The sequence below is a fragment of the Paenibacillus taichungensis genome (genome assembly GCF_013359905.1).
In the GTDB taxonomy this organism is placed as follows: domain Bacteria; phylum Bacillota; class Bacilli; order Paenibacillales; family Paenibacillaceae; genus Paenibacillus; species Paenibacillus taichungensis.
The window spans coordinates 346,029-403,699 of record NZ_JABMCC010000121.1; the positions used below are offsets into that span (position 1 = coordinate 346,029).

General features: G+C 46.9%; 50 protein-coding genes and 1 pseudogene (1 of these 51 only partly in view). 32 read left to right on the plus strand and 19 right to left on the minus strand.

Translation table 11 applies throughout. The features are described from left to right. Positions 1-23 precede the first annotated feature (23 nt). Entirely contained in the window at positions 24-1,769 is a 1,746-nt protein-coding gene (locus HP548_RS29215) for an ABC transporter ATP-binding protein (RefSeq protein WP_175384007.1), read from the minus strand. A gap of 106 nt (positions 1,770-1,875) precedes the next feature. After that, positions 1,876-3,618, minus strand: a complete 1,743-nt coding sequence (locus HP548_RS29220; protein WP_175383624.1) for an ABC transporter ATP-binding protein — start codon at positions 3,616-3,618, stop codon at positions 1,876-1,878. Between the two features lie 359 nt (positions 3,619-3,977). Here HP548_RS29220 and HP548_RS29225 point away from each other — a divergent pair, with 359 nt between their 5' ends. The 8 genes from HP548_RS29225 to HP548_RS29260 all read left to right on the plus strand — a co-directional run bounded on the left by HP548_RS29225 (position 3,978) and on the right by HP548_RS29260 (position 15,692). Further along, the gene (locus tag HP548_RS29225) at positions 3,978-4,901 is read left to right on the plus strand and encodes an S-layer homology domain-containing protein (RefSeq protein WP_090997860.1); all 924 of its coding nucleotides are present in this window, start codon (positions 3,978-3,980) and stop codon (positions 4,899-4,901) included. Positions 4,902-6,060: 1,159 nt separating this feature from the next. Then, a complete protein-coding gene (locus HP548_RS29230) occupies positions 6,061-7,032 on the plus strand; it encodes an ABC transporter permease (protein ID WP_076290185.1) in 972 nt (323 codons plus the stop codon). A 16-nt stretch (positions 7,033-7,048) separates the two neighbouring features. Beyond that, complete coding sequence (locus tag HP548_RS29235; protein WP_076290184.1) at positions 7,049-7,957, plus strand: carbohydrate ABC transporter permease; 909 nt, start codon at positions 7,049-7,051, stop codon at positions 7,955-7,957. 41 nt (positions 7,958-7,998) lie between these two features. Further along, entirely contained in the window at positions 7,999-9,594 is a 1,596-nt protein-coding gene (locus HP548_RS29240; RefSeq protein WP_064640230.1) for an extracellular solute-binding protein, read from the plus strand. 33 nt (positions 9,595-9,627) lie between these two features. Next, positions 9,628-10,914: an alpha-L-fucosidase gene (locus tag HP548_RS29245; protein ID WP_175383625.1), complete on the plus strand. Its 1,287-nt coding sequence runs from the start codon at positions 9,628-9,630 to the stop codon at positions 10,912-10,914. Between the two features lie 61 nt (positions 10,915-10,975). After that, the gene (locus tag HP548_RS29250) at positions 10,976-11,998 is read left to right on the plus strand and encodes a carbohydrate-binding family 9-like protein (protein WP_175383626.1); all 1,023 of its coding nucleotides are present in this window, start codon (positions 10,976-10,978) and stop codon (positions 11,996-11,998) included. Positions 11,999-12,005: 7 nt separating this feature from the next. Then, the gene (locus tag HP548_RS29255) at positions 12,006-14,639 is read left to right on the plus strand and encodes a transglutaminase domain-containing protein (protein ID WP_175383627.1); all 2,634 of its coding nucleotides are present in this window, start codon (positions 12,006-12,008) and stop codon (positions 14,637-14,639) included. A 6-nt stretch (positions 14,640-14,645) separates the two neighbouring features. Further along, a complete protein-coding gene (locus tag HP548_RS29260) occupies positions 14,646-15,692 on the plus strand; it encodes a glycoside hydrolase family 18 protein (RefSeq protein ID WP_175383628.1) in 1,047 nt (348 codons plus the stop codon). 113 nt (positions 15,693-15,805) lie between these two features. Here HP548_RS29260 and HP548_RS29265 read toward each other — a convergent pair whose 3' ends face one another. Continuing rightward, on the minus strand, positions 15,806-18,106 hold the full coding sequence (locus tag HP548_RS29265) for a helix-turn-helix domain-containing protein (RefSeq protein ID WP_076290178.1): 2,301 nt from the start codon (positions 18,104-18,106) through the stop codon (positions 15,806-15,808). A 390-nt stretch (positions 18,107-18,496) separates the two neighbouring features. Between HP548_RS29265 and HP548_RS29270 the strand changes: the two are divergent. Further along, positions 18,497-18,601, plus strand: a pseudogene (locus tag HP548_RS29270) (helix-turn-helix domain-containing protein); the annotation flags it as partial. A 43-nt stretch (positions 18,602-18,644) separates the two neighbouring features. Next, positions 18,645-19,004 carry a winged helix-turn-helix transcriptional regulator gene (locus HP548_RS29275; protein ID WP_076290174.1) on the plus strand — a complete coding sequence of 120 codons (360 nt, stop codon included), beginning with the start codon at positions 18,645-18,647 and terminating at the stop codon, positions 19,002-19,004. Between the two features lie 85 nt (positions 19,005-19,089). On the opposite strand, the gene HP548_RS29280 is transcribed toward HP548_RS29275, so the two are convergent. Next, positions 19,090-19,617, minus strand: a complete 528-nt coding sequence (locus HP548_RS29280) for an NAD(P)H-dependent oxidoreductase (protein ID WP_175383629.1) — start codon at positions 19,615-19,617, stop codon at positions 19,090-19,092. 306 nt (positions 19,618-19,923) lie between these two features. After that, positions 19,924-20,841 carry an ArsR/SmtB family transcription factor gene (locus tag HP548_RS29285; RefSeq protein ID WP_076290172.1) on the minus strand — a complete coding sequence of 306 codons (918 nt, stop codon included), beginning with the start codon at positions 20,839-20,841 and terminating at the stop codon, positions 19,924-19,926. A gap of 351 nt (positions 20,842-21,192) precedes the next feature. On the opposite strand from HP548_RS29285, the gene HP548_RS29290 reads away from it, so the two are divergent. The 5 genes from HP548_RS29290 to HP548_RS29310 all read left to right on the plus strand — a co-directional run bounded on the left by HP548_RS29290 (position 21,193) and on the right by HP548_RS29310 (position 27,110). Continuing rightward, positions 21,193-22,152, plus strand: coding sequence for a glycoside hydrolase family 43 protein (locus HP548_RS29290; RefSeq protein ID WP_246318292.1), 960 nt, complete (start codon positions 21,193-21,195; stop codon positions 22,150-22,152). A 132-nt stretch (positions 22,153-22,284) separates the two neighbouring features. Next, positions 22,285-23,625 (plus strand): ABC transporter substrate-binding protein, encoded by a 1,341-nt coding sequence (locus tag HP548_RS29295; protein ID WP_076290171.1) that lies wholly within the window; start codon positions 22,285-22,287, stop codon positions 23,623-23,625. 247 nt (positions 23,626-23,872) lie between these two features. Further along, complete coding sequence (locus tag HP548_RS29300) at positions 23,873-24,763, plus strand: carbohydrate ABC transporter permease (protein ID WP_062324023.1); 891 nt, start codon at positions 23,873-23,875, stop codon at positions 24,761-24,763. A 26-nt stretch (positions 24,764-24,789) separates the two neighbouring features. Then, a complete protein-coding gene (locus HP548_RS29305; protein ID WP_076290170.1) occupies positions 24,790-25,632 on the plus strand; it encodes a carbohydrate ABC transporter permease in 843 nt (280 codons plus the stop codon). Between the two features lie 56 nt (positions 25,633-25,688). Then, positions 25,689-27,110, plus strand: coding sequence for an arabinan endo-1,5-alpha-L-arabinosidase (locus HP548_RS29310; RefSeq protein WP_175384009.1), 1,422 nt, complete (start codon positions 25,689-25,691; stop codon positions 27,108-27,110). Positions 27,111-27,554: 444 nt separating this feature from the next. On the opposite strand, the gene HP548_RS29315 is transcribed toward HP548_RS29310, so the two are convergent. Further along, entirely contained in the window at positions 27,555-27,809 is a 255-nt protein-coding gene (locus tag HP548_RS29315) for a hypothetical protein (RefSeq protein ID WP_175383631.1), read from the minus strand. 309 nt (positions 27,810-28,118) lie between these two features. Between HP548_RS29315 and HP548_RS29320 the strand changes: the two genes are divergently transcribed. Further along, on the plus strand, positions 28,119-29,099 hold the full coding sequence (locus HP548_RS29320) for a glycoside hydrolase family 43 protein (protein ID WP_175383632.1): 981 nt from the start codon (positions 28,119-28,121) through the stop codon (positions 29,097-29,099). Positions 29,100-29,300: 201 nt separating this feature from the next. Then, positions 29,301-30,149 (plus strand): EcsC family protein, encoded by an 849-nt coding sequence (locus HP548_RS29325; protein WP_076291435.1) that lies wholly within the window; start codon positions 29,301-29,303, stop codon positions 30,147-30,149. A gap of 230 nt (positions 30,150-30,379) precedes the next feature. Here the strand turns inward: HP548_RS29325 and HP548_RS29330 are convergent, their stop codons facing one another. After that, positions 30,380-31,648, minus strand: coding sequence for an MFS transporter (locus HP548_RS29330; protein WP_062324021.1), 1,269 nt, complete (start codon positions 31,646-31,648; stop codon positions 30,380-30,382). A gap of 217 nt (positions 31,649-31,865) precedes the next feature. Here HP548_RS29330 and HP548_RS29335 point away from each other — a divergent pair, with 217 nt between their 5' ends. Next, the gene (locus tag HP548_RS29335; protein WP_099855745.1) at positions 31,866-32,078 is read left to right on the plus strand and encodes a hypothetical protein; all 213 of its coding nucleotides are present in this window, start codon (positions 31,866-31,868) and stop codon (positions 32,076-32,078) included. A gap of 144 nt (positions 32,079-32,222) precedes the next feature. On the opposite strand, the gene queF is transcribed toward HP548_RS29335, so the two are convergent. The 6 genes from queF to HP548_RS29365 form a co-directional block, all read right to left on the minus strand. After that, entirely contained in the window at positions 32,223-32,714 is a 492-nt protein-coding gene (gene queF / locus HP548_RS29340; protein WP_063564570.1) for a preQ(1) synthase, read from the minus strand. Between the two features lie 126 nt (positions 32,715-32,840). Continuing rightward, entirely contained in the window at positions 32,841-33,593 is a 753-nt protein-coding gene (queE, locus tag HP548_RS29345; RefSeq protein ID WP_175383633.1) for a 7-carboxy-7-deazaguanine synthase QueE, read from the minus strand. After that, positions 33,586-34,077: a 6-carboxytetrahydropterin synthase QueD gene (gene queD, locus HP548_RS29350; protein ID WP_175383634.1), complete on the minus strand. Its 492-nt coding sequence runs from the start codon at positions 34,075-34,077 to the stop codon at positions 33,586-33,588. The genes queE and queD overlap by 8 nt, the downstream gene beginning before the upstream one ends. Continuing rightward, entirely contained in the window at positions 34,074-34,763 is a 690-nt protein-coding gene (gene queC / locus HP548_RS29355) for a 7-cyano-7-deazaguanine synthase QueC (RefSeq protein ID WP_175384010.1), read from the minus strand. Before queC ends, queD begins: the two co-directional genes overlap by 4 nt. 361 nt (positions 34,764-35,124) lie before the next feature. Beyond that, on the minus strand, positions 35,125-35,829 hold the full coding sequence (locus HP548_RS29360) for an AIM24 family protein (RefSeq protein WP_063564567.1): 705 nt from the start codon (positions 35,827-35,829) through the stop codon (positions 35,125-35,127). A gap of 18 nt (positions 35,830-35,847) precedes the next feature. Next, positions 35,848-36,303 carry a hypothetical protein gene (locus HP548_RS29365; protein WP_024632428.1) on the minus strand — a complete coding sequence of 152 codons (456 nt, stop codon included), beginning with the start codon at positions 36,301-36,303 and terminating at the stop codon, positions 35,848-35,850. Positions 36,304-36,643: 340 nt separating this feature from the next. On the opposite strand from HP548_RS29365, the gene HP548_RS29370 reads away from it, so the two are divergent. The 3 genes from HP548_RS29370 to HP548_RS29380 all read left to right on the plus strand — a co-directional run bounded on the left by HP548_RS29370 (position 36,644) and on the right by HP548_RS29380 (position 38,851). After that, complete coding sequence (locus HP548_RS29370) at positions 36,644-36,811, plus strand: hypothetical protein (RefSeq protein WP_175383635.1); 168 nt, start codon at positions 36,644-36,646, stop codon at positions 36,809-36,811. A 207-nt stretch (positions 36,812-37,018) separates the two neighbouring features. Next, positions 37,019-37,723 carry a hypothetical protein gene (locus HP548_RS29375; RefSeq protein WP_125477267.1) on the plus strand — a complete coding sequence of 235 codons (705 nt, stop codon included), beginning with the start codon at positions 37,019-37,021 and terminating at the stop codon, positions 37,721-37,723. 162 nt (positions 37,724-37,885) lie between these two features. Beyond that, on the plus strand, positions 37,886-38,851 hold the full coding sequence (locus tag HP548_RS29380; RefSeq protein WP_175383636.1) for a helix-turn-helix transcriptional regulator: 966 nt from the start codon (positions 37,886-37,888) through the stop codon (positions 38,849-38,851). A gap of 55 nt (positions 38,852-38,906) precedes the next feature. On the opposite strand, the gene HP548_RS29385 is transcribed toward HP548_RS29380, so the two are convergent. Further along, positions 38,907-39,578 carry a 3'-5' exonuclease gene (locus tag HP548_RS29385; RefSeq protein ID WP_076291441.1) on the minus strand — a complete coding sequence of 224 codons (672 nt, stop codon included), beginning with the start codon at positions 39,576-39,578 and terminating at the stop codon, positions 38,907-38,909. 436 nt (positions 39,579-40,014) lie between these two features. Here HP548_RS29385 and HP548_RS29390 point away from each other — a divergent pair, with 436 nt between their 5' ends. Both HP548_RS29390 and HP548_RS29395 read left to right on the plus strand, forming a co-directional pair. Next, a complete protein-coding gene (locus tag HP548_RS29390; RefSeq protein WP_246318264.1) occupies positions 40,015-41,961 on the plus strand; it encodes an FAD-dependent oxidoreductase in 1,947 nt (648 codons plus the stop codon). A 415-nt stretch (positions 41,962-42,376) separates the two neighbouring features. Next, the gene (locus tag HP548_RS29395; RefSeq protein WP_175383637.1) at positions 42,377-44,149 is read left to right on the plus strand and encodes a proline--tRNA ligase; all 1,773 of its coding nucleotides are present in this window, start codon (positions 42,377-42,379) and stop codon (positions 44,147-44,149) included. Between the two features lie 586 nt (positions 44,150-44,735). On the opposite strand, the gene HP548_RS29400 is transcribed toward HP548_RS29395, so the two are convergent. The 3 genes from HP548_RS29400 to HP548_RS29410 form a co-directional block, all read right to left on the minus strand. After that, a complete protein-coding gene (locus tag HP548_RS29400; RefSeq protein WP_175383638.1) occupies positions 44,736-46,535 on the minus strand; it encodes a 5'-nucleotidase C-terminal domain-containing protein in 1,800 nt (599 codons plus the stop codon). A 191-nt stretch (positions 46,536-46,726) separates the two neighbouring features. After that, a complete protein-coding gene (locus HP548_RS29405; RefSeq protein WP_062323893.1) occupies positions 46,727-47,134 on the minus strand; it encodes an ImmA/IrrE family metallo-endopeptidase in 408 nt (135 codons plus the stop codon). A 42-nt stretch (positions 47,135-47,176) separates the two neighbouring features. Further along, positions 47,177-47,623 carry a helix-turn-helix domain-containing protein gene (locus tag HP548_RS29410; RefSeq protein WP_076291444.1) on the minus strand — a complete coding sequence of 149 codons (447 nt, stop codon included), beginning with the start codon at positions 47,621-47,623 and terminating at the stop codon, positions 47,177-47,179. 751 nt (positions 47,624-48,374) lie between these two features. On the opposite strand from HP548_RS29410, the gene HP548_RS29415 reads away from it, so the two are divergent. The 7 genes from HP548_RS29415 to HP548_RS29445 all read left to right on the plus strand — a co-directional run bounded on the left by HP548_RS29415 (position 48,375) and on the right by HP548_RS29445 (position 54,340). Then, a complete protein-coding gene (locus HP548_RS29415) occupies positions 48,375-48,857 on the plus strand; it encodes an ArpU family phage packaging/lysis transcriptional regulator (protein WP_175383639.1) in 483 nt (160 codons plus the stop codon). Positions 48,858-48,952: 95 nt separating this feature from the next. Beyond that, positions 48,953-50,623: a GAF domain-containing sensor histidine kinase gene (locus HP548_RS29420; protein WP_175383640.1), complete on the plus strand. Its 1,671-nt coding sequence runs from the start codon at positions 48,953-48,955 to the stop codon at positions 50,621-50,623. A gap of 18 nt (positions 50,624-50,641) precedes the next feature. Further along, positions 50,642-51,364 (plus strand): response regulator, encoded by a 723-nt coding sequence (locus tag HP548_RS29425; RefSeq protein WP_076291446.1) that lies wholly within the window; start codon positions 50,642-50,644, stop codon positions 51,362-51,364. Between the two features lie 182 nt (positions 51,365-51,546). Next, entirely contained in the window at positions 51,547-52,122 is a 576-nt protein-coding gene (locus HP548_RS29430) for an NADPH-dependent FMN reductase (RefSeq protein WP_175383641.1), read from the plus strand. 18 nt (positions 52,123-52,140) lie between these two features. After that, positions 52,141-52,611, plus strand: a complete 471-nt coding sequence (locus HP548_RS29435; protein ID WP_175383642.1) for a VOC family protein — start codon at positions 52,141-52,143, stop codon at positions 52,609-52,611. After that, entirely contained in the window at positions 52,608-53,243 is a 636-nt protein-coding gene (locus HP548_RS29440) for a VOC family protein (protein ID WP_175383643.1), read from the plus strand. Before HP548_RS29435 ends, HP548_RS29440 begins: the two co-directional genes overlap by 4 nt. A 41-nt stretch (positions 53,244-53,284) precedes the next feature. Next, positions 53,285-54,340, plus strand: a complete 1,056-nt coding sequence (locus tag HP548_RS29445; RefSeq protein WP_246318265.1) for a hypothetical protein — start codon at positions 53,285-53,287, stop codon at positions 54,338-54,340. Between the two features lie 55 nt (positions 54,341-54,395). Here the strand turns inward: HP548_RS29445 and HP548_RS29450 are convergent, their stop codons facing one another. Continuing rightward, positions 54,396-54,878: a hypothetical protein gene (locus HP548_RS29450; protein WP_076291450.1), complete on the minus strand. Its 483-nt coding sequence runs from the start codon at positions 54,876-54,878 to the stop codon at positions 54,396-54,398. Positions 54,879-54,926: 48 nt separating this feature from the next. Continuing rightward, complete coding sequence (locus HP548_RS29455; RefSeq protein WP_175383644.1) at positions 54,927-55,067, minus strand: hypothetical protein; 141 nt, start codon at positions 55,065-55,067, stop codon at positions 54,927-54,929. A 163-nt stretch (positions 55,068-55,230) separates the two neighbouring features. On the opposite strand from HP548_RS29455, the gene HP548_RS29460 reads away from it, so the two are divergent. Together HP548_RS29460 and HP548_RS29465 are read left to right on the plus strand one after the other, a co-directional pair. Continuing rightward, on the plus strand, positions 55,231-57,084 hold the full coding sequence (locus tag HP548_RS29460; protein WP_175383645.1) for a DUF4127 family protein: 1,854 nt from the start codon (positions 55,231-55,233) through the stop codon (positions 57,082-57,084). 377 nt (positions 57,085-57,461) lie between these two features. Continuing rightward, positions 57,462-57,671 carry the beginning of a hypothetical protein gene (locus HP548_RS29465; RefSeq protein WP_175383646.1) on the plus strand. Its footprint extends 696 nt past the window's final position, so only the first 210 of its 906 coding nucleotides appear in the window; its start codon is at positions 57,462-57,464; its stop codon lies beyond the right edge, outside the window.

Consider the following 57,671-nt stretch of genomic DNA (forward strand, 5'->3'; position numbering starts at 1 on the left):
TAAAACCCATTTGGTTGGATGAGCTAGCCAGAAATAGCTGAATCGTTACCGGCTTCACGCGCATGGGTGTAAAGATCAGCATATACCCCTTCAGCATCGATTAACTTCTGATGTGAGCCTTCCTCGACAATCTCACCATTCTCCATAACGAGAATCCGATCTGCATGCATGACTGTAGATAATCGATGTGCAATAACAATCGTTGTTCTTCCCTGAGAGACGGATTCCAGCGCCTGTTGTACCAACTGTTCGGTATGCGAATCCAGATTGGCGGTTGCTTCATCCAGGATAAGCACTCGGGGTTGAAAGACCACGATTCGGGCAAACGATATCAGTTGACGTTCTCCGGCCGACAGACCGCTTCCACGTTCGGAAAGACGAGTATCATACCCTTGCGGTAAACGTGAAATCATGGCATGTGCTCCGACGAAACGGCAGGCCTGAATAGCCTGCTCTCTTGTAATATCCTCGCGGAACATGCGTACATTGTCAATGATGGAGCCTGAGAATAGGAATGGTTCCTGCTGGATCAGACCAACGATCCGATGAAGATTGGCCTGCGGGAAATGGCGAATATCTACGCCATCGATCTCGATGCTGCCCTGATTCACATCGTAAAAGCGATTGAGCAGGGAGATCAACGTACTTTTGCCAGCGCCTGTTGTGCCTACAATACCCACCATTTCACCTGGATAAAGATGCAGATTCATATGCTGAATCAGGGGGCGATCTGCCCGATAGCCGAATGAAACATCATTAAAATCAATCTGTCCCATCACGTTCCGTGGTTCAAGTGTGGAGGCAGTCCCGGGTTTGGGGTCATCGACTTCTGGACGAGTACTCAGAATGTTCCAGATTCGATCCATGGATACGGTTGTCGACTGGAATGTGTTCCACTGCATGGTGATCTGGTTAATCGGCTGGAAGAACTGACGGATGTAACTGATAAACGCATAGAGCACACCCACCTGCAATGATTCACCCAGCACGGCACGTCCTCCAAGCCATACCATCATAACAAGCGCCGCATTGCCAAGGATATCAAACGTCCGGTTGAATATAACATTCGAACGAGCTTGTGTGATATTGGCCTTCAGGTGAAGTTGGTTCTGTTCCGTGAATCTTTTCTTCTGTTCTTCTTCCTGATGGAAGGCCTGGATCAAAAACATGCCGGACAGGTTCTCTGCCGTAAATGCAATCAAACGGGAGAGACGAGTTCGGGCATTCTGATAAGCCCTGCGTAGCTGGCTCCGAAATAATACCGCAACGATGGCGATCACAGGCAACACGATGAGGGAGTACCCTGCGAGTACCGGATCGAGCTGGAACATAAAGACGATAATGAGCACCAGCATCATGCCATCCCGGATGAGACTAAGCAGTACTTGAGTGAAGAAACTGCTGATCGTTTCCGTATCACTGGATACATTCGTCACCAGACTGCCGATATGGAAACGATCGAAGAAAGACATCGACATTTTGGAGATATGCTTGAACAGGTCTTTGCGAATGCGAGAGACGATGTTCTGACCGACATGTTGCAGCAGATTGTTTTGTACATAGGTAAAAATAAAGCTGATTACAGCCAGCCCCAGAAAGATAGCTGCCAACTGGACAAGGAAACCTACACTGGTCTGACCAATTGCCAGGTGATCATCGATCGCGATCTTCACCAGGTAAGGCTGAAGCAAATCGGCGGAGATGCCGAGCAGCGAACAGAGAAAAATACCTGCAAAGGCCCATTTATGGGGTTTGGCGTAGGACATCATCGCTTTGAAGGAAGTGCGCTTACTCTGGTCTGCGCCTGCATCGGAACCGGACCCATGCCCTGACGGTGCTTGTGCTCCGGCATCTGAACGAACTTCAGCGTTACGGTCAGTCATGATGTAATCCCTCCTCCTGCAAACGATAGGTTGCAGCATATAACCCTTTTGCGGCCATCAGACCTGCGTGTGTTCCCTGTTCAGCGATTCGGCCTTCATCCAGAACGATTATTTCGTCGGCATGACGGACCGCACTAATCCGGTGGGAGATAATTAGTGTTGTTTTTCCTTTGCCGATCTCACGAAGGCTGCGCAGAATGCCACTTTCAGTGACGGCATCCACAGCACTCATACTGTCATCTAGAATGAGCACCTGCGCTTTTTTGATCAACCCCCGTGCCAGACTGGTGCGCTGACGCTGCCCACCAGACAACGTGAGTCCGCGCTCACCCAGCAGGGTATCGAACCGATCAGGGAACCGGATAATGTTCTCGTATATCATCGCTTGTCGTGCACTGTGCTCTACGGTGTCTAGCGGAACCTCACGGTCGCTAAAAGCGATGTTGTCCCGAATGGTTGTACTGAACAGGAATCCATCCTGCGGTACATAGGCAATACGGGATCGCAGACTTTCCAGCGACAGCTGCCGGATGTCGGTTCCGTTAATACGGATCGTGCCTTCAGGCGGCTCATATGTACGCAACAATAGCTTCACAAAGGTACTTTTACCAGAACCTGTTTTGCCCACAATGCCCACGGTTCGTCCTGCCTGGATATTCAGACTGATGTTTTTGAGCGCAGGGGATAAACTGCCGGGATAGGAAAAGGACAGATTCTCTATCGTGATATCGTTCACGGCTTTGAGACTGGTCGCATTGGGAAGCTCGCGCACGTCAGGCACTTCCGTCAACAGATCATTTACCCGCTCCAGTGATGCTCCAGAACGCTGCATGGTATTGATCACATTACCGATTTGTTGAAGCGGTCCCATGATGATCCGCAAGTATAGCGTTAATGCAACAAAACTTCCGAGTGTAATGGAGTTCTGCATCGTCAAAATTCCGCCAACAAGCAGGGAGACAACCAATGAAATGGCACCCAGTAGCGGTAGCAAGGCCTGAAATAGAGAGGACAGACGAACAAGCCGCAGCTGTTTGCTTTTGATTGCATCTACTGTGAATCCAAAACGTTCACGGGCGCTGTCTTCAATGGCAAATGTTTTGGTTACACGAATACCACCCAGCTGTTCCTCTGCGGATTCCGTCATGGTTGCAAGAGCATCCTGCACATCACGAGAGCGCTTGCGAATTCGCGGACCGAAAAAAACGACCAGAAACGGAATGGCCAGCAAAGGCACAATACTGATCAGAATAAGTTTCATCGGGATTCCGCTGAGCAGCATCATCACGATGCAAGATAATAATAGAAATGTTGCATTGGTCATCATGGTGACGCCGTTGGAGATGGCTTCACGTACAGAGGTGACATCATTCATGACGTAACTGAGCAGTTTCCCATTTCCCTGTTTGGAAAAATAGTGCTCGCTAAGTTCGGAAAACTTGCCGAAAATGCGCTCACGTGTCATGAATTCGAAGCGGCGTCCAAGCTTCATGATCATGAATTGCCCGGTACCGAATAACAGATTATAAGCGATGGCTATAGCCAAAAGCGAAAGACTGTACCGGATCACCGTATTCATCTGAAGGGTGTTCTGCATGAGTTGATCCGTGAAGCTGCCCAGAATTCGGGGCAAGGACGCCTGACCCACATTGGAGGCAATAATCAGTAGTACAGCGAACAGATATACGGGCCAGTTGGCAATGACATAGCCTCGTAGTAATCCTTTCTTGGACATAAGATTTGTTCTCCTTTGTTCAGGGTAAAAGTTGGTTTGGAATCGGAGTCAAGAAAAGGGCCGACACCTGATAATAGCGCGTCGTGCCCTCTTACTTTATGCGATCCGGTTTGCTGTTTATCCGTCATTCGATAGAATTCTCTATTCTTATTTTTGCGCTAATCGTTAAGGATGTCAACGAAGCAAGCAAGCATAATGGAAAGAAAGCAGATCAGCGCCCGCAGAGTAAGGGATATATGCAGTATTTCCGTCATTTATTCACCAGATGTTGATTTTACTGAAACATTTCAGGAGAGTCTCCCGTCTGTAGGATTGAAGAGGTCAAAAATTGGGTTTACTAAATATGGAGGTGCCAAGAAATGAAACATAAAAAAGGATTGGCTGCAACGCTTGCGCTCTGCGTGTCTTTGACGGCAGGAGGTGCATCGGTACTTGCATTTTCGGATGTAAAAGATGAAGGACAAAAAACGATTGTGGACTCGTTACATGCCAAGGGTGTTGTTAATGGAGTAACGGCGGATCTATTTCGTCCAGATCTCGCATTGTCCGAGCCACAAGGTGTTCAACTGATCGTGAACGCTTTTGGTCTGAAGAATGAATACGCTGCCGCCTCGGCACAAAATAAAATTAGTCCAACGACCTGGTACGCCGATGCCGTTCAGGCTGCAACACAGAATGGTCTGTCCATTCCGGTGGAGTTGAATCCACAGGCCAAAATGACGCGTGAGCAGTTTGCTATTTTGCTCCTTGAAGGGATTAATACAACCGGAGAATATCCGGTGATCATGCTGTATAATGATATTAAGGACGAAAATAAAATCGGTAAGGACGCCAAATCTGCGGTCCAGAACCTGCTGAACATGGACATCATTGAACTGGATAAGGACGGAAACTTCCGTCCAGATCAGTCGCTTACCCGTATGGAGGCTGCAAGCATGATCTTCAATGCACTTGAATTCGTAGATAAGCACGGCAATGGCGGATCGACTGAACCGACTCCAACGAATCCGGGCGAAGGCCAACAAGGGATTGTGCCTACCGTGACATCAACCAAAGTGGATGACAAGACGGTAAAAGTCAAACTGACCGCACAAATGCCTCATCCTGGTTATGGGTTGAAGATTGAAGATGTGAAACTGGAGAAGGATGGACGTGCCATTGTGCTGTATACCATTATCCAACCTGACCCGGACATGATGTATCCAATGGTTATTACTGATGTTACCGCAGAGACAGACATTCCAACAGGATACACTGCAGAAGCACAGCCTTCTGGAAAATAATCGAGCCTTACCAGCGTGCTTCGATCCTTGATCGGAGCGCGCTTTTTTTTTTGATTTCTTTCTGAAACCGACGATCGATATGAAGAATTTGCGTAGGGAGAGGGGCTGTCTTTCAGTCCGAATCTTGAGTAGTCCGACTGAAATGTAATAATTCTATTTATAAATGTTATATTTTGTGACTCATAGATGATTAGTGAAGTAGAATTAAGCTAATTTGTGTAATGTTATATGACATTAAAATTGTCATTTATAAGATGTAAATCAATATCTATATAGGTGATAAAGCTGCTTCGTATTAACGGAGCGGCTTTTTTTCTGGCCTGATCCAAAAATTATCATTCATTCCAGCTCCCCATGTCATGTGCAAAATCAACATATATGACTGGATATACCCAGTGTTTATCTACGTTTTTGTGCATTGTAGTCAAGGATAAAAACGACATATTTACCGAGCGGGGAAGAAACTCATAGAATAAAGCCAAGCCATAAGGGAGCTTGATGCAGGTGGTAAATATATGATAGATAATATTACATTTATGTGATTGAATTAAATCTATCCTTATTACTTTTTCTAAGCATCAGGAGAGAAGGAAGACAAATGCATAAGTAAAGGGGGAGAAACAAAGTAGCAATGAAGAGGAACTGGCTATTACATTCAAGATATCGATGGGCAGAGCATGCTAAGACCTTGCGACCTGTATGACCGATGTGAATCCAGAATGCGACCTACACACATGGAATACCTCTTTCCTAAACATATGTGGGTTTTGACTTTAAGGTCTGTTTCTCAACTTTCATTCAGATCGGACATCTCTCAAGTTCATGCGAAGCTACTCTAAACGACAACTTTAAGAGGAAAATGAGTCAAATTCCACATGTTTTATGCCTCCAAAATGACAATGACAAGTTTAAACCAAAAGCGTAAACCCTTGTTTTAACAGTACTTTCCGTGTTTTTAACAGTGAAGATCGAAATAGCATATTTACGGATTCGGAAATGATCCATAAACTCAGTATGTAAGCGTTACCAAATTGCGAGGGAAACAAGGCCTCGCATGATAGAAATGTGGTCCGGGACTCATTCCTTACATTTGAACAGGAGTGTTTCGCTCTTCTTACAAAACGGACGGATTTTCATTTAGAAAAGGAGGAAACAACTGATGCAGCCAGAAGGGAAGTCCGCCTTGTCGCAAAACCTATCGGTGTACACGATTCCGAACAGCAAGAAAAATAAATTATGGAGAAGGATGATTCGAAACTGGGAGTTGTATCTGTTTATCGCGCCAGCATTTCTATACTTTCTGATTTTTCATTACGGGCCGATGTACGGCATACAAATCGCATTCAAAAACTTTATCCCGACGCTTGGTGTTACGGGAAGCCCGTGGGTTGGGTTCGATCATTTTATCCGCTTCTTTAATTCGTATTATTTCTGGGATTTGTTATGGAATACCCTCAGTATCAGCTTGTATGAGCTGGCTATAGGTTTTCCGCTGCCGATCATTCTGGCGTTAGCCTTCAATGAAGTAAAGGACTCCTTCTTTAAACGTACCGTACAGACGGTCACGTATGCACCACATTTTATTTCGGTCGTTGTTATGTCGGGTATGATCATTACCTTCTTATCGCCTTCGTCAGGCATGATTGTCAATTTGGTGGAGGCTCTTGGATTTCAGGCCCCTCAATTTCTGACGGACCCTGCGTGGTTCAAGACGGTGTACGTACTCTCAGGTGTCTGGCAGAGTGCAGGCTGGGGTACCATTATATACCTCGCAGCTCTCTCGGGTGTGGACCCGCAACTGCATGAAGCAGCTGTGGTGGACGGTGCGAGCCGGTTTAAACGGATTCTGCATATTAACATTCCAGCGATCATCCCTACGATCACCATTTTGTTAATTCTGAATATGGGCAGTATTCTGGGTGTCGGATTCGAGAAAATCTTGCTGCTGCAAAATCCGTTGAACATGGGTTCATCCGATGTCATCTCGACATTTGTCTATCGGTCCGGTCTGGTCGATGCGCAATACAGTTTCTCCACAGCTGTAGGATTGTTTAATTCGGTAGTTAATGCAATTCTGCTGATTACGGTGAACCAAATAGCACGTCGCACCAGTGAAAATAGTTTGTGGTAAAAGGAGGGGAAAACACATGTCAACCGCGGTTAAGGAAAGCAGAAGCGATAAAGTGTTCTTATGGTGCAACTACATCTATCTGACGATAGCGCTCGTCATTGTGCTTTACCCGCTGTTATACATCATTAGCGCCTCAATCAGTGATCCCAAATTTGTAAGCTCCGGTGAGATGTGGTTGCTACCTAAAGGAATTACGTTTGAAGGTTATGCCCGCGTATTTGAGAACACCAACATCTGGATTGGGTACAAAAATACGATCATCTATACTGTCTTAGGTACACTCGTCAACCTGATGGTTACTCTTCCAGCAGCCTACGCGCTCAGCCGCTCTGATTTTGCGGGACGTGGATTCTTCATGGCTATGTTTATGGTAACGATGTTCTTCAGCGGAGGGCTTGTCCCGAGCTACTTGCTGGTTAAAGATCTTGGTATGGTGAACAGCATTTGGGCACTTATTCTGCCGGGAGCTGCATCCATCTGGAATATTATCGTATGCCGTACGTTTTTCCAATCGACCATTCCCAAGGAGCTGCAGGAAGCGGCCCATATCGACGGGTGTACCAACACTCGGTTGTTCATTCGAATTGTGCTTCCGCTTTCCATGCCAATCATTGCCGTGATGGCTCTCTTCTACGGTGTCGGACACTGGAACAGCTATTTCAGTGCCATGATTTATTTAAATGATTCCTCGAAGTATCCACTGCAGCTCTTTCTGCGCCAAATCCTGGTACTTCAGGAGATGGCAGCACAGGGCGGGGGAGCTATCGATACCTCTTCAGCAACAGCGATGAATTCCAAAGCGGAAATTGCTGCGCTGGTCAAATATGCTGTCATTATTGTTTCAACTTTACCTGTGATTGCAATTTATCCATTTCTTCAGCGTTACTTTGTGCAGGGTGTTATGATCGGTTCCGTTAAGGGATGATCTTAAACCATAATCCACACTAAAAAAGGGGAGTTGTCGTCATGAAAAAGCTTCGCAAGGCTTCATCCATTGTACTCTGCCTTACCCTATCAGCAGCATTGCTTGCAGCTTGTGGTTCCAATGAAGATGGAGGTTCTGCGACTTCAAATGTCGAAGGGGTCAAAAAAGAAGGATTCCCGATTGTGGACAAACCACTTACGTTAAAGGTCATGTCCCAGGATGCAGGCGTAGCCGACTGGAACACGATGCCAGTCCTGCAAGAGATGGAGAAATTGTCAGGCATCAAGCTGGAGTACCAGCTTTCGCCGATCGACAGCTTTGAAACAAAGAAGAACCTGGTATTCGCAAGCGGCGACTTACCGGATATGTTCTATGCTGCGGATCTCAAGCCAGCTGAGCAGGTTACTTATGGAACTCAAGGCATTCTGATCCCACTGGAAAAATACATTGATGAGGGCTATGCCCCGAATATTAAGAAGATTCTCGACGAAAACCCGGATGTTCGCAAATCATTTACAACGCCTGACGGACATATGTATGCACTGCCATTTATCGATACGGCTGCCGTGTGGTACAGAGGCCCGATGTGGTATAACGGGGAATTCCTAAAAGCACTTAATGTAGAGGAACCTAAGACGACGGAAGAATTATATACGTACCTGAAGCGTGTTAAGGAAGAAGACCCTAACGGCAACGGACAACAAGATGAAATTCCGCTTACTTCTGTAAAACTGGACGATCTTCGTATGTACTTCTTCGGATTCTGGGGAATGTACAACGAAGGAATCTACGCGGATAAGGACGGAAAAGTTCACTATCCTTATCAAGAAGAAGGTTATAAAGGTTATCTGACGTTCATGAACCGCTTGTGGAAAGAAGATTTGCTGGATCATGAGACCTTCTCTCAAACAGGCGATCAGAAAAAAGCAAAAGGCGAAAGCAACAAGCTTGCGCTGTTCAATGACTACCATCCATACTTCACACTCGGCGGCGAGCCTAGCACGAAGCATCCGCTGATGACACCCGTGAAGAGTGAGATCGCAGACTCACCTGTATACGGTAAACACCCAGGCATATCGGCACGTGGTACCTTTGCTATTACGAGCAGCAACCCGTCCCCTGAGGCAACTATGCGTTGGATCGATTATATGTACAGCTATGATGGGGCGACCCTGTTCAATCAAGGTCCTGAAGGTCTGCTGTGGAAATTCAAAGACAAGGAAAATCTCGTAAAAGAGTGGCTGCCTGTTCCTGGCGGCGGGGATCGTGAGGAATATCGCGGTAAAATCACGCCGAACTATGGCATTTTGACACCGGGTATTAATGATCCGGATATCGCGAAAGGTCTTCGCACCGAATTTGATGAATGGCTTGACCAGCAGAATCAAGAGAAATTGGTGCCTATCGGAAAATCACCATTCCCCAACGTTTATTTAACAAATGAAGAGCAAAGCGAAGCGACCGCTTTATTATCTGATCTGGATACGTACGTCAAGCAGATGGAAGCGAAGTTCGTAACAGGCCAAGAGCCGCTTGAGAACTGGGATAAGTATATTGCACAGATCAAAAAAATGGGCAGCGACCGTATTGTTGAACTGTATCAAGGGGCATACGATCGTTGGAACACAGGCCAATAAGAACAAGGACTCCAGAAAGAGGTGTGAACAAGGATGCAGAAATGGTTTGAAGAGGCCAAGCTGGGAATATTCATCCACTATGGCATCTATGCTGTGGACGGGGTTTCGGAATCCTGGTCCTTCTATAATGGAAGGATCTCCTACGAAGAGTACATGAAGCAGCTGGACGGCTTTACGGCATCGAAGTTTAATGCACAGAAGTGGGCGGACTTAATTGAGAAATCCGGAGCCCGATACGCCGTGCTGACAACGAAGCATCATGACGGTGTTGCTCTGTGGGATACGCAGTATAGTGACCTCAATGTCGTTAAGCAGACACCAGCGAATCGGGATCTCGTGAGGGAATATGCGGAAGCAATTCGGGAGAAGGGCATACATCTGGGGATGTACTTTTCGCTGATTGATTGGTCGCACCCGGATTATCCTAGCGTGTTTGAAGGTGGAAAGGTACCGGAGGATCTCAGCAGTGTCAATCGGCATTCAAGCCCTGTGGATGGTGCTCAGGATCAGGAGAAATGGAAGAAATTCCTTGAGTTCAATAACCACCAGCTGCGGGAGATCATGACGAATTACGGAAAGGTGGATCTGCTGTGGTTCGATGGGGACTGGGAGCGAAGCGCCGAGCAGTGGAACCTGCCGGAGTTCAAGCATTACCTGCAATCTTTGAACCCAGATGTCATCATCAACTCCCGCCTTCAAGGTTATGGGGATTATAAAACGCCAGAGCAAGGCATCCCGATTACAAGACCGGAGGGACCATGGGAGTTCTGCACCACGATCAACACATCATGGGGCTATGTGCCAACAGACCATAAATACAAATCGTTAAATCAGATCATTCGGATGTTCTGTGATTGTATTTCGATGGGTGGCAACATGTTGCTGGATATCGGTCCGCGCGAGGATGGCACCATTGATAAGAGGCAGGAGGATATTCTGCTTGGACTGGGAGCTTGGATCCGAACCCATGAAGAGGCCGTCTTTGGAACGGGCGAAGGTATTATGCCTCGCTATTATCTGGGGGGAAGCACCGTATCCGAGGACAGAAAGACATTATATCTGTTTGTTTATGACGATCCAAAAGAGAATGTATGCATCAAGGGACTATGCAATAAGATCAAGAAGATTACTGTGCTGCACTCGGGCAAAGAACTTAACCATGAGATTCATGGGGGTGTGCCTTGGTTCAATATCCCGGGGACAACGTGGATCAAAATGACCCCGGAGGACACACATGAGCAGGTGACGGTTCTTAAGCTCGAATTCGACGAGGAACTGGAAATGTACGGCGGTTCAGGAGCCGTTGTTACCCATAACTAACATTACGGGAGGGCATGCACTTATAGATGCATGCCCTCCCTCATGAAGCGGAGAGAGCGATATGAACCAAAGTGGAGTACCTGAGCCGAAGATTGAGTATGCTCCCAAACATTATATATGCAAGCGTGCGCAGGAACCGCTGATGCTGGACGGCCGCGTAGATAAGGCATTCTGGGATGCAGCTCATTGGACAGATGATTTCGTTGATATCGAAGGGGATCTTCGTCCGAAACCAGCAAAACAGACTCGGGTAAAAATGCTGTGGGATGACGACCATTTCTACTTTGCTGCCGAACTGATTGAAGATCAGATATGGGCTACGTTGACCGAGCGGGACTCTGTTATTTTCTATGACAATGATTTTGAGATTTTTATCGATCCCGACGGGGATACCCATCAATATTATGAGTTCGAGATCAATGCGCTGAATACGGTGTGGGACCTGTTATTGGTGAAGCCATATCGGGATGGTGGACCTCCGGTCAACGGTTGGGATATCAGCGGTCTTAAGACGGCTGTACATATCGATGGGGAGCTGAACACACCTGGCGCCGATAACCGAAAATGGAGCGTCGAGGTCGCGATTCCGTGGACCAGCCTAAAGGAATGTGCAGAAGGCAACCGTCCTCCTGCACCGGGTGAGTTCTGGCGTGTCAACTTCTCACGGGTGGAATGGCAGACCGAGGTGCAGGATGGTGAGTACCGCAAGGTGGTGAATCCGGATACAGGTAAACCTTATCCGGAGGACAACTGGGTCTGGTCACCCATGGGTATTATCAACATGCATTATCCGGAGCTATGGGGATATGTCGTATTTTCGGATGACGGAATGGAGCAGCCCTTTGAGCTGCCAGAAGACGAACGAATCAAATGGGAACTTCGCAGACTCTACTACCGTGAACGCAATTATTTTGAAGCCCATGGTGAATTTACACAGGATGTGAAGTTACTTATGGGTGAGGAAACATTGATTTGCCAGCCTGTAATTGAAACGACCCGTAGCCTATTCCAGATTAGTACGCCTTCCTCGGACGGCACCACCTTAATCTGTATTCGGGAAGACGGAAAGCTGTGGAAGGAGTGAGCTAGCGATGACCAGCCAAACCTTAGTGTTCTCGATGGATGCACAGTCCTTGGAGTGGATCGAGCAGAAATTCCAGGAGAAGTTAAACTTTGCGGATACCCGCAAAGATAAACTGTTTCATGTGTTTCAGCAGCCATTAACTGAAGAAGAGGCATGGGCTTTAAAATATGTGTATGCCTACATGCCGGTGAACGACCTAGCTGATTATGATGGGGAACTGTTCCTCAGTCATGTGCGTCGGGCACTGGACATTCGCAAGCGTGTGCCTTGGGGGGAACGCGTACCAGATCATCTGTTTCTGCATTTTGTGCTCCCCTATCGAATCAATACAGAGAATATTGAAGATTTCCGTGGCATTATCTTTGACGAGTTGGCCGACCGGACAGCGAAATTATCCATGGCGGATGCCATTCTGGAGACCAATTACTGGTGTCATGAAAAAGCGACTTATATTGGCAGCGATCTGCGAACGATATCGCCGCTGACGATGATTCGGAATGCCCGCGGCCGTTGTGGAGAAGAATCCACGCTGGCGGTAGCCGCTCTTCGTAGCATTGGCATACCTGCCCGTCAGGTCTACACACCACGCTGGGCTCACTGTGACAGCAATCATGCTTGGGTAGAAGCCTGGGCGGACGGCCAGTGGTATTACATTGGGGCATGCGAGCCGGAAGCCGGATTGAATCAAGGGTGGTTCAGTCCACCAGCCCGCAGGGCCATGCTGATTAATACGAGGATATTTGCCGACTATCCGGGACCGGAGGATATAACACTCTCCGAGAAGGGATATACGGAGATCAATTTACTGGAGAACTATGCGCCAGCGCATACCATCTGCGTGAAGGTGGTAAATGAGCAGGGAGCGCCCGTGCCTGAAGCGAGTGTCCGCTTTGAGCTATACAATAGTGCTGAGTTTTATCCCATTGCCGAAATCAAGACTGATGAGCAAGGAGAAGCTTCCTTTAAGACAGGCCATGGCGACCTAGTGATTCGTGCGGTTAGTGGTAGCAAGTGGGGTGAAATTCTATTCAAAGCTCAGGACGGTGCTCATGTTGAGCTTGTGTTGAAATCGTTAGAGCAGCCATCAGGGATCGTGGATTTTGATATGGTTCCTCCTCCGGAAGGGGAGGGAGAAGTAGTGGCTTCGTTACCAGAAGAGAAGATCCGGGATCACAACCGCCGCCTGGAGGAAGGTACGAAGATTCGGAGTGGATATGAGGATACATTCCTGAGTGAGGAAGATGCATTTGCATTGGCTCATACAACTGGACTGCCTCCGGAGCGCGTATGGGATATTCTACAGAAGGCACGGGGTAACAGCCGCGAAATCGCTGCTTTCCTAGAGGAACGTTCCGGTGAATTTGGAGAGTGGCCACTACAGTTGCTGGAGTCGATGAACGAAAAAGACTTGATTGATACTTTTCGGCCGACACTGGACGATCATCTTATAGGTGCACTTTCGCAGCGTGGACGATGGGCAGAAGAGACGTTTGTGAAGTACATCCTGTGCCCGAGGGTCTCTTATGAAATGGTGGTGCCTTATCGATCCGTATTCCAGAATGCTTATTCCGAGGAAGAAGCAGCGGCGTTCAGGGAAGATCCTTCGATGCTTGCATGCAATCTGGAACAGAGCTATTCGTATTATGAGGATCTCCCTAACCTGAAAGGCAAGGGAAACCCTGTAGGTACGTACAGCCTGATGAAGGGAGATCCACAGTCGCTCGATATACTATTTGTCGCTGTGTGCCGCAGTTTGGGCATTCCGGCCCGATTGCATCCGAGCGAGCAGAAACCGCAGTATCTTAGTGACAAAGGCTGGGAGGATGCGGTGTTCAGTCTCACCTCTTCGCGAAATCAGGAGAGCTCAAGCTGGGGAATGCTGCAACTTCTCAAGGATTCAGAGGCTCGGGAGGATGCGCCGTCAGCATCCTATGCGGAGAATTTCTCGTTGGCCCGTCTGGAGGATGGCGTGTACAAAACGCTGATTTATCCATATGGTCACACTGATATCTATAGCGATCCATTTGAGGTTGAACCGGGAGCTTATCGCTTAACGACTGGCATCCGTCTGAAAGATGGAACGGTAAGAGTCCGCTTCATTTACTGCATCGTTCGGGCTAGAGCCACCACGGAGGTAGTACTGACTTATCGCGAGACGGTGGTAGACATCCCTGTGCTTGGTAAACTGGCAACCGGCAATGAACTGACTCGTTTGGATGGTTCAGAGGTGGTGCTGAAGGACCTTCTGGGATCAGAGGGGGCCATTGCCGCGTGGATTGAACCAGAACGGGAACCGACCAAACATCTGATTCGTGAGCTGTGTGAGCTGGCTGAGCCGTTGGATAAGCTGGGCGTGCCAATTGTGCTGGTGATCGGAGATACAGAATGGAACGCCTCCTTTGACTCTGGGGCTTATCCGAAGCTGCCGGTACGTACGATTTTTGTACGGGATTCAAGTTATGCGGCCTTGTCCGGTTTCATTTCGAAACCTGCCGCTCACGAAGCGGGCTATCCGCATCTGTTCGTGTTGGATAATCAGGATCAAATCCGATACTCGGCCTCAGGGTACAAGATTGGTACAGGCAAGGAAGCTCTGCAGATTGCTGCTGCGATATCTCAATCATTGAATGGATCGGAGTGAAAGCGGATGACGAAATATATTGCTACTGGTTATGTCGTCGATTCTGTTCTTCCCGACATGACGGATGAGGATCTGTTGAAATTAACACATCTGAATGTAGCCTTTGGACATGTCAAGAATGATGAAATCTCCACCGAGCATTTAAAAAACGGAGAGGTTATCCGTAATATTAAGCGGGAGCATCCGAATCTAACGGTGCTGCTTTCCGTAGGCGGATGGAGCGCTGGTGGTTTCTCTGAAGCCGCCTCAACCCAGTCTGGAAGGGACAGTATGGCCGCATCAGCGGTTAGGGTGCTGGAGGAATACCCTTTTGACGGAATCGATCTGGACTGGGAGTATCCTTGTTACGGTGAAGCCGGTATCGCATCCAGTCCTGATGATAAACGGAATTTCACCTTACTTCTCAAAACGATCCGGGAAACGCTGGATGCCAAGGGCTCCGAGGATGGCCGTCAATATCTGCTCACCATTGCGGCAGGGGCTGATCAATACTACGTAGACGGTACAGAGATGGCTGAGGTGCAGCAGTACCTGGACTTTGTGCAGTTGATGACCTATGATATGCGCGGCGGTTTTCAGGTTCTGACCGGACATCATACGAATCTGTATACACCAACCGGTGATCTGTTCCGAATTAGTACAGATGCTTCCGTAAATGTGTTCGTCCGTGCCGGCGTTCCGAAGGAGAAGATCGTTATCGGCGCTGCGTTCTACTCCCGGATCTGGACTGAGGTTCCTGACCGAAACCACGGCCTTCACCAAATGGCCGGTAGCACAGGCGGCTATGGTCCGGCATTTGCCGAACTGGAAGCGAAGTACATCAACAAGAATGGTTATATCCGTTATTGGGATGAGGAAGCCTGTGCACCGTTTCTGTTTAATGGGTCGAGCTTAATATCTTATGATGATGAAGAATCGATTCAGTGCAAATGTGATTACGTGAAGGATCAGGGACTGGCCGGCATCATGTTCTGGGAATACGGCTGTGATCCCACTCATCGTCTGCTGGGTGCAATACATCAAGGGCTTCAAGATGTTCCGGTAGAGAAATAGAAGAAGAGAGTCGGTTGCGAAGGATCGGCTTGCCTATATGAGCCGAAAACATACAAAACCTCCCCTAACCAAAAGGTTGGGGGAGGTTTCTATTTATTTTACGAATCCGTCCACTAACCAAGGCATTCCTCGTCATCGTCATCCGGGGAATCGGAGGAGTCGTTGGGACGGTGCATTTTGCGGTACTGCCCTGGGGTATAACCCGTCTCTTTCTTGAATTTACGGATGAAGTTCGGTGTGTCCAGATAACCGACGCGAGTGATGATATCTTTTAACGGGTCGGTCGTATGCAGCAGCAGTCGGATAACCTCATCCATTCGTTTCTGCCAGATATATTGGGTGAAGTTCATACCGATCTTCTCTTTGAATGAACGGCTGAAATACGATGAAGAGATCGTGAATTTCGATGAAATCGTACCCAGGCTGAGGTCATAATCAGAGAAATTGGCATCAATATAAGCAACAATTTCATCCATCAGGGAGCTTTCTTCCGTCTCGCTCTTTGCCTCGACATGAGCACAGATCTCGGCGGCAAGTCCTGTCAGTTTTTTCTCCAAATCCTCCAATGAATCGTAGGAAGTGATTCTTGGAAGTTGATTAACCACGTGATGTATGCCAAGCTCCGAGGCCGTTTTGAGCATCGTATTAAGAATATCGAAGCAGATGCAGCGCAGCAGCGGTACAGATGGCATTTCGGATTTCAGGGTATTTAACGCAGTCGATACCATTTGAACCGCCACATCGTAACTGCCCTGTTTCAAGCTCTGAACTAGTTTCAGCAGCACATCCTTAGGGACCCAGAAGGAAGAATCCTCTTCACTAGAGCCGGAAAGGGCGTTGAAGAAGGTACTGCTGCCTTGTCCGTGCAGCATGGACGCTTCCAGCGCGGTTGATGCCTCGATATAGGATTGGTTCAGCTGTAATGGAGAACTATAGCTGTTGCCAATCCCGATCGCGGGAGCAACTCCGACGTGCTCTGTCACCATTGATTGTAGTGATTCAACAATAGGCTCCATACGAGCATTCAAGCTGGATTCATGCCCGACTTCGGCATTAAATCCAACGATAAGGGCCACTTGGTCTGGCTGTGGAAGCTCCACGCCATAAGCATAAGCAGACAACTCCGGCAGTTCCATATCGTTGATCAGCTGCATGATAGTACGCTGTTCGGGATGATCTACGATGGGAAAAGCATGCATTTCCCATCCCAAGGTCATAACAAAATAATGGGATCGGTTAAAGCGTATACCGAGATTATCCGTAAACTCAGAGGGGAGCTCTCCGGTATGACCATGTTTCAGTAACATAAGCAGAATATGATTACGAGCGTAGGGCTCCTGAAGGTCCACACGCTGGCTGTAATCATGCAGCGTTTTCTTGATCCATTCCAGCTCGTTGCTGGTTGTGGAAGGTTCAGGATTATTCTTTAAACGGATAAACTCCATCAAGTCTGAAATCGGATGGTATTGTCTTCGGGCCAACAAAATGGCGAGGAAGGTGCCCATCACCACCATGAAGGAGAAAACAAGAACAACAAAGGTACGAATATGGACGATTCGGCTGAAAAATTGATTGCTTGGCATAGCGGTTACATAAGTCCAGCCCGCGTCTGATTTGACGGATACCACCGAATGCGGTTCTTGATTCAAGGAGAGGCTGTGTGTTCCCGGCTCAAGTTCAAACAGAGATTTGACTTCCTGTTCGGTAATGGTTTCCCCCTTATAATTAGCGGCCAGCACCTGCCCATAATTATCGAAAATATAAGTCATCCCATGGTAGTCGCTGAGAATGGAATCAATCAATCCGGTCAGATTGGACTCGTGAATCAGGTACATGACGGTGCCGTGGGCGGGTGTATTGTTAGGTGCAATCGGTACAAGGTAGGCCAGCATGGAATTGGGTACTTTGGTTCCTTGAACGACTTGTTCAGCTGGTCGTATCGTGGGAAACTGAACGTTATTCAAATCTCGGATCATATCCGTTTTGTTCCATGTATTAAATTTGTAGCGGCCCGTGAATACATCCAGGTTCTCAGAGCCCTGAGACGAGTAGATGCTATCATCTCCGCGGAAGAACAGAAATAGCTCATCGATAATGGAACTGGTGGCTTTGTATTTGACCAAGGCAGCAATTGATTCCCGGCTATAGTAGGGATGGTGAGTCCAATAGCGGGTCAGCTGCTCATCGTAGGCGATACGAAATGCGATGTCCTGCAATTCCTTCATGCGGTCATCAATGACCGTTTTGGCTTGGGTCAACTGATTAACATTAGTCTGTTCAATCTCTGAACGGAGCGTGTCCACAGCATTGTGATAAATAATAATAGTTAATATAACAAGAGGGATAAGGAAAATGGAGATATAGGATAGTGTGTACTTAAACAGAAGCTTGGACTTGAAGTGATTCCATTTCATATCTGCAACCTCCCGTTTTTCTTTAGAGCTGCAGCGATAGCGCTCTCATAAAGACAGTGAAGTATTACCATGATGCCGAGCTGCTGGGTGTTCCTACTAAAAATATTAGGAGAACTTCTCTAATAAATCAATGAATCTTTTCTGAGTTTCAGAGCAATCAGGAAGAAAGTCACATGAAAGAAGAGGAACTCGGTGAGAATAACAGGTGTAAAGCTATAAAAGGGCTTTTTTTATGAGAGGTTCATTTGCTTCAGTACATGAGGAATTATATCGATCCAAGGATCAGCAAACCTTGATTTTTCGGCCATGGAGTAGCATGATATAGACATTCATTCCAACATGAATCATTGAGGGCGAATTGTTGAGCAACGCCTATTTGAATTAGTTTAAAGCCAAATTTCTTATGAATGCGGCTTTAACGATAGCGATTATTTTACCCGGCAGTTCACAAAGGTGTATGGCGTGTCTCCCAAAACGTACAGGCAATCTCTATAACATGCCGCTGTGGTGTGATTGAACAAAAGAAGGAGGGGTGAGTGTGAGAGAAACCTGTGTTCCAACTGGCGTGGCACTAAAAGATACCGGCTTTGGATATACGCTTTCCCTGGTAAACGGTAAATATAAAATGGTTATTCTATATTGGCTGTCTGAAAACAAAGTAATGCGACATAATGAGCTGAAGCGAAGTATCGGTACTATTTCCTACAAAACATTGAGCGTCATGCTTAAGGAGTTAGAGGAACATGATCTGATTCTACGCAAAGAATATCCCCAAATTCCGCCCAAAGTTGAATATTCATTGTCGGAACGAGGAAAATCAATAATGCCACTGTTAGATATGATGTGTGACTGGGGAGAAGCCAATATGGTGTCTGCCCCGGGGTTAATGCAACGCTAACGGTCAGATTGTGAGATTAAAAAGCAAAAAGCAGTATCTTCCTGAATCGGAGATACTGCTTTTTTTGATTTGCTTGAAGTGAGTGTTACAGGTTATCCATGAAACGTAAGTAGTTTTGTACGTTTTGTTCTAAATCACTTGCCGCAGGCTCGTGTTCTGCCCCGTAGAAGGCAAAAAATGATCGATAATCCGCACCGCAGTAAAGGAAGGTCGTCTCCAAAGGAGATAACATTTGTTCAACGGTATAGCGATATTTGGCCTCTTGCGCGTAATCCTCTTCTTTGATTCCGGCAGATACGCCCAAGGCAACTTTGCGTTGTTGCAATTTATCCCCCTTGGAGCCGTAAGCCCAGCCATACGTAAAAACTTCATCCAGCCATTGTTTAAGAAGAGGTGGGCTGCTGAACCAATAGAACGGAAATTGCAACACAAGATGGTCATGACTTTCAATGAGCTGCTGTTCTTGCTGCACATCAATATGTCCATCGGGGTAAATTTTATATAGTTCATGTACCGTATATTTTTCCGGATATTGTTGGAGTTCTTCTATCCACCGTTTGTTGATGACCGACGTTTCCAGGTTGGGATGTGCTACGATGACAAGTGTTTTCAAAATGAATTCTTCCTCTCTAAGCTATAATGTTTCTTGAGTATAAAGGGAGATTTCCAAAGATGTAAGTATGCACTTTTAGTTCAGGTACTTACCTTAGGGTAAGCACCATCCGTCGTTTTATATGTTCCATAGAGGCCTCCAAACAGTCATGGATATGGGATTTTGCAAAGAATTGCGGAAACATGGGTCCGTCTCGCAGAGCGTCTAGGCAGGTTTAGTAATCGAAATAAAGATAGCCGCCAGGCTTATGCTTGGCGGCAGTTTTTGATGTTTAAGTAATAACACGGTGTGTTCGTAATGGCGTCATTATTCTTCTTGCACATTATAGAGCACACGGGCAAGCAAGTTCTGGCCGTAATTGCCGAAATTTTTGCCAAAGATCGTCAATCCGCGTTTGTTCACTGGTCCGTCTGTTACAGCGATTCGAAAGTGGATATCGCTTTTGTAATCCAGGCCAATCTCGTCCAGAGTTACATCGGAGATACGGCATCCATCAATGTAGCTGCCCTCTTGGGTGATACGGATCAGCTTCAGCATCCCGTATTGATTCAGATGCGGCGGCCACCAATCCGGATTGAACGTACCCCGGGTATTGCCAAAATCTCCTGGGCTTGTCCAACAGCCAATCTCAATGCCGTTAACGTAGAAATAAATATCCGAAGGGTAGTTATCGCAAAAACCTGGTGCTTCCGAACCCAATTCCATGGACAACTGGATTTCGCTGAACGTCTGGTTAGGCTTAAGGTAGTTGGGAATTCGATATTCCAGATAACCTTCGGCCAGCCAAATCATCTCCGCATCAATACGGAGCGGGTCAGCAAAGTAGCGCGGATCATCGAACTCACCGACAATGCTGTCTCGGGTAGCAAGACCACATGTAGGAGCTGCCTGATAATCGCTATAATGACCTACCTGAATTTCAACCTCGTATCGGTTATAAATCTCCTGTGAGCGCAGGTCTACCATTAGTTTTTCCTCATTGAGATAACATATCTTCTGAATTCCATGTTTGCCAACCGCAGTATTGATCTCAATCAGGCCGCTTTCTTCCAATTTCTTAATATGCATTGTAATGGCGCCATTGCTGAGCCCCAGTTTGGTTGCGAGATCATTGAGGTTAAGACTCTGGTTCTTGGCAAGCAGTTCAATAATCTGGATCCGAATTTCTGAACTGAGTGCCTTGAAAATATTAACGCCAGACATCAGATCTTTAATATAAATCATAAGTGGTTTTCCTTTCCACGTTCTGAACAAAGCCCTTCTGATCCAGGCTTCTGCACATTTATATGGTTTGTTTTAGATAATTATAAATGATTCCCCGTTGGAAGGGAAGGGCGGAGTAAAGGAAGCCAAATCCCTTATATACATAGCATAAATGGGCGGGATATTCATAAATTGATGAATATTTACTTTAGAAAATAACTTGAATCATTTCATATATATTTGAAATATACCATTGAAATGTGATGTAACCGCTTTTATAATCCTAGTATACCTAAATTGATTTAATACTTCATGAACCAAATTAACTATTTGCTCAGGAGAGGTGGACTCGATTTGGAAAAGGTCAAAGGAATGACAGGATTCAGGAAGAAACGTTGGGCATTACCTGCACTACTTGTACTTGTTTTGCTATTGGCGGGTCAGTCCCGGGCATTCGCGGCATTTTGGAATCTGAGCGGAGATATTGCCGTGCACGATCCATCCATCATCAAAGAAGGAAACTCATGGTATACCTTCTCAACAGGTCCTGGCATTCAGGTACTGAAATCGGATAACGGCTCCTCATGGTATCGGGTTCCGCAGATTTTTCTGAGCAAGCCATCCTGGTGGGCTTCTGCTGTTCCGGGACAGAGCGGTCTGGATGTATGGGCACCTGACGTTGAGCAGTACAACGGAAAAGTGTGGCTGTATTATTCCATCTCTACTTTTGGCTCCAACAGATCTGCGATCGGGCTTGCGTCTGCAACCAGCATTGGGGCAGGTCAGTGGAAGGATGAGGGATTAGTACTTCAAACCACAACCGCCAACAATTATAACGCTATTGATCCGAATCTGGTCATCGATGCTTCAGGCAATCCATGGCTAGCTTTCGGTTCTTTCTGGAGCGGTCTGAAGATTGTGAAACTCGACAAAAACACAATGAAACCGACCGGAAGCATATCCTCCATTGCGGCGCGTCCGAATAATGGTGGTGCCATTGAAGCTCCAAGTATTTTGTATCGAAATGGCTATTATTACTTGTTTGCCTCCATTGATTCTTGCTGCCAGGGCGTAAATAGCACGTACAAAATGGTCTATGGACGTTCAACGAGTATTACAGGTCCGTTTGTGGACAAAAACGGTGTGAGCATGTTGAATGGCGGAGGAACTATATTGGACTCTGGGAACGTCAAGTGGAAGGGACCCGGTGGTCAGGATGTGTATAACGGTAATGTGATTGCACGCCACGCCTATGATGCTGATGATAATGGCAATCCGAAATTGCTAATTAACGACCTGCTGTGGGATTCCAACGGATGGCCAACCTACTAATTTATTTTAAATAAATATAAAATGTTTTAATAAAGTATTGACTAAAGTGATCTGGATTTGATAAATTTAACAACAGAAATCTTATTTTACTGAATTGAATACGGTTACAAATCCAGATCAGGAGGGGTTCAGATGGTAAAGAAAAAAAGATTGGTCACACTTATGCTTCTAATGCTGGTAAGTGCACTTGTGTTTGCGGGCTGCGGAGGAAGCAGCGGATCAAGCGGGGACAAGGAATTGACATTCATGTTCCGGGGGGGCACGGATGAACAGAAGGCATATCAAGCCGTTGTTAAAAAGTTTGAAGAAGAGCATCCAGGTGTCAAAGTCAAAATTATCGTAACAGCTGCGGATCAATACGCAACCAAATTGAGAGCTGCCATTACAGGCAACAGCTTGCCGGACGTATTTTATTTTAACCCTGGTGATATAAAAGCCTATGTAAACAGCAATGTGCTAATGAACCTGACACCTTACATTGAAAATAATGCAGACGTAGATTTGGATAACATCTGGAAATATGGTGTGGACCTGTACCGCTATGATGGCAAAATGGCAGGTCAGGGTGATCTCTACGGCATGCCGAAAGATCTGGGTCCGTTTGCACTCGGTTATAACAAGACATTATTTGAAAAAGAGGGCATCCCATTCCCTGATAAGGACAAGCCTTACACATGGGATGAATTCATCAAGGTCAACCAACAAGCAACCAAGGATACGAATGGAGACGGTAAACCGGACGTATTTGGTACAGGCTTCAACGTACAATGGGCGCTGCAGTCCTTTGTATGGAGCAATGGTGCAGACTGGTTGGATGATAGCAAAACAAAGGTAACCATTGATGATCCGAAATTCGCGGAAGCACTGCAATTCTTTGCGGATATGCAAAACAAATACAAAATCACGCCTTCCATTGAGGAAGCGCAAACATTGGATACGTACCAACGCTGGATGAAAGGGGAAATGGCTTTCTTCCCAGTAGGTCCGTGGGATATGAGTACATTTGAGAAACTGCCTTTCGAATATGATTTGCTACCTTTCCCAGCCGGCTCTACCGGAAAATCCGCAACGTGGATCGGTTCCCTGGGTATCGGTGTATCGGCCAAAACGAAACATCCGGAAGAAGCAGCAGCGTTGGTTAATTACCTCACAGCTTCCAAAGAAGGCATGCAGCAGTTGGTTGATGCCAAAGTGCAAATTCCGAATCTGCTTGATATGGCAGACGAATGGGCCAAGGATACTTCAACGAAACCGGCCAACAAACAGGAATTCATTGATATCGTAGAAGATTACGGCCGCGCACTTCCAGGTAACTACACGTACAATGCGGAGTGGTATGACATGTTCTTCACAGACATTCAACCTGTTCTGGATGGCAAGATTACAGCCGCAGAATATGTGAAGCAACAGCAGCCAAAAATGCAAAAGCTGTTAGACAAAGCGGTAGAACAAGAGAAGAAATCTCAGAAATAAAACATTTATCAACATGCTGAAATAATGGGACTGAAAAGATTGAAGGGTAGGTTCTAGAGAGAAGCAGCCTACACCAAATGGATAGAGCAGTAGATTCCGTGTTCAAAAAAAGGCGGTGCCAGCAGCCTGCTATCACGCTGCTGGCATCATTTTGGATTCCATACGGGCATGTTGCATGAATTGATCAAGAATGCAGGCATCCATCGATTCATGCAACATGCTGATATTAGAAACAGGGGTGAGCGCAGTGATTACAAAATCTAGTTTGTATCGCAAAGAGAGGCTGTACGGATATTTGTTTATTTTGCCTCCGGTTCTTGGTTTGCTGATCTTTGTTTTGTTCCCTTTCCTTTATTCCTTGTACGGTTCGTTTACGGATTGGGATGGATTGGGACAAATGAACTTTATCGGTTTAGCCAATTTTAAGGATTTGCTCACAGATGATCTTTTTTACAAAGCGATGTTCAACACCTTTTATCTGATGCTGGGTATACCGATTGGTTTGTTGCTTGCGTTACTGCTGGCGATGGGTCTGAATCGTAAAATTCCCGGCACAACGACGTTCCGTGTAATCTACTATATTCCGGTCATTTCTTCCCTCGCAGCGGTGTCCATCATGTGGAACTGGGCGTACAACGGGGATTACGGATTAGTGAACCAATTCCTTGATCTATTCGGTATTGAAGGCCCTAACTGGCTCGCTAACAAAGACACAGTTAAACCAGCCCTGATTATTATGACGGTGTGGAAAGGCCTCGGTTACACGATGTTATTGTATCTGGCTGCATTGCAAAGTGTATCACGTACATATTACGAAGCAGCAGAGCTCGATGGAGCGAACGGGTTCCAGATCTTCCGCAACATCACCTGGCCAATGGTGAAGCCGGTTACCTTTTTCCTCGTCGTTACGAATATTATTGGTGGTTCCCAAATCTTCACCGAAATGAACATTATGACGCCTACGGGTGGTCCTGAATATTCTTCCGCATCTATTGTCTTCTACATCTGGCAGAAAGCATTCAGTAACCTGCAAATGGGTTATGCCTCTGCGATGGCCATGATTCTTGGTATTTTCATTTTTGTCATTACCTTGGTGCAATTCAAAATGAACGAAAAATCAGCCTATGATGGGGATTAATGGTCTAGGAAAGGAGTGAACCGGAGATGTCTTACAGTCAAAAGAGGAAATTAACGAACTCTATCATTTTTATCGTTTTGGCGCTTGGTGCGATTGCGATGATTGCACCACTGATCTGGATGTTATCCACTTCCGTGAAGGAGAAACAAGATGTGTTCGCACTTCCGCCTGTGTGGATACCTGAAGTGTTCCAATTCGGAAAGTATAAGGAAATCTGGGAAGCAGGTCCGCTTCTCAGCGGGATCAAAAACAGCTTGATCGTGGCGGTCAGTGTTACCGTTGTCGGGACGTTTACGTCCAGTATCGCTGCCTTTGCTTTTGCCAAATTGAGATTTCCGCATAAAAACAAACTGTTTCTAGCATTGCTCGCATCGATGATGATTCCGTATCCGACAGTCATGATTCCGCAATTCATCATGTTCTCGAAGCTCGGGTGGGTGGACACACTGTTACCGCTTATCGTTCCAGGATTATTTGGTAACGTCGTCATGATCTTCTTCCTTCGTCAATACCTGCTTAGTGTACCTGATGCCATTATTGAAGCAGCTAAAATTGATGGCAGCTCCTATTTCCGACTGTACTCGAGCATTACGTTCCCGCTCATTAAACCGGCGATTGCAGCTCAGCTGATTCTCTGGTTCATGGGCATCTGGAACGATTATCTGGCACCAATTATTTATTTGAATTCACCAGAGAAGCAGACCTTGCAGCTCGTTATAGCGAACTTTAATGCCACGTATGCAATTCAGACGGATTATCCGCTTATTATGGCAGCGTCCATTGTTGCTCTGTTACCAGTATTGATCATCTTCCTGATCTTCCAGAAACAGATTATTGAATCGGTAGCGATCTCTGGAGTGAAAGGATGAATCAGCGGAGAACATTCCGCGGGTGGACGAATTCAGGAAAAGGAGTTGTTACTTCCATGTTGCTTATGCTGCTGGTTGGGGCTACAGGCTGTTCTGGAGATGGAGCAGGGGAATCAGTTTCCCCGCCAGTCTTTCCGGATGCTCCCCAAGATACTCAATTGTATGATACCTCCATTCTGGACGACGAATCCCGTTGGACGGTGAACAATGCGCATGATCCGGCCATTATCAAAACAGATCAGGGATATTACGTTTATTCCACAGACGTTCGTGTAGCAGGGGAAGCGAAACCTGGTGTCATGGTACGCAAATCGGATGATCTGATCAACTGGTCATGGGTAGGTCAAGCGTTGCCAGGCATCCCCAAGGAAGCCCTCGATTGGACAGGTGCAGTTAACCTGTGGGCACCGGATGTGATTCAGGTTGGTGATACCTACCGGATGTATTATTCGGCATCGACCTTTGGTAGTACGCGGTCGGCTATTGGTTTGCAGACATCCTCGTCCCCGGAGGGTCCTTGGAAAGATGTAGGGTTAGTTGTTAAAACATCCGAGAATGAAAAGGATAAGTTGAATGCTATTGATGCCAATCCAGTCTTGGATGCCGAAGGCAATTCATGGATGGTTTACGGTTCCTTTTTTGACGGGATATACATTGCACCTCTCGATCCGGAAACCGGAAAGTTCAAGGAAGAGGGGCATGGTACCCGCATTGCCGCCCGTGATCGTGCTACGGAAGAAGGTGCGGTGGAGGGTCCATATATTGTGTATAACCCGGAGTTCAAAAAGTATTATCTATTCGTCTCGTATGATTCCTTATTCGAAGATTATAACGTGCGTGTAGCCCGTGCTGATTCCATTACAGGCCCCTACACGGATGTAAATGGCATGAACATGCTGGATACGGAGCATCTGCCGCAATATGAAGTGGGAACCAAAATTCTGGGTGGTTATCGTTTCACCGAAGGTGAGGGCTGGGTTGCACCTGGACATAACTCCGTCCTTAAGGATGGCGACGATTATTATATCGTGCATCATGCGAGAGGTGAGACCGATAAAAACTGGCCGTATCTGCATGTACGTAAAATGCTGTGGACCAAGGACGGCTGGCCTGTTGTGTCACCAGAACGTTATGCAGGTGAGTACGCACAGGACATTCCGAAGTCGATGATCGCCGGGGAGTGGGAAGGTCTGGCTGTTGACCCGTCGGTGGACGGACAGGTTCAGGCAGTGCCTTACACCTTGCAAGCCAACGGCAAATTGAAAAGCGAAAACGGTTCAGGCAAATGGACGTTTGACGGCAAACAAACACTGACGCTGGAGTGGAAAGAAAGCCCGTGGGGCGGAGATTCCACAGAAGAGCTCAAGTTGCTCCCGTCCTGGGACTGGGAGCGAAGCCAGCCTGCGCTTGTGGTTACTGGCCTGAACGACCACGGCATTGCCGTCTGGGGCAAGCAGATTAGCGCAGCGGAGAAGTAGAGAGCCGCAGATATGGCTCGAAGTTTGGAATTTGAGCTGGCCGAGAAAATGCGGTCAGCCAAGCATTTAGTGGGGAGAGTCGACTGAGCGAAGCGGTCGACCCTATAGATACAGAGCCACACCGATGGCTCGGAGTTTGGATTTGCTTCAGCGAGCGCGGAAAGAGCGAAGCTGTTGCTTTTGAGGTGCACAAGCAGCGAAGGGGGAGGAAGGAGCCGCAGGAGCGACTTTGGCATCCGATTTCAACCGCCAAGAGCGGTGGGAAAAAGAAATCGGAGGACAAGAGAGCGACAAGGCCCTGCCACCCCCGAAGCGTCCGCGGTGCACCAAGGGCTGGCCAAGAAAATACGGCCAGTCAAGCATTTAGTGGGGAGAGTCGACTGAGCGAAGCGGTCGACCCCATAGATACAGAGCCACACCAATGGCTCGGAGTTTGGATTTGGTTCAGCGAGCGCGGGAAGAGCGAAGCTGTTGCTTTTGAGGTGCACAAGCAGCGAAGGGGGAGGAAGGAGCCGCAGGAGCGACTTTGGCATCCGATTTCAACCGCCAAGAGCGGTGTGGAAGGAAATCGGAGGACAAGAGAGCGACAAGGCCCTGCCACCCCCGAAGCGTCCGCGGTGCACCAAGGGCTGGCCAAGAAAATATGGTCAGCCAAGCATTTAGTGGGGAGAGTCGACTGAGCGAAGCGGTCGACCCCATAGATACAGAGCCACACCGATGGCTCGGAGTTTGGATTTGCTTCAGCGAGCGCGGAAAGAGCGAAGCTGTTGCTTTTGAGGTGCACAAGCAGCGAAGGGGGAGGAAGGAGCCGAAGGAGCGACTTTGGCATCCGATTTCAACCGCCAAGAGCGGTGGGAAAAAGAAATCGGAGGACAAGAGAGCGACAAGGCCCTGACACCCCCGGAGCGTCCGCGGTGCACCAGCAAAATAGTCTTTGCACTTTATACATTAGCTTTTACAAATCTTCACTCCGAGCCATACACACACATTTGAAAGGGGAGCATTCCCATGACTGATTCCATTACATTTACCAATCCCATCCTTGAGCAGCGCGCTGATCCGTGGGTGTACCGTCACACCGACGGGTACTATTATTTCTCAGCTTCGGTGCCAGCCTTTGACCGGATAGAGATTCGGCGTGCACAAACGCTGGAAGAGTTAAGAGAGGCTGAGCCGGTAACGGCATGGCGCAAACGTGATGCAGGACCGATGAGTGCCAACATATGGGCACCAGAAATTCATTATATCGATGGAAAATGGTACATACATTACGCTGCAGCCCATACCAGCGAAACCAATGAGGGCCTTTTCGACCACCGCATGTATGTGCTGGAGAACGACTCGCCCAACCCGCTTGAAGGCGCATGGGTAGAGAAGGGACAGATTCGGACGCGTTGGGAGACATTTGCCTTGGATGCAACAACGTTTGAACACAAAGGGATCCGTTATTTGGTCTGGGCGCAAAAGGACCCGGACATTCCAGGCAACTCCAACCTGTACATTTCCGAAATGGAAAATCCATGGACTCTCCGTGGTGAGCAGGTCATGATTTCTACACCGGAGTATGATTGGGAGATCATCGGCTTCAAGGTAAATGAAGGGGCAGCAGTGCTGCCTCGCAATGGGCGGATTTTCATTGGCTACTCAGCGAGTGCGACCGACTATAATTATTGTATGGGTTTGCTCACCGCAGATGAAGATGCCGACTTGCTTGATCCAGCGAGCTGGGTGAAATCACCTAAGCCGGTATTCCAGACGTGTGAAGCGAATGGTCAATATGGTCCGGGTCACAACAGCTTTACGGTATCACCGGACGGCAAAACAGATATTCTGATCTATCACGCACGAAATTACAAGGACATCGAGGGAGACCCTCTCTATGATCCAAACCGTCACGCCCGCGCGCAGGTTATTCGCTGGAACGAAGATGGCACACCTGACTTTGGAGTCCCTGTTCCAGATGGGAAGGCTGCGGCTGAAGCTAAATAATAATACTGTTAAAGTTTTAATATAGTAAGCCCTTAGTCAGCGAGCCATGCTGATTAGGGGCTTTTACTTATGTACACATTGAAAAGGGAGACATGAAGACATAAAGACGGATACGAGGGTCTGCATATTAGCAACCATCCCCTGACCTCTGCGTATGAGGAGTATACAATTCGCTATACACATAACATTAGGAGGCCATATATGGATTCGCGCGAGACATTGGACCGGGAGCTAGAACAGATTTTAAAATGGGAAAAAGGGCAGAAGGACTTGTTTATTTGGGACAAAATTGGTCGTTTGCCATTTGCCATGCTGGATAAAGTTATGCCCAAAGCGCTGAAACAGAAGATTGGAGACTCGCTGAACGAAGTCGGTCAGTATGTGCAGAATGGTGGGAAATTTCTCGTTCAGAAAAAGAAGGTGGCGGAGCTACTGCAAGAGGAAGCAATCAAATCCGGTTATTCCATGAAGGCCGATACCTCTTACGATGAACAGGATGGAGAGGCAAAGGATACGACGAAAATTCACAGTGTGGAAGGATTACCGCTTGAAGTGCTGGATCGCACTGCTAATAACATTACGGACAGTCGAACGAGGTTTGCTGCTGCACAAGGGGCCGCAACAGGTATCGGTGGCATTGTAACGATTGCGGCGGATATTCCGATGGTGATGGGGCTTTCCCTGAAGGTGCTGCAGGAGATGGCGTTATGCTACGGATATGATCCTGACGAACCTCAAGAGCGCATATTTATCGTCAAATGTCTGCAATTCTCCTCCGCCGATATTGTGGGCAAGAAAGCAATTATTGATGAACTCGCCGATTACGATAACCCGGACAAGCAGGTTGAAGTTATCTCTCAAATGCAGGGCTGGCGGGAGGTTTTTAATTCTTACAGCGAATCTTTTGGGTGGAAAAAGCTGTTCCAGCTTATTCCGATTGCCGGTATGGTATTCGGTTCGGTGAGCAATAAAAATACGATTCGTGATGTTGCCGAAGCAGGAAAAATGTTGTACAAAAAACGACTAATCCTTCAGCGCCTTTCACAATGATGTCCATCACCAAAATTGGCAATGGGATGACAGATACTTGGCTCTGATCCTACGCTAACAAAACAAAAACGGGATGAAGCCCTAAAGGTATAGGCTTCATCCCATTTGCATTTGCATATGCTGGCGTTAATTCCAGCTTGGTTAACGATCTGACGTTACTTTTCATTAGGCTGTCTTAACAGCGTACTTTTGTTTCATTGTATATTGGAGCTTAGATTATATAGGATCTGTTATTCTTCGCTACCGTTCTCTTCCGCCCAACGGTTCAACAGCTTATCCGATGGAAGCAGGAAGGTGAAGATACCGATCAGTGGCAGGAAGCTGCACATTTGCATAACTGGAGATACGCCGAACACGTCGATCCAGTTCCCCAGCACGAGTGCCCCCAGACCGCCCATACCAAATGCCAGACCAGTAATCAGGCCGGAGACGGTCCCGATTTTACCTGGAATCAGCATTTGTGCATACACAACGGTCACCGAGAAGCTGGACAACATGATGAACCCAATAATACTCAGCAACACGGCTGTCCAGAACAGATTCGCATAAGGCAGCAGCAGCGCCAGTGGAGCGGCTCCAGCCATTGACAGGAAGATCATGTTGCGTTTACCGAAGCGATCTGCCAGTGGACCACCAAAGAACGTACCAAGAGCCCCAGCCGCCAGGAACAGGAAGATATAGATCTGTGCGTCCTCTGTGGACAAGTTAAATGTATCCTTCAGGTTAAACGCATAGAAGCTGCCGATCGAAGCGACATACCACGAACGGACAAAGACGAGCAGAATCAAAATGGTTATGGCAGCAGCAATCTTTTTACGTAATGCTGGATTGGGAGCACGACGAGCTGCAGCTTGTCTGCGCAAATATCCTCCCGATTGCAGCATGCGTCCATACCAGCGAGCAATGTAGATTTGAACCGCGATTCCCGCAGCTGCAATGCCCGTGAATCCGATGGCACCGAACAACCCAAAAGGGATGAAAATCCATCTGGTGAGCAATGGAGCCAAGGATTGACCGGCGTTACCGCCCACCTGGAAGATTGACTGAGCGAGACCTCTACGAGGCCCTGCGGCCATATGGGATACCCGTGAACCCTCTGGATGGAAGGCCGCCGAACCGAGACCCACAAAGATGACAGAGATCAGGACAGCCATATAACTGTCGGCGAAGGCAAGCAATAACATACCGGTAAACGTAAAGCCCATACCGATGGGCAGAATGGATGGTGTCGGTTTTTTATCAGCAAACCAGCCTACAACAGGCTGCATGATGGAAGCAGTAAAGTTAATAGCAAACGAAATCCATCCGATCTGCGTATACGTGAGATGCATGGAGTCTTTCAGAATTGGAAAAATAGCTGGAATGACAGATTGGATTGAATCGTTGAATAAATGGACCAGACTGATGGCAATTAAGATCCGGTAAACGGTACCTTGAGCATCCAATCCGGGTGGAGCTTTCGAACGCGCAGCGGCGTCTTTGGATAATGAATTTTGCATGGACATGAACAGTTCTCCTTTGGTCGCGGTCACGAGGGATCAGCGCCTGATGATGTGATGTGCCTAAGCATATTGTTACATAATAGGACAGATTTGAAAGGCCGACAAGGGGAACAGGTGAAATTAACGTTCTCTTTATAATGTAAACTATTGATATACTTTAAAGATTCTACTATTAAAGTTCTACTAAATCAGAAATGATAAAGGACTGATCCCTATGAAATCTCTATCACCATATGTTCTCGCCAAACGTAATTTGGCAATGACCATTCTATTTATGGCAGTCATGACTTTTCTGACTATCTATGTTGCATCGACGTCTCTGTACTTTGCTATCGGATTTTTTGTGGTTGTTCAGTCTATTGGCGTTCTTATGTTGAGACACTATATCAAGAAAGTGAAAGAACTGAAGGAAGATCATAACCCTTGAATGCGAGTCCGATCCATACGATTATTGCAAACGCTCACGTTCCATAGCATACAAAAAAACAAAAGCCGAACTTCTTCAGATAGAAGTGTTCGGCTTTTGTTTGCCTATAATTTTATACAAAGCATAATTGGTGTGTCTACCCAATTAACGATTATCAATCGTCTCTGGATACATATCATGATTCATCATGCGATGCTCAGCCATTTGCTCATACTTCGTACCCGGTTTGCCGTAGTTGGTGTACGGATCGATGGAAATGCCGCCGCGCGGCGTGAATTTACCCCACACTTCAATGAAGCGTGGGTCCATCAGCTTGATCAGGTCGTTCATAATGATGTTCACACAATCCTCGTGGAAATCACCATGGTTGCGGAAGCTGAACAGGTACAGCTTAAGTGACTTGCTCTCCACCATTTTCACATCAGGGATGTAGCTGATATAGATCGTTGCAAAGTCCGGCTGACCCGTGATCGGGCACAGGCTGGTGAACTCCGGGCAGTTGAATTTGACAAAATAATCCCGGTACGGGTGTTTGTTATCAAAATTCTCCAAAATTCCCGGATCATATTCAAACGTATATTTTACGCCCTGGTTGCCCAGCAACGTTAGATCTTGCATTTCATCAGGTTGTCTCATGAATTCGTAAACGCTCCTTATTTCCGGCGACGCACGAAGCTTACCGGTATATATGATAGGCCATTTTAGCCTCTGGTTGTTCCCAAAATTACATCATGCCGCCCATTATTCCATCCAAATAGCCCATCAGACGCCGCGCTTGTTGCCCCACACAAGGGTATGCAGCTGTGGCAGCACACGAACGTCGTTCAGATCATCGGAAGCACTGACTTGATCAATCAGCCACTCATAACGGGCAAGCAGAGAAGACGCCAGATCTGGCGTATCAGCAGAAGTGACAACCGGGTTCCCGGTCTGCAAAAATAAATCCGTGCCCGGATACCGTGCATGCACACGGCGGGCATAGTCCAAGTCTGTCTCATCGAAAATTACGATCTTCAGACTGTGACTTCGTTCCACCGGGCGAACAGCCAGTCGGTGGATCAGATCATCCAGCACAGCCCAGTCGGTGTTCATTCCTGAGCTGGGAGGCTTGGGCGAGACGGTGACTTCGTCAATGTCCCCCAGCCAAGACTGCCAACGAGAGCCCTGCGTTTCTACCGCGGTGCGGATGCCGTTCTCCCGAAGCAGCTTAACCAATCCGCCCAGCGAAGCGAGCAGGGCAGGGTTGCCGCCTGAGATGGTCACATGGGAGAAGCGCGAGCCGCCAACGCGGCGCAGCTCGTTCCACACGTCCTCCGGCGTAATCATCCGAATCAGATCCTTGCCACTGCCGTCCCAAGTAAAGGCCGAATCGCACCAGGAGCATCGATAATCGCAGCCCGCGGTGCGGACGAACATCGTTTTCTGCCCAATAACCATGCCTTCACCTTGAACCGTCGGGCCGAAGATTTCCATCACAGGAATACGAGCCTCTTTGCTCTGTTCCACACTACTCATCGATCATCCACTCCCGTCTAGCCTCGGCGTAACTGGTTGGCGTCTCGTATAAGCGGACAAACTCTGTCCGACCACCCTCAGTCAGTGCGGAATACGGTTCGGTCTGCAAGGCATGTTCCATCTGCTCGAACAACCAGACGACCATATTTTCAGCTGTTGTGTTCATGAGGGGAAGGGTTTCGTTCAGATACTGATGATCGAGATACCCTTCAATTTGTGTTTTCCATATATCCTTGATATGGCCAAAATCAACCGTAAGTCCGGTCTCACCCGGATAACCGCTAATGCCAAAAACGACTTTATACGTATGCCCGTGCAAATTTTTGCACTTGCCTTCATAACAATGCAGATGATGCGCAGCGTCAAACGTAAACTCCTTGCTGACAAGCACACGTTTGCGATGATAGCGAAGCTGTGCAGGGAGGATATCTTCTCCAATCCGCTGCAACCGTTCCACAATACGAAATGATCCCGGTTCTCTCATCGTACGTCCGCTCCCGCAGTTCCAACAGTAGCTGAATTCGTGCGTTGCTCCAGATAGCGATCCAGTCCGGCTTTGCGCAGTTTGCAGGCAGGACATTCTCCGCAGCCATCGCCGATAATCCCGTTATAACAGGTCAGTGTGCGCTCCCGCACATAATCGAAGGCACCAAGCTCATCCGCCATTTTCCATGTTTGGGCTTTGTCCAGCCACATCAGTGGGGTGTGAATGACAAACGGGTAGTCCATGGACAGATTCAGCGTTACATTCATCGATTTCACAAACGAATCCCGACAATCCGGGTAACCGCTGAAATCCGTTTCGCATACACCTGTAACGAGATGACGAGCCCCTTTTTGCTTCGCCATAATGGCTGCAAAACTGAGGAACAGCAAATTCCGTCCATCCACGAACGTACTCGGCAGTTCGCCTTCCTCATGCGTAATCTCTACATCCGTACGGGTGAGTGCACTGGGCGCGAGTTGGTTTAACAAGCTCATATCCAGTACCGTTTGCTGCACACCCAGATCGCGAGCGATTTCTGCGGCGCATTCAATCTCCAGCTTGTGTCGCTGGCCGTAATCGAAGGTAACTACCTCAACCTCAGCAAATTGCTGTTTGGCCCAGAACAAACAAGTTGTACTGTCCTGACCGCCGCTGAATACAACGACTGCTTTTTCTTCGTTCAACATAAAAAAACCTCTCCATCTTCTTAAGATCAATCCATGCACATAGGCACAGAGTGTCGGAAGAACAGAGAAGTTCATGAACTGGCATCCATCAAAAAACACACCTTCTCGTAGGCTGCTTCAAAAAAGCAGGCACGATCTAGTGTCCTTAGTTTTTTACGTACGTTGTTACCTAAAATGTACGCAAGACTTATTGACCTTATTAAAGGTCGAGTCTTATAGAGGGAGTTCGCGAACCTCTCCCATGCCATAGGCATGGATTTTCTTCTTCAATTGTCCGGTACAGTATATCACATTTCCAATACGGTGAGCATGCTTTCCATGAGAACCCATTTATAACCGAGCCTAACGTCATCTGGACTTATTTGATTAATACATTTCCAAAAGGAATGACTTCTTTCAGAATCCGCTTAAATAAGCCTTCATCGTTCATATCCTGTTCCAGCCTATGATTTTCACGACCAGCCTGAAATAGTACAGAGCCATGTCCTGTCATCTTCCAATGATAGTTCATATGCTGGCTGGCAAGGTTGTTCCCGTATACGGTAAGTTCAAGCTGCGCGTTCTCAGGATAGGCGATAATACTGCCTGCATCCACGTACAGTGGTGCGGTAGGGTGCAGTTCCTGCTGGCAGACCTGACCTTGTGTCAGCAATCCAATTTTGCCTTTGCCCGAAAACTTCATTTTCACGGCATCCCGAGTGATGAGCATGTTTTTGATTTTTTGAATTTTGGTGTGCATCGTGACGCCGTCAGAGTAGAAGAACAGATGGCGGAAGTCGTACAGCAGATCGCTGTTCTCACTCAGTTCAACTTCCTTCATGGTGAAGCCGGGAGGCAGGGCGGCCACAAATTGACAAGGACCGGTAATTTCGGATTTGATCAGCTTTTTTTTGCGATAGATACCCGAAATATTCATAAATTTATCATTGCGACTGCTGCTTGGGCCGCGAAAAGCGACAATTTGCTGGGGATGGAGAATATGCAGGCGGTCGTCCTGGATCAACGAGAACGTGACCACTTGTCCGGCTCCACCAGCTTCGGCATTATTCAGGTGTATGTGCATGCGGTTGCTCCTGTTCTTTTATACTCGGCCTGAACGGCGACGCATTCCCCAGCGCATCACTCGAATCAGAATAAAGTATCCCAATATGAGTGAAACGGCTGTGATAATCATCGTTTGAATGCGTTTGGCAGTTGCCGTTTTGGCATCCTGATCATTTTGCAGCTTGCTCACCATGTCGGTCAGTTTTTCGTTTTGCGCCAGCAGCAACTCGTTCTGGGCCTTGAATGCTTCGACATTTGCCTGGGCTTGTCCCAATTGGGCAGAAGTCTGATTCAACTGCTCCAGCGTCTGTTTATAGCTTTCCTGCAAGGCGTTCACTTCTCCAGGAAGCTCAGAGACTCTTTCCCATCCACTATAGATATCGGAGAATATATTGGCATTTGCTGCACTGACTGTAGAAGTCAAAGAAACAGTAAACAATACACATGTGGTGAATAACACCCGAATGAAATAACCCTGAATGGGTTTTGGCATGAATGGCACCTTCTTTCGGTTACATAATCGTTTGCCGATTTCGTCGTCATTTGTTGAAATACGGCTCTTACATTATACGTCAAAACCAGGACAATGGGTTCAAGATGATGTAGTTTTAATTACCCTATATGAGAATAAATCAATACATGTGGACAGGTGTTTAATTTCTAGGCCCCCGGGGTAATAGAAGGACAGAGCAGCACTGCGGACGGTCTTGACATCATTCTTTTACTTCAGCTCCGGGTGCCTGCTATTCATATTAACGAAATTTGTAATTTAATGAGTGAAAACAATATATCCGATTTTTAAGAAGATCGTGAATACGAAGGAGTAGAAACGTATGTACACAACTAAACAAGCTGCAACAACCAAAACGATTATGATCACTGTAAATGGTGAGCCAATCGGGCGTGAATTGATTATCGACAGTATTACTTATGCTCCGATTACAGAACCTGATTCTATACAAAATTCACACAAAATGGGAATGAATACTACTACGATTTAAGTTAGGACTTGTCATATAAAAGTGGTCTAAAAGCTTGGCATACTGCCAAGCTTTTTCGTCGTTTATTGTCGTAATTACACGGATTTAGGGACGAGAAACTAATATTATGGAAAAATTTCCTGCGAACATATGTTCCGTGACAATATAGTGTCCATTTACCCTGATAACTTAGAAGATAATACATATAAATCGGGGGAGAGACTACCAGTGAACTCAGTCTTTGAAGTATCTTATTCGTGGAATAGAGAGGCCATACCGACAGGGGGAGCGGACCCCGTATATATGATGGTAGAGTGGCGTAATGGATCCCCTGCCAAAAGACTCAGGAAAATAGCACCCAAAATTGTGTCGCGAGACTTGGAACTTTTGCTCAAACCGGAATTTGGAATTCAGCTTAAAGGCATCTACGGCTGTCGTTCCAAAGAAACGGATATCGGTTGGGTTCTAAGACTTGGAGATGTATACAAGGGAGAGAGTAAACAAATTTTACTCGAATTCGCCATGGGACCTCGTGTATCGGGGAAAAGTGCCGTATGTTCAGCTTATTGGAGTACGCGAAAATTGAAACAAAGCCAGAGAGTACTGCTGCGCAGAGAACAGTTGTACATTCAGTACACCAGTCATCTGGGCATGCTGCGCCAGCCGGTAGATCCCAAGGTAGAGAAGACAATCAAATTAAATGAAACCGTTCCTTTGATTAAACAAGCTTTGCGCGCTTATGAAAGAGGTCGTACACAAGAGGGCAGCGACATGCTGCGTCGTCACGCAGATGCTCTGTTAATTGAAGCGGCACGAAAACAGGATCTGGATTATTATGCGGAAGCCGAAATTGTGGAGAAACTTCGGCACCATTACGGGATTACTTTTAATTCCATGGTTCATAATCGCGGAAAAACGATGTTAGGTGAATAGGGATAAAGAACTAGGGAAGTTGGTACGGAAAGGAATGTTTCTACATAAATTTTTGAAGGTGAAGTCAAGGAATAAGTCGAATGTACTAAACAACATAATAATAAAAAAATGGATGGAGTTGTATCGAATTTATTGAAACAACATCGTGGAGGGTCCGGCAAAATGACAGACCGACTGATCCGATTAATGCGCATTATTACTCTTGTGCAGGCCAAGCCGGGTATTCTGGCCCGTGAGCTTGCCGAGCGGTGCGAGACAACGGAAAGGACGATATACCGCGACATGGAGGCCCTCAGTGCAATGCATATCCCCATCGCCAATATGGGACACGGGAGAGGATACATGTTTATCAGCCATTTTGCCATGTATCCGCTGAATTGGTCTGATGAAGAAGCTCAAGCCTTTATGCACCTGGCAGAAGTCATGGAGAATATTCGTCCGTTGCTGAAGCCTGCTTTTGAGAGCGCGTATGAGAAAGTGGTTGCTTCGAGTCAGAAAAACAAAACAGAGCGAGTGGAATGGTCTGAGCAAATTGGCGGGTTGTTCAAGGTGGGTGCTTCTGCTTGGCAAAATGAAAGTACCGAACTTCTGAATCACTCACTGGTGACCTTGCTTCAGGCCGGAATTTCCCAGAACACTATTGAAGGAGAATATCTGTTTCAAGGTAAAAAGGGGATTGCACGAATGGACCCCTACTGTCTTATTCCTCGTGAATACCGATTTGATCTGTTGGCGTATTGTCACCTGTCAGAGAAACTGAGAATATTTCAAGTGAACCGTTTGTACAGGGTTCGGATTTTGCCACGCACGTTCCGCAAAGATGACTACCTTTTACAATCTCACTTCCGTACGCCACAGGAACTTAGCGGCAGTACGGAGTGGACTGCTTTCAAAATCAGATTCTCACCGCACGCTGTGGAGCGTGTCATGCAGGAGCAGTTTTTTGCACGCCCCATCTTGACGATTGAACCGGAAGGCACGTTGTTGTTTGAAGCCATATTGAGTGATGAAGAAGGGTTTCTAACGTGGTTGTCTCAATATGGACCCGATGCCGAAATTCTGGAACCCGAGAAATGCCGCCTCATGATGAAAGAACGTCTGGAACGTTGGAGGGAGATCTACAACTGAACTTCAATGCAGATCATGGCTGGTCTGCCTTTGTTCAACATGCAATCGTAGTCCATTATTCTTTGGTCTTGAACAGGTGTGCAAGGTTACCGAAAGGGGAATCTTTCTCGTCATCTTCTACACTACTGGAATAGACCACTTTGGATGTGATGCCCTCATCATCAGCGGCGCAATTGGTTTCCAGTTTGAACTGATCAAATTGATGTATGAATACTTTGGCTGTATTAATCGCATCATCCAAAGCGCGGTGCTGAGTGCCATCGAATTCAATACCACACAGTTCAAGAGCCTGAGCGAGTCCAAGCTGACGGAATTTTCCTTCCTTACGTACTGTGCGTGACCATTGCTGTTGAATATCATTGTGGTTGGTGATCCAGGCTACATCGAGTTGATGAGTGCGACAATGAGAGATCAGTTTGGCGCGGTCATCCGGTCCCCAGGAGCACATGTAATAGGATTCAGTTCCCATCCAGGCAATAAATTGATTCAGTGCTTCCGGAAAAAGAGGGGCTGCGTCAATGTCTTTCTGCGTAATACCCGTAAACTGAATCGTATCGGCGGACAGCACCGATTTATTGGATGGACGAACATAAGTGTGGAACGTGTCCGATACGTACAGGCCGTTCTCACCTTCCGTTACTTTGACGGCACCGATATCTATAATTTCAGAAGAGTATCGTGTATTGCGACTTACCGTGAATTCAAGATCGTAAATAATATATGGCATAGGACAAACTCCTTTATCAATTAATACATGGTTTCTATTTCTCTATATTACAGGGAACGCACGGCCATGTCAGCCATCGCCCAGCAATTCATGGAGAGTGAGTAATAACAGTTGGGGAGTGTTGAAGTTTCTTTTTATATGAAGTGTATAGGTTTGATATGCCTTTACATTGCAAAAAGGGGTCTTTATAATGGATAAAGTTAGGATGCAGTCCAAGTTTTTGTTGTCATTGTTATGCAAAATCGTAGGATCTTAATCATGACATGAGGCCGATATAATCAACATTTCCTGACATGGTGCAAACCGTTGGGGAGTGTTTTTTTTATGGACATTTTTGGTCAGAGAGGAGGGTAGCATTTTGTTGGAAGAATATCGGAGTTAGTGATACATTAATAGTTTTTATGAATTTACATTACATAGTGGAGGATTAATTATTTTGGTTAGCAAAAAAATGAAAGCAACAGCAATTACAGCCGCTGTATTTATTATTTTATTTAGTGCAGCTTATGCTGCCTTTTATATCTGGAACAAGAACTATAAATTCAATAATAATTATGTATGGCAGCCATTGGAGACTGTACAATCTAGCACAACGCTGTCCGATTCTTATAACGTTATTGTTGCTGGAACTGATCCGGAGGGAATCACGGCTGCGTTATCTGCTGCCCGCAATGGGATGCGGGTATTGTTGGTTGAAGCAAGAGATCGCAACATGATGGGAGGGTTGATGACCGAAGGGGGACTTAATACGTTAGATTTGAATTACTCTCCTGATCAGCCGCAATGGTTGAGCAGTCTTCGACAGCCTGATTTTCTGAATAAAGGGATTTTCCAGGAATGGTTTGACCAGATTGAGGGCAGTTCTTTTGATACCCATACAGCGGCTAACGTTTTCTATCGAATGATTCATTCCGAACCTAACATTGACCTTCTGATGAATGTCAAACATTTGGAGCCCATTACTGAGTCTGCCCCGGAAGGGCGAACTACAATTATGGGGATGAACATCACTAAAGAAGACGGAACCATTATAAAAATTGCAACACGTTCAATCATTGACGCTACGCAGGATGCAGATATTGCAGCGGCGGCTGGGGTCCCATATTCCATAGGTAGACAGGACATTGGAGATGGCAAGGCCAAGATGGTCTCTACGCTTGTATTTAAGTTAAGTGGTGTTACAGATGAAGTATGGCAGAAGTTCAGGGAAAGAGAAGGTACGGGCGTGGATAAAATGAGTGCCTGGGGATACGGTGATGCGCGAAAATATGAATCGACCGATCCGCAACGTATCAAGATTCGTAGTCTGAACATTGGGAGACAAAACGATGATACCATCTTGATCAATACGATGCAGATCTTTGGAGTAGATCCGCTGAATCCGGCATCTGTGAAAGAAGGACTGGAAATAGGGCGGAAGGAAGCTCCTTTGATCGTTGATTTTTTGAAGAAAAATTACGAGGAGTTTGCAGGGCTTGAATATGCCGGAACGGCGAATGAGCTTTACGTGAGAGAATCACGTCACATCTATGGTGAGTATCGTCTGACACTTGCTGATGTTATGGAGAATCGAGATCATTGGGATGCAATTGGTTATGGTTCATACGATATCGATATTCAGAGCACGAGTGTGGGCAATCCCGGTACCATTATGCTGAGTCCAGTTCAATATGGTGTACCTTTCCGTTCGCTTGTCCCATTGAAAGTTGATGGTCTGTTAGTAGTAGGACGAGCAGCAAGTTTTGACACGATTCCACATGGAAGCGCAAGAGTCGTCCCTCTGGGGATGGCTACTGGAGAAGCTGCTGGAGCAGCGGTCAAACTGGCATATGTACACAAAGAGTCCTTCCGGGAACTCTCAGCTTCCGAGGAGCGTGCAACTGAATTGCGTAAGATGCTGGAGAAACAAGGCATGGATCTCTCGATGCATAATTTTGAGAAGCCCGAGTACATGGAGCATAAAGATTATAGGGGGTTACTTGCTGCCGCGAGTATGTACATGGCCTCAGGTAATTATAATAATGATGGTTGGGGTCTGGATACAGGTATGAATCCGGAACGATACTTAAGTAAATTGAAAAGATTGCAAGCCATGTTTCCAAACTTTTATACAGGCAGTGCTGATAAAGTTGTTGTGAGTATGAAGAATGCTTCCGCTTTACCTTTAACTCTGGATCAAGCCGCGTATATGATATGTTTGGCAATGGGAGCTACTGAAGCTGAAACTACACCTGAATTGGCACTTACTCAATTGCAAATGCAGAACTTCGTAAGCGAGGACACGCTTGCTGGTATAGCAAACAAAAACGAGCTTACGAATGGAGACGCGTACATGCTCATCCGTGATGTGGTGGAATATTATTCGGGGGTAGTATTTGAGTGAATGGTTGACAATTTCTTGTAAATACACTATTGTGATCAAAATGATAACAGCGATCAACGAGGACATAATTACGTCAGCCAGCTTCTACAGAGAGGAAACCGCTTAGTGCAAGGTTTCTGTTGCTGTTTCGTTATTCCTACCTCGCGAGCTGCGGAGGAGAAGGCCCGAACGGCCTGTAACCTTCGCCGGATGGGCCCGTTATGCTCTGAAGGACTGCATGTTCACGTTTTGTATAGGTTGCAAACGGAGAACCGGTTTATGGTCAATGCCTTGATGATTTGATGGCAGAGTCGACCGGCAAAGTGCAGTTAAATAAGGGTGGTACCACGACACATTCGTCCCTTGACGGATGTGTTTTTTTGCTGTTTATAACCAAATTAACAATAATGAATAGAAGAATAAGGGGTGTGACAAGATGCGTCAAAGTGAAATGCTTGTTCCAACATTACGTGAAGCACCAGCAGAGGCAGATGCAGCAGGGCATCGCTGGTTATTGCGCTCGGGAATGATTCGCCAACTTGCAGCAGGGATATACAGTTACCTACCCTTGGGACGTCGTATCTTGCTGAATGTCGAACGAATCGTTCGGGAAGAAATGGACCGTGCAGCATGTCAGGAAGTATTGTTGCCAATCATGCAGCCTGCTGAGCTATGGGAAGAATCCGGAAGATATACACAGTATGGCCCTGAGTTGATGCGTCTGAAGGATCGCCATGCACGAGAATTCGCCCTGGGTCCTACCCATGAAGAGGTTGTGACTGCACTAGCTCGTGACGAGGTTAATTCTTATCGGAAGCTGCCGTTTACACTTTATCAGATTGGAACCAAATTCAGAGATGAACGTCGTCCAAGATTTGGATTGCTGCGGGGACGGGAGTTCATCATGAAGGATGCGTACTCTTTTGCTTCCGATTGGGAAGAGCTGGATCGCACCTATCAGTCCATGAATACAGCGTATTCGCGCATTTTGGAGCGTTGTGGACTGGAATATATTCGAGTGGAAGCTGATGCGGGCACCATTGGTGGTCAGGGGGAGACCCACGAATTCATGGCACTTGCTGATGTGGGAGAAGATACGATCGTAACCTGCAAACACTGTGGATATGCCGCAAATCTGGAGAAGGCGGGGTATCAGATTTCTAAATCTTCTGCTAAGAATCCAGGAAAAGCGGAAGCTTCTGCTGACCTAAAAATGGTTGAAAAAGCTGATGGGAATACCGAGGGTGACACGTTGGTTCGTATCCAAACGCCAGGTGTACGTACGATCAATGAGTTAAGCGCCTTTGTGGGCAAGGATGCCAAGCACATGATCAAAACATTGCTTTATCAGGCCGATGGTCAACTGGTCGCTGCACTTGTTCGTGGGGATCATGAAGTGAATGATATTACGCTGAAGCAGGTATTGGGTGTAGAGGAGCTCATTCTGGCTGATGAAACTGCTCTTGCAAGTCATCCGAAATTAACTGTAGGTTTCCTGGGTCCCATTGGACTGGATCTGCCGATTGTAGTAGATGCGGATGTAGCTGCAATGGAACGTGCCATTACAGGAGCGAATGAAGTTGATGTACACTATTCGAATGTAGTTCCAGGTAAAGATTTTGCTTTGGACAAAGTAGATCGAATCCGTTTCGCTGCTGAAGGTGACGGCTGCCCAACCTGTGGAGAAGCGCTTGTATTCACAAAAGGAATAGAAGTGGGGCATATCTTCAAACTGGGAACCAAGTACAGTGACGCTATGGGAGCATCCTTCCTGGATCGCAATGGACGGCAGTGCGCACCTGTAATGGGTTGTTACGGTATCGGTGTGTCTCGTCTGATGGCCGCTATTGCTGAACAATATGCCGGAGAAGATGGTATCCGTTGGCCGTCAGCCATCGCACCTTATCATGTACATCTGATCCCAATGAGCTGGAAGGATGAACATCAACGCGAACTTACGCTGGAACTGGAACAACAACTATTAGATGCCGGATACAGCGTACTAGTAGATGATCGTGATGAACGGCCAGGGGTGAAGTTCAAGGATTCGGAATTAATCGGTTTGCCTGTCCAGATTGTTATTGGCCGAGGTGCGGCAGAAGGACAGGTGGAATTTGGATCGCATGTTCTTGCAGCACAAGGTGAATCCAAACGAATCAGTCTGTCGGCACAAGAGGCTGTAAGTCAGGTGAAGGAACAGCTATTATAGTCCGGAATTAAAAACATATATCCTTATGAAACCGTGCTACGTGCCTCTATATAATAGAACGATGTATAATAGGTCCGGATATTATGCGGTAAGAGATGTTTGTGGTTATGTAACGGATTAAAGCATTAAAAAGAGGGCTATAGTCATGTAAGAATGCAACACTATTTGCGTATTGTCATACCAAATAACTAGAATTTGAAAAACTGTATTCTGTATACAGTCGGTTTGTCCATAAGAGCTTCAAGCGTACCATGTCAGGAATCTATGCATGTGCAAATACGCAAATCATGGAACAAGAAATATAGCGTTTTGAATGTGAAATAACCGCATGAGAGTGGCAATTTGGGATATTTCTTCTATAGTCCATGGTAGAGGGCATGGGATGAAGGGATTTCTTAAAGTGGCTTTGGGGATTTATTTTTGCAGCAAAGCTATAATCATGAAAACATGGAGTGTACAACTCGGTAGGTTAACTACGGAGTGATGTAATAAGTAAAATAGAAAAGGGTGTCCATCAGCCGGTTATGGCTTGAGGGACACCCTTTTTTTTGAATCTTATTGTGCAAATATCTGCTCTTCTCAGAACTTAAGAGGCTGCAGGCAGTTTCAATTGCTGACCTGGATAAATCCAGTGTGGATTTTTGATCTTATTCAGCTTTTGCAGAGCTTGCCAAGTGGTACCGTATTGTTTGGAGATGGAATACAAGGAATCTCCGGATTTTACAACATGCACTTTGGCTGGAGCTGGTTTGCTTGGCGTCGGTTTCGACGGTGTTTCTGGTTTTGGTGTCTCTGGTTTCGGTGTAGTTGGAGCTGGTGTTTCCGTTACTGGAGCTTCCGGTTCAACCGCAGGAGCTTTTGCTTCCTTAATTCGACCATCTGTTTTGATATCTACAGCGCCCAGTTTTTGCATGTATTCGATCAACGCTTCATCCATAGCACCGTACATGCCGGACGTTGTGTATTTTGCAAACATCGTGTACTCATCACCGCCAACAGCAGTGAAATCATTCGTAGCCATGGTGTACGTTGCTTTTGGATCAAGGGTTTTATCTCCGATCATGACGGAGTGTACACGGCTGCCTTTTGCAGCGGAAGAATCAATGCTGAATGTCATTCCGGATACTTGTGGGAATCCGCCACTTGGTTCTGGATAAGATCCTACACCGTTTTCAAGGGCTGCGATTACATCGGAGCCTGTTACTTCAAGCGTTACAACCTGATTACCAAAAGGAAGGACAGTAATGATATCACCTTTAGTCACGATACCTTTTTCAATAGAAGAACGAATACCGCCACCGTTGGTGAGTGCGATATCGGCTTTGCTGACGTCACGGATGGCATCTGCCAGCAGGTCACCCAGGTTCGTTTCACCTGCGCGTACTTGTTCACGTTTGCCGTCCAGCAGAATCGCTGTATTGGCTACTTCTTCTTTCAGAATGGGTTCTTGTTCTTTCTGAATGGAGTTCACCAATGTGGCAACTTTCTCATTTGGTTTGATGTCTTTTGCTTCCGTTTCATCAATCAGTGTAGCTTGTTTTTTCGTTACTTTGCCGCCGTCAACCCACAGGTCGATCACGCCTACAAAGTTTGTATATTCTCCAGCGCTGGCGATCAATGTTCCGTTATCGGATACAAGTCCATCTTGCAGAACCGTATGGCTATGACCGTCGATAAATACATCAATGCCAGGCACTTCTTTTACAACTTTGAAGCTAGTATCGGTGCTGGACGCGTCTTGTCCAAGGTGTCCCAATACAACAACAACATCTACTTTGCTGCGAATTTCGTTCACAAGAACTTTGGCTTCCGCAGTTGGGTCTGTAATATCAAGACCTTCCACATTTTTCGGATTTGTTTTGTACATCGTTTCCGGTGTAGTCAGTGCAATGATACCGATCTTCACGCCGTCTACTTCTTTAATGAGGTAAGGCTCGAAGAGACGAGTTCCGTCTTTCTTTTTCACATTGGCACTGAGCATGGGGAAGTTCATCATATCCGCAAGTTCGATGAGGCGCTCGGAACCGTAGTTGAATTCGTGGTTACCCGGTACAATCGCCTGATAACCAATTTCGTTCATTACTTTGACAATGCTCTCACCGTTAACGAGTGTAGCAAAGGTTGTACCATGCACTGCATCTCCGGCATCCAGCAGAAGGGTATTTGGGTTTTCGCTACGGTATTTGTCCGCAATTCCAGCAACTTTGGCGAAACCCATCGCAGGTGAGGACTCAACTGCGCGTGCGTGCGTGTCATTCGTATGTAGAATAGTAATGTGCTTACCTGTGCCCGGAGTGGTATCCGTTGCAGCAGCGGCAATGCCTACACTGCCAAACAGCAAACAGAGCGTTAGCATAAGTGAAACATAAGTCTTCCAGATTTTCATATAAATCAGTAACCTCCCCAAAATAATAATCTACGTGAGCGTTTACACAACTCATGTTGTATTTTACCAGACTACTATTAGGAAATCTCGCTATTCACGTAAAAATAGGTAACCTGAAAGTGACATCTGATTTTTAAAGTGGAAGATGAAGAGAGAATTTTGCTTCAAAGGAACGTATGTTCTTAAAAAGACTAAAAAAAATGCTGCACTTCACGTGGCAGTCCAGTACGCAAACAAAATTTCTCCAGTGATTCATCCGGCTCTGGCATCACCCCTGAAGTTAGAAGCTGTATGGCAAAACGATTGGCCTGTCTTTCCAGCTTGCCCGGGGCAAAATAGGAGTGTTCCTCCAGAAAGAAGCGGTTTATGCCTTTGTGCAATCGGTCATGTCCAAGTTCATGGGCACACACGAAACGCTGCCATTCCGGCGGTAAATCATTGTGAATGACGATAAATCTGCGACGGAGCTTTCGGAAATACAGTCCTTTGGTAGACTTGCCCAGATTGGTGAACCGGATCTGTATTCCAATGGCTCTGGCAATGCTGAAAGGGCAGTTGGTCCGGTGTTTTCGAATCAGCTTTGTTACAATGTCATCCATATCATCTCACCTGCTGCTTTAGTTTGTTCAGCTTGAAATGCTTCATGGGCGCTCGTCCGGATCGTTCGTTTTTTTGCGTTTGTTCATCTGTTTGGCTTCCCAGAACAGACCTGTCAGGACATCCTTGATTCGTTTCTTATCCTCATTATCCAGCGGGATGCCGTCAAACATCAGATCATCCTCGTCCTCGAGCATCTTTTTGAAGTCTCGACGGTCCTTGTAAGTTGCCCATTCTGGAGCGTCATGGAGCTGACTTTCTGTATTTCCGTTTTCCAGATATCCGGCCTGTTTCATCATATCCGCGTAGGGAACCGAGAGTGCATCGGAGATTTTGCGGATGGTAGCGGGCTTGGGAACTCCGCGAACCCCATTCTCAATGCGTGAAATTTGCGAGTTGCTGATTCCTGCTGCTTCGGCGAGCTGATTGATGCTGTATCCCTGTTGCTCGCGCAGTTGTTTCAGATAAGGACCAAAAGCGTGCTCCACAATTCATGCCACTCCTTTAATTCGTACAAGTGCTTGAATTATATATTAAGAGAACTTGTCTCACACGAGTCACTCCGATGGCAGAACAACCTTCCGATCACTGTTATCCCCAGATTTCTTTGATTCCCTTCTCAAAAGGGAGAAATCCGGTGATAAAGGTGAACGCTACGCTTCTCCAGGTTTTTTCTACCCTCTCCGTAGACGTGCAAATCTACCATTCAATCTTAAGATATAAAAATCAAATGACTTATACGAGGATCTTTAATTATCTGTACTATATCGTATATATACCATTAGGTAAAGGGATATGAAACAATTATGCCAAAAGGTAAAGGAAATGAGAGCGTGGGTTTTATTTTATAGTTAAAACGACCCAAAATGAAGGTTTACGCCGATCCCCAGAAAGTGGTATCCTCAAATAGAAATACGAACAAAATACGAACAAAATGTAAAGTTGAGACAAGTTGGATGATGAGGAAAATGATTATTCTTGCTTCATAGCTGACTTTAATTGATTCCAAAAGGCAACAGAAAAAAGTTGAATAATGCCGTTACTATTTCAGAGAACTGGATAACTCTAATAAAAGGAGTATTTTGTATTCATCCAGAGAGCGATTCAAATCAGCAATAGGTAGATCGAAAAGCTTCTATTCGTCTATCTATTGTACCCGTAAGCGACTGGAACCGAATAATACAAAATACCAAAAATGAGATGAATGCGAGTTTAACTGACCCTTTAAGGAGGAGAATGAATATGGAACTGATGCTGCCCGAATTGGACCGACGCAAAACACAGACTGCTGTTGAAGCCGCGCTGGAAAAATACCGGATTTATAAAACGATTGCTTTTGAAGAACGAGAGGTAATGGTGACGGCGAGTTACACAGAGCGTTTCCATGGTGCAACGAATGTGACCGGGGATTCCACTGCCAGAACGGCAATCTATAATGTGGATGTGCAGCGAGCACGTCAGGCGTACTGCGATACGATTGATTTTGTGGTATCTCGACTGAGCGAGAAGGAACGTGTACTTGTCAGAGAACGTTATCTGAAGGATGACGATGTATTTGACTATAAAGTGTATAACCATGTGTTTGACCCGCCTGTCAGCAAGGATACGTATACGAAGATCCGGACACGTGCTTTCTATAAAATGGCGCTGGCTCTGTCAGATCGGGGTCTCATTAATATGGAGCCTTTATCTGCATCTCGTAAAGAGCGACAGAAGCTGGGCTAGAGGTGAAGCTAGAAGTTCATCCTTTTATATCCTTCGCTGATTGTATACAATAATTGAAAACAACACTAAGGATCAGTCAAAGGAGAGGAATCCGCATGACGGAACAAGCCGGAATGCAGGAGATGTACACACTGAAGACGATCGCGGAAACCCTCAACACATCCAACGACCTGAATCTGATGCTGGATACGGTACTCGGTAAATTGTTGGAACTGACGGGATTGACTACGGGCTGGGTGTTCCTGATCAATAATCAGGGAGAGTACTCCTGTATTGCTGATTACAGTCTGCCTCCTGCTCTGCTGCATCATGATAAGGAGCCGATGCGCTGTGGGTCTTGCTGGTGCGTGAATCGCTTCCGGGACGAGAGATTGGATAATGCCGTCAATATCATTAATTGCAAACGCCTGGAGGATGCCGTCGATCATCAATGGGGAGATACCCGTGACATCACCCATCATGCAACGGTTCCGCTCCGCTCGGGGGAGAAGATGCTGGGACTGCTGAATGTTGCGGCACCAGGAAAAGAGCATTTTAGTGATAGTGAGCTGGCGCTTTTGCAGGCTGTAGCTTATCAGATAGGTAGTGCAATGGAGCGGATGAGATTATATAGCGCAGAGCAAAGGCGAGCGGATCTGTATGTCAGGCTGGGGGAGTTCAGCCGATCGCTGGGCGTGACGGTCAACGATTGCAACAGTGGAGACGATATGGCCAAGACGGTTGTAAAGCTGCTGGGACATCATTATGACTGGCCATTTGCCACACTGTTATCCCAGAAGAATGGAAGCTTTATGGTACAGGCCGCTCATGCTCATGGCAGGTCCGAACTGATGACACTATCTGGGCTCTCTCCAGAGGTGGAGAATCGCATGCATCGTGTGATTGATTCTCATCGGGCTATGGTATTGTCGGCAACGGATATTCGAGATATTTCTGCCATTTGCAATACCCGACTTCCTATGTCCGTTTTGGCTTCGGGCTTGGCTGCACCCATCCCATTAAGTTCTCCTGGCGAAACGGCAGTACTGGTGGTTGGATTGGGTTCGGCCAATGACTTCCTTCAGGCAGATCGTGAGGTTTTCGATGCACTCGCTGAACATATTACAGCCTCGTGGGAGAGTCTGAGACTTGTATACAAACGCCGGGAATTAACCCGACTGGAGGAACGAAACCGACTAGCTCGAGATTTGCATGATTCGGTGAACCAAATTTTGTTCTCCCTGTCCCTGACAGCCAAAGGGGCGGAGAGCATGTTATCCGGATCACAACAGCTGCATCCGGCTGCGGAAGCGATGAAGGATATACGTTCCTTGTCACAGGAAGCATTGAAGGAAATGCGTGCCTTGATTATGCAACTTCGTCCGGCGGGGTTGGAGTCTGGACTGATCAGTGCCTTGCAGGAATATGGTACAGGACAGGGATTGCAGGTCGTTGTACATCGGACGGGTATGCGCTCCTTGCCTCAAAGTATCGAGGAAGGCTTATGGCGTATTGGACAGGAAGCGCTCAATAATGTACGTAAACATGCGGGAGTCCCTTCCGCTGAAATATCCCTCCAGCTAAGCGATCAGGAAGCGGTCTTAATCGTTACAGATCGTGGGAAAGGTGGAGCCAAAAGGCGTGAGGCCTTGCCTGCCAGTTCACTTGGTCTGTCCATCATGAGAGAACGAGCCCAGTCATTGGGCGGCAGACTTGAACTTGTGAGTTCATCCCGTAAGGGAACATCGGTAACGGTCGTCATTCCACTTCCGTCCGAATCTGTATAAAATCAGGGGGAAGAAGACATGCCGATTACGATTTTACTCGCGGACGATCATGCAATGGTGAGGCGTGGGTTGCACGTTTTTTTGTCCACACAGCCAGATATGGAAGTCGTCGGAGAAGCCTCGAACGGACAGGAAGCACTGGAACAGGCAGAACAGCTGCACCCGGATGTGGTATTAATGGATCTGCATATGCCAGTGCTTGATGGGATTGAGACGGCGAGAAGGCTTCGTGCGATCTTGCCTGGAATCCGTATCATCGTGCTTACGTCCTTCTCGGATCAGGATCATGTCGTACCAGCCGTACGCGCTGGGGTGAAGGGATATTTGCTGAAAGATATTGAGCCAGAGGATCTTGCCGTTGCTATCCGTAATGTGCATGCAGGTCAGGTTGAGCTTCATCCTGCAGCAGCAGGACAATTAATGCATGTGCTGGCTTCATCTGAACTGTCGATGAATGAAGCGCATGTGCATGCAAATCCGCATACGTCTACTCGGCTTCCGGAGCAGGAGCGGGTTGGGCTGGGAAAAGAAACTTCTCATGGCCCGGACATGCTCACCCGTCGGGAACGAGAGGTTCTGGGGCTGATCGCACAAGGATTGAGTAATAAAGAGATCGCCATCAAACTAATCATTACCGAGAAAACGGTGAAAACCCATGTCAGTCATCTGTTGGACAAATTGGGACTGGCAGACCGCACGCAAGCTGCGCTTCACGCCGTAAGAAATGGTTGGGTCGTCTGATCCAGCTTCCAATATTCTCAGACTAAAGTCGTAGAAACTCAACCCAAAGGTTGAGTTTTTTTGTGCTGCAAGTTAAGTCTATCTGCTGACGATTCCGAGGTAGAAGCAAGGTAAGATGAGAGTAGAGAAAGTTGAATCGAAGAGATGGAATGTTTTTATAAAATCGAAGGAGAGTGACATAGATGAATATTATCATTTTGGCAGGCAGTAATCGGAAAAATGCAACCAGTACACGTTTAGGGGAATATGCCGCGGAGGTAATCAGCGGTCAGGGGCATGAAGCCAGCTTGTTCGATTTATATCAGACACCGCTCCCATTCTATGCACCGGATGAAAAACAGAATGAAGATCAGAATCTGTCTGACCTGAGCACACGTATGCTCGCAGCAGATGCCATTATTCTGTCTACGCCAGAGTATCACGGCAGTATCAGCGGTGTACTCAAAAATGCATTGGATCACCTGAGCCAGGCTCATTTCAGTGGTAAACCGGTATTGTCCATCAGCTCAGCAGGAGGTGCGGTGGGCGTAAGTTCGCTTTTGCAGCTGCAGGCAATTATTCGTAATTTGCACGGTATTAACGCGCAGGAGTGGATTTCCATTGGTGGTGCACAGCGCAGAAGATTTGAAGCAACGTTTGACGGATACGAAGAATTTGAAGGCAGTCAGGACATTGAGGATCGGATCAAACGCGTGATTGGTTCATTTTTGCACCTTGCCGAGACGTTAACTGCAGTACGGAAGCCGTCCGGGAGTTAAGAGAAAGAGGTTTTCATCATGATTAAAGGCATATTTGAGACTCATCTGAACGTAACGGATCTGGAGAGATCCCATCATTTTTATGAACAGATCATTGGATTGCAGCATGCTTATGGGCAGAAGGAACGTGGGAACTCCTTTTACTGGATTGGCGGTGAAGGCAACGCGATGCTCGGACTATGGCAAAAGGACCCTTCCGAGGTGCAGCGACAGCATTTTGCTTTTCAGGTATCGTTGGAGGACATGAAGCAAGCTGTCACTTACCTGGAGGATAAAGGAATCAAGACGCGTAACTTCTTGGATGATGATATTGGCGAGTTGTATGTATTTGGATGGATGCCGGCTGTGTCCGTGTATTTTACCGATCCGGATGGTCATTCCCTGGAATTCATATCGATGCTCCCGGATGAAGCGAAGCCGGAACTCGGCATGGTGCCATGGAGTGAGTGGGAGAAGATGCACGGTCGGGTGAAGGAGGACACAGCATGATTTTTGAAGAGGTCAAATTATATACAGCACCATTGGAAGACATCAAGCACTTTTATATCAATGCTCTGGGGTTGAACGTGGCTGAAGAGTCCGAGCATTCCTTTACGCTACAGATTGGTTTAACGAAAATGATATTCATGCGTAGTGAAGCGGATCAGAATCCGTTTTACCACTTCGCCTGGATGATTCCAGCGAATCGTTTTCAGGAGGCCAAAGCATGGGCAGCGGCACGTGTCCATCTAAGCAGGCATGAAGGTGAGGATGAGACCTATTCAACCAATTGGAACTCGAATTCGCTCTATTTCGAAGATCCTGTCGGTAACATTCTGGAGCTGATTGCTCATCATACCGTTCATAACGAGAGTGACCACGCCTTTTCGGAGAAGGATCTGCTGCAGGTGTGTGAGGTGGGACTTGTCACGGAAGATGTGCTTTCTGCGGTAGATGAACTAGAGCAGATGGGATTGAAACGATGGAGAGCGATTAGCGATACATTTGCCCCTGTTGGGGATGTGAACGGTCTGTTTATTGTGGTGAAGAAGGAGCGAACCTGGTTCTTTTCCGAGCAAAAAGCAAACATATATCCACTGGAAGTGTCCATTCGTGATGTTGGGAGACTTCGAATCGGCTAAAATGCGCGGAATAGCAGGTAAAACGGTCATATGTGCACCATTTGAATCATCTTATAGAAGTAAACGCTTTAAAGGAGTGTTTTGCTAAAAAACTGTTGCTGGTCGTGTGTGTATCAGGGTTCGCATCGATGAAGGGTGGTGGCATGTTGGATCGACGTTTGTTGGAAGAAGGGCTGGCTGTTATTGTCTCCAGTCGGGAGCGTACAGGAGATTTGTGGCACGCCCATTATGGGGCGGGAGCTATTGCGGCTTATTTTTGGGTGAGGGAAAATCGTCTCACTGCCCTTGCGGCGGGCAGTGTTACGGCTGAAGCGAAAGCCATGCTTCGCCAGCACGGATTGAACGATGGCTTGAACTCCCGGAATGGAGAGGTTTTGCCAAGGGAAGAGGCCGAAGCGCGTATTACAGCAGCGCTGGATCGAACCATCGGAGAACTGCACTGGGTTGGCCATCAGGCCATCTATGGTGCCCTTAGTCTGAAAGCCATTCGTGAACTGGATGGTTGGGGTACAGAGCATGACATGAATCAGATGGTTGAACTTATTGATTCTTTTGAACGAACCATTCCAGGTAGATCCTGGGTAAACACAACTGTGAAAGAAATTCGCAGCTTGCAGTTAAGTGAGGCAGACGGATTCCCTGATATAGAACGACCGGAACAATTGTCCCGGCTGATTCTGGATGAGCTTGGCGCATTTCGTACCATCTATCAGGCAGAAGCACATCATGATCTGATCGGCCACATGCTAACCTACGGGCACGCGCTTAATATATTATTTGAACTGGATTATCCTGCTTTGTTCCATAAAGGCATTCCGCCTTTTCTCAGGATGGTCAAGGCGCTGCGACTGAGCCGGGATGTGGATGTTGAACAGGAGATGCCAACGTTGCAATCTCCAGTTGACCGTCTGCCATTGATTCGTGCAGAACGCTCTGTTGCACTCCCACATGAACTGGAATACTGGCTCACCGACAGACGTTCCCGCGATTGGCATGGAGGTCATGTGTTCAAATTTCCATTCAGCTTCTACCATCATGCCAGAAACGGAAATTCGGTTCCGGAAAGCTGGGAAAACTTCCGCTATATTATCGCGTGAGCAAAATACTTTTAAGAGAGCACAGCCTGAGAAGGCTGTGTTTCTTTTTATCTTTTTAAAGGAGCCAAATTTCAAGGATAAACAGGATTATAATGACTCTGGATATCAGCATGAATGGTGATTTTCGTATGGGCTGACGCGCTGACCATATTCCCCAGGAACTCATAAGCGCAATACTGCCCCAGAACACCCACAAGGGAATGCCTTCGGGCGTAAATGGAAAGGACAGCGAGGGCAGACCTGTGTTGCCAGCCCCAAGAAGAACAGTGGTCATATAGACGAGCACAAGGTAAAGCAACTCAAATAGCAGGGTTTGTAGCCAGAAATAATAGATGTGGAGCACTCGAAGCAGAATGACTGTGACCAGGATAAACAGGATACCAACGGATGAGAATGTTGCAGCGGTCCATCCAATGAGTGATGAAGTTACAACATCTGTTTCCTGATAAAAGGTGTACATTGTCAGGGCATACATAACGGGGCCAGCCATATAACTGGTAACAGCGATCCACAGATAGAACCAGAGCTTTTTATTCATGATCGTATCCATCCTTTATGGTAAATAGGGTTAGAAAGGCCACTTATATCATATAAACAGCATCAGGAATGGATTTGTTGGGTTGTCCGGCAGAAGTCTCTGCAAGAAACCGACATTTAATCGCCATGATGGCAACAACAAATAGACGTAATCCATACGGATAACCGTCAGCGCGACCGATTTATACATGTAAGATTGTATTATCGGATCAGTAGCAAGAGACATATCCCGATAAGCACATACGCTAATGTACAGACCGGCCAGGGGCCGGTTTTTTTATGCGGTGATTGCACACTTGCTCTGATCGGGTACTAAAGAAAGACTGAATATATCTAACAGGAGGTTTTCGGATATGAAAACAGTATTGTATGTTCCACTGGATGATCGTCCAGCGAATCTGGATGACGTCGTTGTACAAGGAAAAGCAGCCGGTATCCATATCATTACACCGCACCTGGGTGACATTCAAAATCGTCTGGATTCCGAAAAAACGGTAGAAGGCACCACATTGCTTGGAACGTCTACGCCTACGTACGGTAAACCGTCCAACATTCATGATTTCATTTTGAAAAATGCCGCCAAAGTGGATGGATTCATCATCTCTTCGGATATGCTGGCTTATGGTGGTCTGATTGGCAGTCGTCAGCTTCGTGAAGATGGAGGGGGCACATATCCTGATTACGATCAGGACACAACCCGTTTGCTCGATGTGATCAAAGCGATTAAAGGAAAATATCCACGCAAACCGGTGTTTGTAATGGATACCATTATGCGACTCGCCACCACCTCATTTGCAGATGGTCTCGCATTGGATGCCTACAACGAGTCACGTGCATTGATGCAGCAGCCACGCCAGTCTTTTACGGCATTCGAGGATATTGTGAACGGGTACAACCTTTCTCCAGAGTCTACGGAATATGGGGAAACGACGTATTTTAATAAAGAACAGTACTACAACACTAGACAACATAAATTTAAAACCAATCTGTACATTTTAGATAAGCTTGCTCGCAAAGGATACATTGACTTCCTCGCCGTAGGCGTCGACGATGCGAATACGCAAGGTGTTCAGATTAACGAGATCAATTATGTGGAAGCACGAATCAATGAATGGCTCGGTGGGACGGATGGACAAAATCCCGATCGGGCGATTATCCTTCCAGATGCGGATGGCCTGGGTCACGCTCTGGTGGCACGTATGGCTAACCAATTGCTGCGCGGTGGGACGAAGACGCGTTATGCAGTGAAGTATTTTGGCCCTCATGGTTCCACGATTATCAATACCTACGAATATATGAATGTGCACGAGAATGTGGTGCGTCATGTGGATATTGTTGGTGGTGTGGTTGTAGCGGATTCCGCTTATCCAGGGCCTGATGTGGTAACGGATACGACTTCCGATGTGGAAAATGGAAATGAATTAACGAATGCTACATCTGTCGATGAAGCTTCTTCGTTTGATATGGCGTCTGAGTTGGATCGCATGACGAACCGTCATCCAGGCAAACCGGGTAAAAAACCGGTGCACATTGAGATTATTGCCATCACGGCGCTGGATCAGGTGCAGGCGGCTGTGGCGCAATTGACGAGCAATAGTGAGAAGGGGCTTCCTTCGGTGTTGATTGATTTTGTAGGAAAAGGTCCGGCCAACGTCGATGTAGCCGAAGCACTCCTGAACAGTCCGTATACGGGTCGGGTTCTGGGTTACAGTGCATGGAATACGCCGGGGAACAAAATCGGTATGGCTGTTGGTATGGGACAATCCCGTTATGCTTTGATTACAACAGAAACACATGCCCACGCGTTGCGAGATGCCGTGAATGCACAGGGGTCATTGTTGTTCAAACGTTTCCTGAAAGATTACTACTATAAAGCAGTAGCAATTGCAGATATCCGTACGTATTCCAGAGCACATGCGCTCTATACCAATGTGGCAACTCTAGCGGATCAGAACATGTCACTCTTCAACTCTGAGGAGGATTACGCTCATCTGCAGACTTTACTCAGGGATCTGATGCAGACCCACACCACGGCACTGGCGAACAAAACAGCATTTGCTCAAGGGAACGTAGCGATCAAACAAATTTGTAATGGCGAAGCAGCTTATGCGGAGTATTGCAGTGCACTGCTGGAATATGCGAATCCCGATTTCATTTGGGGACGTGCGTTTGAGATTAAGTTGAATCCGAAAGTTACGCTGAAATAGGGTGTTAATGGCATGAGCCACGCTGAGTCGTCTTTTTTCCACCCCAGATACACTCTTATTCGCACCGAAGTCGTACGAATCACCATCCGCGCTAGGGATGAAAGGGTGTAAGATTGTATTATCGGATCAATAGCAAGGACACACACCGAAAGCACATACGCTAATGTACAGATCGGCCACAAGGGGCCGGTCTTTTTTGTTGCGGTGAATGGTGTCCAGCTTTGGCGCCGGTGGAGAACCGTTAGCACAGAGACGTACTGACGATGATTTCCTTTTTCCATTAGCAGATCGGTTAAAGGGGGGAGTTCGTTGCTGCCACATTGTCGCTGCACAATGCGGGCAGATTGAAACTTGCAGCTGAAGGGGGCGAAATAAATGTGTCTATGAGTAGTGACTTAAACAACACGGACAGCACAGGGCAAGCGAGTAACGTCATCAGACGAACGCTGAAGCAGAAGCTGGAGGCTCTTGTTCCGGCATGGAATGGCCGAGTAAAGGACATCCCTGCACCGGGAGAGGTGTTAGCCGGACCCTGTGCCGTGATTGCTTTTGCAGAAGAAGTACCGAAGTCTGCTTGGGCCGGGTAT

Coding starts and splice junctions, on each gene's coding strand:
- HP548_RS29215 (WP_175384007.1), bottom strand. CDS start 1,769: ATGATGTCCTACGCCAAACCCCATAAATGGGCCTTTGCAGGTATTTTT.
- HP548_RS29220 (WP_175383624.1), bottom strand. CDS start 3,618: ATGTCCAAGAAAGGATTACTACGAGGCTATGTCATTGCCAACTGGCCC.
- HP548_RS29225 (WP_090997860.1), top strand. CDS start 3,978: ATGAAACATAAAAAAGGATTGGCTGCAACGCTTGCGCTCTGCGTGTCT.
- HP548_RS29230 (WP_076290185.1), top strand. CDS start 6,061: ATGCAGCCAGAAGGGAAGTCCGCCTTGTCGCAAAACCTATCGGTGTAC.
- HP548_RS29235 (WP_076290184.1), top strand. CDS start 7,049: ATGTCAACCGCGGTTAAGGAAAGCAGAAGCGATAAAGTGTTCTTATGG.
- HP548_RS29240 (WP_064640230.1), top strand. CDS start 7,999: ATGAAAAAGCTTCGCAAGGCTTCATCCATTGTACTCTGCCTTACCCTA.
- HP548_RS29245 (WP_175383625.1), top strand. CDS start 9,628: ATGCAGAAATGGTTTGAAGAGGCCAAGCTGGGAATATTCATCCACTAT.
- HP548_RS29250 (WP_175383626.1), top strand. CDS start 10,976: ATGAACCAAAGTGGAGTACCTGAGCCGAAGATTGAGTATGCTCCCAAA.
- HP548_RS29255 (WP_175383627.1), top strand. CDS start 12,006: ATGACCAGCCAAACCTTAGTGTTCTCGATGGATGCACAGTCCTTGGAG.
- HP548_RS29260 (WP_175383628.1), top strand. CDS start 14,646: ATGACGAAATATATTGCTACTGGTTATGTCGTCGATTCTGTTCTTCCC.
- HP548_RS29265 (WP_076290178.1), bottom strand. CDS start 18,106: ATGAAATGGAATCACTTCAAGTCCAAGCTTCTGTTTAAGTACACACTA.
- HP548_RS29285 (WP_076290172.1), bottom strand. CDS start 20,841: ATGATTTATATTAAAGATCTGATGTCTGGCGTTAATATTTTCAAGGCA.
- HP548_RS29290 (WP_246318292.1), top strand. CDS start 21,193: ATGACAGGATTCAGGAAGAAACGTTGGGCATTACCTGCACTACTTGTA.
- HP548_RS29295 (WP_076290171.1), top strand. CDS start 22,285: ATGGTAAAGAAAAAAAGATTGGTCACACTTATGCTTCTAATGCTGGTA.
- HP548_RS29305 (WP_076290170.1), top strand. CDS start 24,790: ATGTCTTACAGTCAAAAGAGGAAATTAACGAACTCTATCATTTTTATC.
- HP548_RS29310 (WP_175384009.1), top strand. CDS start 25,689: ATGTTGCTTATGCTGCTGGTTGGGGCTACAGGCTGTTCTGGAGATGGA.
- HP548_RS29315 (WP_175383631.1), bottom strand. CDS start 27,809: ATGGGGTCGACCGCTTCGCTCAGTCGACTCTCCCCACTAAATGCTTGG.
- HP548_RS29320 (WP_175383632.1), top strand. CDS start 28,119: ATGACTGATTCCATTACATTTACCAATCCCATCCTTGAGCAGCGCGCT.
- HP548_RS29325 (WP_076291435.1), top strand. CDS start 29,301: ATGGATTCGCGCGAGACATTGGACCGGGAGCTAGAACAGATTTTAAAA.
- HP548_RS29330 (WP_062324021.1), bottom strand. CDS start 31,648: ATGCAAAATTCATTATCCAAAGACGCCGCTGCGCGTTCGAAAGCTCCA.
- HP548_RS29335 (WP_099855745.1), top strand. CDS start 31,866: ATGAAATCTCTATCACCATATGTTCTCGCCAAACGTAATTTGGCAATG.
- queF (WP_063564570.1), bottom strand. CDS start 32,714: ATGAGACAACCTGATGAAATGCAAGATCTAACGTTGCTGGGCAACCAG.
- queE (WP_175383633.1), bottom strand. CDS start 33,593: ATGAGTAGTGTGGAACAGAGCAAAGAGGCTCGTATTCCTGTGATGGAA.
- queD (WP_175383634.1), bottom strand. CDS start 34,077: ATGAGAGAACCGGGATCATTTCGTATTGTGGAACGGTTGCAGCGGATT.
- HP548_RS29360 (WP_063564567.1), bottom strand. CDS start 35,829: ATGCACATACACCTGAATAATGCCGAAGCTGGTGGAGCCGGACAAGTG.
- HP548_RS29365 (WP_024632428.1), bottom strand. CDS start 36,303: ATGCCAAAACCCATTCAGGGTTATTTCATTCGGGTGTTATTCACCACA.
- HP548_RS29370 (WP_175383635.1), top strand. CDS start 36,644: ATGTACACAACTAAACAAGCTGCAACAACCAAAACGATTATGATCACT.
- HP548_RS29380 (WP_175383636.1), top strand. CDS start 37,886: ATGACAGACCGACTGATCCGATTAATGCGCATTATTACTCTTGTGCAG.
- HP548_RS29385 (WP_076291441.1), bottom strand. CDS start 39,578: ATGCCATATATTATTTACGATCTTGAATTCACGGTAAGTCGCAATACA.
- HP548_RS29395 (WP_175383637.1), top strand. CDS start 42,377: ATGCGTCAAAGTGAAATGCTTGTTCCAACATTACGTGAAGCACCAGCA.
- HP548_RS29400 (WP_175383638.1), bottom strand. CDS start 46,535: ATGAAAATCTGGAAGACTTATGTTTCACTTATGCTAACGCTCTGTTTG.
- HP548_RS29405 (WP_062323893.1), bottom strand. CDS start 47,134: ATGGATGACATTGTAACAAAGCTGATTCGAAAACACCGGACCAACTGC.
- HP548_RS29415 (WP_175383639.1), top strand. CDS start 48,375: ATGGAACTGATGCTGCCCGAATTGGACCGACGCAAAACACAGACTGCT.
- HP548_RS29420 (WP_175383640.1), top strand. CDS start 48,953: ATGACGGAACAAGCCGGAATGCAGGAGATGTACACACTGAAGACGATC.
- HP548_RS29425 (WP_076291446.1), top strand. CDS start 50,642: ATGCCGATTACGATTTTACTCGCGGACGATCATGCAATGGTGAGGCGT.
- HP548_RS29430 (WP_175383641.1), top strand. CDS start 51,547: ATGAATATTATCATTTTGGCAGGCAGTAATCGGAAAAATGCAACCAGT.
- HP548_RS29435 (WP_175383642.1), top strand. CDS start 52,141: ATGATTAAAGGCATATTTGAGACTCATCTGAACGTAACGGATCTGGAG.
- HP548_RS29440 (WP_175383643.1), top strand. CDS start 52,608: ATGATTTTTGAAGAGGTCAAATTATATACAGCACCATTGGAAGACATC.
- HP548_RS29450 (WP_076291450.1), bottom strand. CDS start 54,878: ATGAATAAAAAGCTCTGGTTCTATCTGTGGATCGCTGTTACCAGTTAT.
- HP548_RS29455 (WP_175383644.1), bottom strand. CDS start 55,067: ATGTATAAATCGGTCGCGCTGACGGTTATCCGTATGGATTACGTCTAT.
- HP548_RS29460 (WP_175383645.1), top strand. CDS start 55,231: ATGAAAACAGTATTGTATGTTCCACTGGATGATCGTCCAGCGAATCTG.